At 60.1% G+C, this 52,955-nt stretch carries 72 protein-coding genes and 1 tRNA gene (2 of these 73 only partly in view); 46 read left to right on the forward strand and 27 right to left on the reverse strand.

Annotated features, from left to right (window positions below; all coding sequences use genetic code 11):
• Nucleotides 1-68 carry the end of a hypothetical protein gene (locus CYG48_RS04690; protein ID WP_118849317.1) on the forward strand. Its footprint begins 628 nt before the window's first position, so the window shows 68 of its 696 coding nt (coding positions 629-696); the start codon falls outside the window, past its left edge; it ends in the stop codon at nt 66-68.
• Between the two features lie 33 nt (nt 69-101).
• Here the strand turns inward: CYG48_RS04690 and CYG48_RS04695 are convergent, their stop codons facing one another.
• Nucleotides 102-359 (reverse strand): YjhX family toxin, encoded by a 258-nt coding sequence (locus CYG48_RS04695; protein ID WP_118849318.1) that lies wholly within the window; start codon nt 357-359, stop codon nt 102-104.
• A 265-nt stretch (nt 360-624) separates the two neighbouring features.
• On the opposite strand from CYG48_RS04695, the gene CYG48_RS04700 reads away from it, so the two are divergent.
• The 5 genes from CYG48_RS04700 to CYG48_RS04720 all read left to right on the forward strand — a co-directional run bounded on the left by CYG48_RS04700 (nt 625) and on the right by CYG48_RS04720 (nt 4,285).
• Nucleotides 625-1,134, forward strand: a complete 510-nt coding sequence (locus CYG48_RS04700) for a GNAT family N-acetyltransferase (RefSeq protein WP_118849319.1) — start codon at nt 625-627, stop codon at nt 1,132-1,134.
• 98 nt (nt 1,135-1,232) lie between these two features.
• A complete protein-coding gene (gene gatB / locus CYG48_RS04705; protein WP_118849320.1) occupies nt 1,233-2,735 on the forward strand; it encodes an Asp-tRNA(Asn)/Glu-tRNA(Gln) amidotransferase subunit GatB in 1,503 nt (500 codons plus the stop codon).
• A gap of 4 nt (nt 2,736-2,739) precedes the next feature.
• The gene (locus tag CYG48_RS04710; protein ID WP_118849321.1) at nt 2,740-3,243 is read left to right on the forward strand and encodes a GNAT family N-acetyltransferase; all 504 of its coding nucleotides are present in this window, start codon (nt 2,740-2,742) and stop codon (nt 3,241-3,243) included.
• Between the two features lie 134 nt (nt 3,244-3,377).
• Nucleotides 3,378-3,776, forward strand: coding sequence for an NADH:ubiquinone oxidoreductase subunit NDUFA12 (locus tag CYG48_RS04715; protein ID WP_118849322.1), 399 nt, complete (start codon nt 3,378-3,380; stop codon nt 3,774-3,776).
• Between the two features lie 77 nt (nt 3,777-3,853).
• Entirely contained in the window at nt 3,854-4,285 is a 432-nt protein-coding gene (locus tag CYG48_RS04720) for a DUF2155 domain-containing protein (protein ID WP_118849323.1), read from the forward strand.
• Between the two features lie 3 nt (nt 4,286-4,288).
• Here CYG48_RS04720 and aat read toward each other — a convergent pair whose 3' ends face one another.
• The 6 genes from aat to CYG48_RS04750 all read right to left on the reverse strand — a co-directional run bounded on the left by aat (nt 4,289) and on the right by CYG48_RS04750 (nt 11,423).
• Complete coding sequence (aat, locus tag CYG48_RS04725; RefSeq protein WP_118849324.1) at nt 4,289-4,906, reverse strand: leucyl/phenylalanyl-tRNA--protein transferase; 618 nt, start codon at nt 4,904-4,906, stop codon at nt 4,289-4,291.
• 11 nt (nt 4,907-4,917) lie between these two features.
• A complete protein-coding gene (gene accC / locus CYG48_RS04730) occupies nt 4,918-6,264 on the reverse strand; it encodes an acetyl-CoA carboxylase biotin carboxylase subunit (protein ID WP_118849325.1) in 1,347 nt (448 codons plus the stop codon).
• Between the two features lie 5 nt (nt 6,265-6,269).
• The gene (gene accB, locus CYG48_RS04735; RefSeq protein WP_118849326.1) at nt 6,270-6,731 is read right to left on the reverse strand and encodes an acetyl-CoA carboxylase biotin carboxyl carrier protein; all 462 of its coding nucleotides are present in this window, start codon (nt 6,729-6,731) and stop codon (nt 6,270-6,272) included.
• Between the two features lie 29 nt (nt 6,732-6,760).
• Complete coding sequence (aroQ, locus tag CYG48_RS04740; protein ID WP_118849327.1) at nt 6,761-7,198, reverse strand: type II 3-dehydroquinate dehydratase; 438 nt, start codon at nt 7,196-7,198, stop codon at nt 6,761-6,763.
• 123 nt (nt 7,199-7,321) lie between these two features.
• On the reverse strand, nt 7,322-8,080 hold the full coding sequence (locus CYG48_RS04745; RefSeq protein ID WP_118849328.1) for a DsbA family protein: 759 nt from the start codon (nt 8,078-8,080) through the stop codon (nt 7,322-7,324).
• Nucleotides 8,081-8,363: 283 nt separating this feature from the next.
• Nucleotides 8,364-11,423 carry an Rne/Rng family ribonuclease gene (locus CYG48_RS04750; protein ID WP_118849329.1) on the reverse strand — a complete coding sequence of 1,020 codons (3,060 nt, stop codon included), beginning with the start codon at nt 11,421-11,423 and terminating at the stop codon, nt 8,364-8,366.
• 660 nt (nt 11,424-12,083) lie between these two features.
• Here CYG48_RS04750 and CYG48_RS04755 point away from each other — a divergent pair.
• From CYG48_RS04755 to prfB, 3 genes are all read left to right on the forward strand, one after another.
• Nucleotides 12,084-13,292, forward strand: coding sequence for an N-acetylmuramoyl-L-alanine amidase (locus CYG48_RS04755; RefSeq protein WP_118851496.1), 1,209 nt, complete (start codon nt 12,084-12,086; stop codon nt 13,290-13,292).
• A 250-nt stretch (nt 13,293-13,542) separates the two neighbouring features.
• Entirely contained in the window at nt 13,543-15,999 is a 2,457-nt protein-coding gene (locus CYG48_RS04760) for a penicillin-binding protein 1A (RefSeq protein ID WP_118849330.1), read from the forward strand.
• A gap of 110 nt (nt 16,000-16,109) precedes the next feature.
• A protein-coding gene (prfB, locus tag CYG48_RS04765) for a peptide chain release factor 2 (RefSeq protein WP_199925217.1) occupies nt 16,110-17,241 on the forward strand; the annotation gives its coding sequence in 2 pieces (ribosomal slippage) (nt 16,110-16,178 and nt 16,180-17,241; 1,131 coding nt in all).
• A gap of 56 nt (nt 17,242-17,297) precedes the next feature.
• On the opposite strand, the gene CYG48_RS04770 is transcribed toward prfB, so the two are convergent.
• Nucleotides 17,298-18,071, reverse strand: a complete 774-nt coding sequence (locus CYG48_RS04770; RefSeq protein ID WP_118849332.1) for an NAD kinase — start codon at nt 18,069-18,071, stop codon at nt 17,298-17,300.
• A 225-nt stretch (nt 18,072-18,296) separates the two neighbouring features.
• Here CYG48_RS04770 and CYG48_RS04775 point away from each other — a divergent pair.
• A tRNA-Thr gene (locus CYG48_RS04775) sits at nt 18,297-18,372 on the forward strand.
• A gap of 82 nt (nt 18,373-18,454) precedes the next feature.
• Here CYG48_RS04775 and CYG48_RS04780 read toward each other — a convergent pair.
• The 16 genes from CYG48_RS04780 to CYG48_RS04840 all read right to left on the reverse strand — a co-directional run bounded on the left by CYG48_RS04780 (nt 18,455) and on the right by CYG48_RS04840 (nt 27,028).
• Complete coding sequence (locus CYG48_RS04780; protein WP_118849333.1) at nt 18,455-19,486, reverse strand: tyrosine-type recombinase/integrase; 1,032 nt, start codon at nt 19,484-19,486, stop codon at nt 18,455-18,457.
• Nucleotides 19,487-19,701: 215 nt separating this feature from the next.
• A complete protein-coding gene (locus CYG48_RS04785; protein WP_118849334.1) occupies nt 19,702-19,929 on the reverse strand; it encodes a hypothetical protein in 228 nt (75 codons plus the stop codon).
• A 160-nt stretch (nt 19,930-20,089) separates the two neighbouring features.
• Nucleotides 20,090-20,269: a hypothetical protein gene (locus CYG48_RS04790; RefSeq protein ID WP_118849335.1), complete on the reverse strand. Its 180-nt coding sequence runs from the start codon at nt 20,267-20,269 to the stop codon at nt 20,090-20,092.
• Nucleotides 20,266-20,925, reverse strand: coding sequence for a hypothetical protein (locus CYG48_RS04795; protein WP_118849336.1), 660 nt, complete (start codon nt 20,923-20,925; stop codon nt 20,266-20,268). Before CYG48_RS04795 ends, CYG48_RS04790 begins: the two co-directional genes overlap by 4 nt.
• Nucleotides 20,922-21,062: a hypothetical protein gene (locus tag CYG48_RS22400; protein ID WP_199925218.1), complete on the reverse strand. Its 141-nt coding sequence runs from the start codon at nt 21,060-21,062 to the stop codon at nt 20,922-20,924. Before CYG48_RS22400 ends, CYG48_RS04795 begins: the two co-directional genes overlap by 4 nt.
• Nucleotides 21,059-21,271: a hypothetical protein gene (locus tag CYG48_RS04800; protein ID WP_118849337.1), complete on the reverse strand. Its 213-nt coding sequence runs from the start codon at nt 21,269-21,271 to the stop codon at nt 21,059-21,061. Before CYG48_RS04800 ends, CYG48_RS22400 begins: the two co-directional genes overlap by 4 nt.
• Before the next feature lie 705 nt (nt 21,272-21,976).
• A complete protein-coding gene (locus CYG48_RS04805) occupies nt 21,977-22,360 on the reverse strand; it encodes an HNH endonuclease signature motif containing protein (protein ID WP_118849338.1) in 384 nt (127 codons plus the stop codon).
• The gene (locus tag CYG48_RS22405) at nt 22,357-22,500 is read right to left on the reverse strand and encodes a hypothetical protein (protein WP_199925219.1); all 144 of its coding nucleotides are present in this window, start codon (nt 22,498-22,500) and stop codon (nt 22,357-22,359) included. The genes CYG48_RS04805 and CYG48_RS22405 overlap by 4 nt, the downstream gene beginning before the upstream one ends.
• Nucleotides 22,497-23,291, reverse strand: coding sequence for a recombination protein NinB (locus tag CYG48_RS04810; RefSeq protein WP_118849339.1), 795 nt, complete (start codon nt 23,289-23,291; stop codon nt 22,497-22,499). Before CYG48_RS04810 ends, CYG48_RS22405 begins: the two co-directional genes overlap by 4 nt.
• Nucleotides 23,288-23,899, reverse strand: coding sequence for a lambda exonuclease family protein (locus CYG48_RS04815; protein ID WP_118849340.1), 612 nt, complete (start codon nt 23,897-23,899; stop codon nt 23,288-23,290). Before CYG48_RS04815 ends, CYG48_RS04810 begins: the two co-directional genes overlap by 4 nt.
• On the reverse strand, nt 23,896-24,765 hold the full coding sequence (locus CYG48_RS04820; protein ID WP_199925220.1) for an ERF family protein: 870 nt from the start codon (nt 24,763-24,765) through the stop codon (nt 23,896-23,898). The genes CYG48_RS04815 and CYG48_RS04820 overlap by 4 nt, the downstream gene beginning before the upstream one ends.
• Nucleotides 24,753-25,016: a hypothetical protein gene (locus tag CYG48_RS22410; protein WP_199925221.1), complete on the reverse strand. Its 264-nt coding sequence runs from the start codon at nt 25,014-25,016 to the stop codon at nt 24,753-24,755. Before CYG48_RS22410 ends, CYG48_RS04820 begins: the two co-directional genes overlap by 13 nt.
• On the reverse strand, nt 25,009-25,446 hold the full coding sequence (locus CYG48_RS04825; RefSeq protein WP_118849342.1) for a hypothetical protein: 438 nt from the start codon (nt 25,444-25,446) through the stop codon (nt 25,009-25,011). The genes CYG48_RS22410 and CYG48_RS04825 overlap by 8 nt, the downstream gene beginning before the upstream one ends.
• Entirely contained in the window at nt 25,439-25,840 is a 402-nt protein-coding gene (locus tag CYG48_RS04830) for a hypothetical protein (RefSeq protein ID WP_118849343.1), read from the reverse strand. Before CYG48_RS04830 ends, CYG48_RS04825 begins: the two co-directional genes overlap by 8 nt.
• Before the next feature lie 86 nt (nt 25,841-25,926).
• The gene (locus CYG48_RS04835) at nt 25,927-26,166 is read right to left on the reverse strand and encodes a hypothetical protein (RefSeq protein ID WP_118849344.1); all 240 of its coding nucleotides are present in this window, start codon (nt 26,164-26,166) and stop codon (nt 25,927-25,929) included.
• A 118-nt stretch (nt 26,167-26,284) separates the two neighbouring features.
• Nucleotides 26,285-27,028, reverse strand: coding sequence for an N-6 DNA methylase (locus CYG48_RS04840; protein WP_118849345.1), 744 nt, complete (start codon nt 27,026-27,028; stop codon nt 26,285-26,287).
• A 944-nt stretch (nt 27,029-27,972) separates the two neighbouring features.
• Between CYG48_RS04840 and CYG48_RS22255 the strand changes: the two genes are divergently transcribed.
• Complete coding sequence (locus CYG48_RS22255; protein ID WP_150132687.1) at nt 27,973-28,176, forward strand: hypothetical protein; 204 nt, start codon at nt 27,973-27,975, stop codon at nt 28,174-28,176.
• Nucleotides 28,160-28,699 carry a GNAT family N-acetyltransferase gene (locus CYG48_RS04845; RefSeq protein WP_199925222.1) on the forward strand — a complete coding sequence of 180 codons (540 nt, stop codon included), beginning with the start codon at nt 28,160-28,162 and terminating at the stop codon, nt 28,697-28,699. Before CYG48_RS22255 ends, CYG48_RS04845 begins: the two co-directional genes overlap by 17 nt.
• Before the next feature lie 13 nt (nt 28,700-28,712).
• Here the strand turns inward: CYG48_RS04845 and CYG48_RS22625 are convergent, their stop codons facing one another.
• Nucleotides 28,713-28,931, reverse strand: coding sequence for a hypothetical protein (locus CYG48_RS22625; RefSeq protein WP_118849347.1), 219 nt, complete (start codon nt 28,929-28,931; stop codon nt 28,713-28,715).
• 279 nt (nt 28,932-29,210) lie between these two features.
• The gene (locus tag CYG48_RS22260) at nt 29,211-29,654 is read right to left on the reverse strand and encodes a helix-turn-helix transcriptional regulator (protein ID WP_150132688.1); all 444 of its coding nucleotides are present in this window, start codon (nt 29,652-29,654) and stop codon (nt 29,211-29,213) included.
• An 82-nt stretch (nt 29,655-29,736) separates the two neighbouring features.
• Between CYG48_RS22260 and CYG48_RS04860 the strand changes: the two genes are divergently transcribed.
• From CYG48_RS04860 to CYG48_RS04955, 19 genes are all read left to right on the forward strand, one after another.
• Complete coding sequence (locus CYG48_RS04860) at nt 29,737-29,955, forward strand: hypothetical protein (RefSeq protein WP_150132689.1); 219 nt, start codon at nt 29,737-29,739, stop codon at nt 29,953-29,955.
• Nucleotides 29,952-30,617, forward strand: coding sequence for an HNH endonuclease (locus CYG48_RS04865; RefSeq protein WP_118849350.1), 666 nt, complete (start codon nt 29,952-29,954; stop codon nt 30,615-30,617). The genes CYG48_RS04860 and CYG48_RS04865 overlap by 4 nt, the downstream gene beginning before the upstream one ends.
• Complete coding sequence (locus CYG48_RS04870; protein WP_118849351.1) at nt 30,614-30,973, forward strand: hypothetical protein; 360 nt, start codon at nt 30,614-30,616, stop codon at nt 30,971-30,973. Before CYG48_RS04865 ends, CYG48_RS04870 begins: the two co-directional genes overlap by 4 nt.
• Nucleotides 30,974-30,975: 2 nt before the next feature.
• Nucleotides 30,976-31,269, forward strand: coding sequence for a DUF6197 family protein (locus CYG48_RS04875; protein WP_118849352.1), 294 nt, complete (start codon nt 30,976-30,978; stop codon nt 31,267-31,269).
• A 190-nt stretch (nt 31,270-31,459) separates the two neighbouring features.
• On the forward strand, nt 31,460-31,654 hold the full coding sequence (locus tag CYG48_RS04885) for a hypothetical protein (RefSeq protein WP_118849354.1): 195 nt from the start codon (nt 31,460-31,462) through the stop codon (nt 31,652-31,654).
• 143 nt (nt 31,655-31,797) lie between these two features.
• Complete coding sequence (locus CYG48_RS04890; RefSeq protein WP_199925223.1) at nt 31,798-32,217, forward strand: hypothetical protein; 420 nt, start codon at nt 31,798-31,800, stop codon at nt 32,215-32,217.
• Between the two features lie 5 nt (nt 32,218-32,222).
• Nucleotides 32,223-32,774 (forward strand): hypothetical protein, encoded by a 552-nt coding sequence (locus tag CYG48_RS04895; protein ID WP_118849356.1) that lies wholly within the window; start codon nt 32,223-32,225, stop codon nt 32,772-32,774.
• Nucleotides 32,775-32,861: 87 nt separating this feature from the next.
• Entirely contained in the window at nt 32,862-33,074 is a 213-nt protein-coding gene (locus CYG48_RS04900; protein WP_118849357.1) for a hypothetical protein, read from the forward strand.
• A complete protein-coding gene (locus CYG48_RS04905; protein ID WP_118849358.1) occupies nt 33,071-33,691 on the forward strand; it encodes a hypothetical protein in 621 nt (206 codons plus the stop codon). The genes CYG48_RS04900 and CYG48_RS04905 overlap by 4 nt, the downstream gene beginning before the upstream one ends.
• Complete coding sequence (locus tag CYG48_RS04910; protein ID WP_118849359.1) at nt 33,688-35,082, forward strand: DEAD/DEAH box helicase; 1,395 nt, start codon at nt 33,688-33,690, stop codon at nt 35,080-35,082. Before CYG48_RS04905 ends, CYG48_RS04910 begins: the two co-directional genes overlap by 4 nt.
• Complete coding sequence (locus CYG48_RS04915; RefSeq protein ID WP_118849360.1) at nt 35,079-36,053, forward strand: DNA-methyltransferase; 975 nt, start codon at nt 35,079-35,081, stop codon at nt 36,051-36,053. Before CYG48_RS04910 ends, CYG48_RS04915 begins: the two co-directional genes overlap by 4 nt.
• Nucleotides 36,050-37,507, forward strand: coding sequence for a DnaB-like helicase C-terminal domain-containing protein (locus CYG48_RS04920; RefSeq protein ID WP_118849361.1), 1,458 nt, complete (start codon nt 36,050-36,052; stop codon nt 37,505-37,507). The genes CYG48_RS04915 and CYG48_RS04920 overlap by 4 nt, the downstream gene beginning before the upstream one ends.
• On the forward strand, nt 37,507-37,827 hold the full coding sequence (locus tag CYG48_RS04925; protein ID WP_118849362.1) for a hypothetical protein: 321 nt from the start codon (nt 37,507-37,509) through the stop codon (nt 37,825-37,827). Before CYG48_RS04920 ends, CYG48_RS04925 begins: the two co-directional genes overlap by 1 nt.
• On the forward strand, nt 37,824-38,600 hold the full coding sequence (locus tag CYG48_RS04930) for a DNA cytosine methyltransferase (RefSeq protein WP_118849363.1): 777 nt from the start codon (nt 37,824-37,826) through the stop codon (nt 38,598-38,600). The genes CYG48_RS04925 and CYG48_RS04930 overlap by 4 nt, the downstream gene beginning before the upstream one ends.
• Nucleotides 38,597-39,088 (forward strand): helix-turn-helix domain-containing protein, encoded by a 492-nt coding sequence (locus tag CYG48_RS04935; RefSeq protein ID WP_118849364.1) that lies wholly within the window; start codon nt 38,597-38,599, stop codon nt 39,086-39,088. Before CYG48_RS04930 ends, CYG48_RS04935 begins: the two co-directional genes overlap by 4 nt.
• Nucleotides 39,085-39,534 carry a hypothetical protein gene (locus CYG48_RS04940; RefSeq protein WP_118849365.1) on the forward strand — a complete coding sequence of 150 codons (450 nt, stop codon included), beginning with the start codon at nt 39,085-39,087 and terminating at the stop codon, nt 39,532-39,534. Before CYG48_RS04935 ends, CYG48_RS04940 begins: the two co-directional genes overlap by 4 nt.
• On the forward strand, nt 39,531-40,148 hold the full coding sequence (locus tag CYG48_RS04945; RefSeq protein WP_118849366.1) for a hypothetical protein: 618 nt from the start codon (nt 39,531-39,533) through the stop codon (nt 40,146-40,148). Before CYG48_RS04940 ends, CYG48_RS04945 begins: the two co-directional genes overlap by 4 nt.
• 184 nt (nt 40,149-40,332) lie before the next feature.
• Nucleotides 40,333-40,515 (forward strand): hypothetical protein, encoded by a 183-nt coding sequence (locus tag CYG48_RS04950; RefSeq protein ID WP_118849367.1) that lies wholly within the window; start codon nt 40,333-40,335, stop codon nt 40,513-40,515.
• 13 nt (nt 40,516-40,528) lie between these two features.
• On the forward strand, nt 40,529-40,759 hold the full coding sequence (locus tag CYG48_RS04955; protein WP_118849368.1) for a hypothetical protein: 231 nt from the start codon (nt 40,529-40,531) through the stop codon (nt 40,757-40,759).
• Nucleotides 40,760-40,827: 68 nt separating this feature from the next.
• Here the strand turns inward: CYG48_RS04955 and CYG48_RS04960 are convergent, their stop codons facing one another.
• The gene (locus CYG48_RS04960; RefSeq protein ID WP_118849369.1) at nt 40,828-41,016 is read right to left on the reverse strand and encodes a hypothetical protein; all 189 of its coding nucleotides are present in this window, start codon (nt 41,014-41,016) and stop codon (nt 40,828-40,830) included.
• Between the two features lie 63 nt (nt 41,017-41,079).
• Between CYG48_RS04960 and CYG48_RS04965 the strand changes: the two genes are divergently transcribed.
• The 15 genes from CYG48_RS04965 to CYG48_RS05035 all read left to right on the forward strand — a co-directional run.
• Nucleotides 41,080-41,235 (forward strand): DUF3309 family protein, encoded by a 156-nt coding sequence (locus tag CYG48_RS04965; protein WP_118849370.1) that lies wholly within the window; start codon nt 41,080-41,082, stop codon nt 41,233-41,235.
• Between the two features lie 206 nt (nt 41,236-41,441).
• Nucleotides 41,442-41,876, forward strand: a complete 435-nt coding sequence (locus CYG48_RS04970; RefSeq protein ID WP_199925224.1) for a hypothetical protein — start codon at nt 41,442-41,444, stop codon at nt 41,874-41,876.
• Entirely contained in the window at nt 41,876-43,465 is a 1,590-nt protein-coding gene (locus CYG48_RS04975) for a terminase family protein (RefSeq protein ID WP_118849371.1), read from the forward strand. The genes CYG48_RS04970 and CYG48_RS04975 overlap by 1 nt, the downstream gene beginning before the upstream one ends.
• The gene (locus tag CYG48_RS04980) at nt 43,465-43,680 is read left to right on the forward strand and encodes a hypothetical protein (RefSeq protein ID WP_118849372.1); all 216 of its coding nucleotides are present in this window, start codon (nt 43,465-43,467) and stop codon (nt 43,678-43,680) included. Before CYG48_RS04975 ends, CYG48_RS04980 begins: the two co-directional genes overlap by 1 nt.
• Entirely contained in the window at nt 43,680-45,350 is a 1,671-nt protein-coding gene (locus CYG48_RS04985) for a portal protein (RefSeq protein ID WP_118849373.1), read from the forward strand. Before CYG48_RS04980 ends, CYG48_RS04985 begins: the two co-directional genes overlap by 1 nt.
• Before the next feature lie 62 nt (nt 45,351-45,412).
• Complete coding sequence (locus CYG48_RS22415; RefSeq protein ID WP_199925225.1) at nt 45,413-45,586, forward strand: hypothetical protein; 174 nt, start codon at nt 45,413-45,415, stop codon at nt 45,584-45,586.
• A gap of 44 nt (nt 45,587-45,630) precedes the next feature.
• Nucleotides 45,631-45,909 carry a hypothetical protein gene (locus CYG48_RS04990; RefSeq protein WP_118849374.1) on the forward strand — a complete coding sequence of 93 codons (279 nt, stop codon included), beginning with the start codon at nt 45,631-45,633 and terminating at the stop codon, nt 45,907-45,909.
• Nucleotides 45,910-46,218: 309 nt separating this feature from the next.
• A complete protein-coding gene (locus CYG48_RS05000; protein WP_245450415.1) occupies nt 46,219-46,611 on the forward strand; it encodes a hypothetical protein in 393 nt (130 codons plus the stop codon).
• A complete protein-coding gene (locus CYG48_RS05005; protein WP_245450417.1) occupies nt 46,535-47,509 on the forward strand; it encodes a hypothetical protein in 975 nt (324 codons plus the stop codon). Before CYG48_RS05000 ends, CYG48_RS05005 begins: the two co-directional genes overlap by 77 nt.
• Nucleotides 47,510-47,609: 100 nt before the next feature.
• On the forward strand, nt 47,610-48,218 hold the full coding sequence (locus CYG48_RS05010) for a hypothetical protein (RefSeq protein ID WP_150132690.1): 609 nt from the start codon (nt 47,610-47,612) through the stop codon (nt 48,216-48,218).
• Between the two features lie 160 nt (nt 48,219-48,378).
• Nucleotides 48,379-49,212: a phage capsid protein gene (locus CYG48_RS05015; protein ID WP_118849377.1), complete on the forward strand. Its 834-nt coding sequence runs from the start codon at nt 48,379-48,381 to the stop codon at nt 49,210-49,212.
• A gap of 13 nt (nt 49,213-49,225) precedes the next feature.
• The gene (locus CYG48_RS05020) at nt 49,226-49,531 is read left to right on the forward strand and encodes a hypothetical protein (RefSeq protein WP_199925226.1); all 306 of its coding nucleotides are present in this window, start codon (nt 49,226-49,228) and stop codon (nt 49,529-49,531) included.
• A gap of 77 nt (nt 49,532-49,608) precedes the next feature.
• Nucleotides 49,609-50,160: a hypothetical protein gene (locus CYG48_RS05025; protein ID WP_118849378.1), complete on the forward strand. Its 552-nt coding sequence runs from the start codon at nt 49,609-49,611 to the stop codon at nt 50,158-50,160.
• A gap of 5 nt (nt 50,161-50,165) precedes the next feature.
• Nucleotides 50,166-50,819, forward strand: coding sequence for a hypothetical protein (locus tag CYG48_RS05030; protein WP_118849379.1), 654 nt, complete (start codon nt 50,166-50,168; stop codon nt 50,817-50,819).
• Nucleotides 50,820-52,955: the 5' portion of a hypothetical protein gene (locus CYG48_RS05035; protein WP_118849380.1), read on the forward strand. 534 nt of this gene lie beyond the right edge of the window; 2,136 of the gene's 2,670 nt are visible here — the first part of the coding sequence; its start codon is at nt 50,820-50,822; its stop codon lies beyond the right edge, outside the window.

The following is a 52,955-nucleotide window of genomic DNA, read 5'->3' on the forward strand; positions in this document are numbered from 1 at the left end:
AGGCACAAGGCCTCGTAAAAAAGAAGCGGCGCCCTCTGAAGGACCGGGATTTGCCGATGTTCTTCTGAAGGGGCGGCACCCCGGGTGCCGCCTTTTTGCGTTTAGCGGTTGTCCTGCTCGGACCTCACCAGCACCAAACCTCTTTCAGTGATTCGGTACGGCCGTCCGCCCTGGGACTTGATCGCCTTCTTTTGCTTCAGCTTGCGGAAGGTAATGAGGTCGAGGCCGGAAAACGCCCAGCCCTCGCGGGTGATGAGCTGCAGCTTTTCGATCTTGCGGTTGTCGTCACGGGTGAGTTCGATCCTGCCGCCCTGGGCGAGCAGATGTAGGATGCGCTGTTCGGCGCGGGAAATGTCCATAGTTCTTGTGTCCGGAAAAGCGCTCGTGCGAGCGCGCAAAAACGTTTCCGGCGCGGCAAGCGCCGGGGCGGTCGTTTTTGTCTGGGCCGGTGCGCTGCTTGGGCGGCCGGCCCCTCAGCGGGCCTCTCGGGACGAGAACATCAAAACTCCATCAGGACAACGGGATTCGAACTAGGATGCTTTGGGGGAATCGTCAAGCGGTGGGGCAGCCGCTGGTCAAAGCCAAAGCGCAATGCTTTACTGCCCGGGCAAGCAAGGGGGCGCCATGGGCACGATCCGCAACGCGCGTGAAGATGAAGTCGATGCGCTGGCGGAAGTCGGCTTCCGGTCCTGGGAAAAGGCCATGGCCGCCATTGGCGAGATGAACAGCATGCGCGAAGGCGCGCGTTCGGCCTTCCTGAACTTCACCCGCTCGTCCTGGCTGACGATCACCGTCATTGAACGCGGCGGCGTGCTGGCCGGCTGGGCAGCCCGCGAGAAGCTTGATGAGCTGATTTCCGATTTCTGGGTCGATCCGGCTTATCAGGGGCAGGGGCTCGGGAAACTGCTCCTCGCCGAAATCGAGGCGGAGATCCTGCACCAGGGTTTTGACGTGGCACGGGTCGAGACACATGCGCAAAACAGCGAGGCGATCGGCTTCTTCGAGAAGCACGGCTACTCGCTGAAATGGCTGACCGTCACCTATTCGCCGAAGATCGATCGCGATGTTCAGTCCGTGGGGCTGGCGAAGGAACTCGTCCAGCCTGATCTCGGCGTCTATGGCGCAAGCTTCTAGCGCGTTCCGCGTGCGTCAAGTGGTCGGTTAAGCTTGCGCCTGTGCGCCATTTGCTCTACCTCCAGAACACCTATCCGAGACCATATCACGAGCATCAGATGACTATTGTCGACGTCCGCACGCCCGATCCGAAACGCTTGATTCCCGGCGCCACTGGCGACTGGGAAGTGATCATCGGCATGGAAGTGCACGCGCAGGTCCTGTCGAAGTCCAAGCTCTTTTCAGGTGCTTCCACCGAATTCGGCAAGCCCGCCAATTCCAATGTATCGCTCGTCGACGCGGCTATGCCCGGCATGCTGCCCGTCATCAACGAGGAATGCGTGAAGCAGGCCGTTCGCACGGGGCTTGGCCTGAAGGCAGCGATCAACAAGCGCTCCGTTTTCGACCGCAAGAACTATTTCTATCCCGACCTGCCGCAAGGCTACCAGATCTCCCAGTTCAAGGACCCAATCGTCGGCGAAGGCAAGATCGTGATCTCGCTCGGTCCGGACCGTCAGGGCCAGTTCGAGGACATCGAGATCGGCATCGAGCGCCTGCACCTGGAACAGGATGCCGGCAAGTCGATGCACGACCAGCATCCGACCATGTCCTATGTCGACCTCAACCGTTCGGGCGTGGCGCTGATGGAGATTGTCTCGAAGCCCGACATGCGCTCGTCGGACGAAGCCAAGGCCTACATGACCAAGCTGCGCTCCATCGTGCGCTACCTCGGAACCTGTGACGGCAACATGGACGAAGGCTCGATGCGCGCCGACGTCAACGTTTCCGTACGCCGTCCGGGCGAGCCCTTCGGCACGCGCTGCGAGATCAAGAACGTCAACTCCATCCGCTTCATCGGCCAGGCGATCGAATATGAAGCGCGTCGCCAGATCGGCATCCTTGAGGATGGCGGCACGATTGACCAGGAAACCCGCCTGTTCGACCCGAACAAGGGCGAGACGCGTTCCATGCGCTCCAAGGAAGATGCGCACGACTATCGTTATTTCCCCGACCCGGACCTGCTGCCGCTCGAATTCGACGATGCCTTCATCGCCGAACTTGCCGAGCACCTGCCGGAACTGCCGGACGACAAGAAGGCCCGCTTTGTTCGCGAACTGGGGCTGTCGGTCTATGACGCTTCGGTGCTGGTTTCGGAAAAGGCGATTGCCGATTATTTCGAAGCGGTGGCCGAAGGCCGCGACGGCAAGATGGCCGCGAACTGGGTCATCAACGACTTGCTGGGCGCCTTGAACAGACTTGGCAAAGACATTGAAGAGACTCCGGTTTCGCCCGCCCAGCTTGGCGGCATCATCGACCTCATCAAGGCCGAAACCATCTCCGGCAAGATCGCCAAGGACCTCTTCGAGATCGTCTTGAACGAAGGCGGCGACCCCGCGGAGATCGTCGAAGCCCGCGGCATGAAGCAGGTGACCGACACCGGTGCGATCGAGAAGGCAGTCGACGAGATCATCGCCGCCAACCCGGATCAGGTCGCCAAGGTAAAGGCGAAGCCCACGCTCGCCGGCTGGTTCGTTGGCCAGGTCATGAAGTCGACCGGCGGCAAGGCAAATCCGCAGGCCGTCCAGGCGCTCGTCAAGGCGAAGCTGGGGATCGAGGAGTAGGCCCATGGTCTACTTCGTCCGCACCGCAGGAGAAGAGGACGTGGAGAAGATCCGCGTCCTGCTGGCGGAGACCTTCCACGCCACCTACGATCCGTTCTACGGCGCAGACAAGGTGGCAGAGATGGTGCGCAGCTGGCACTCGGCCAACGCCATCCGGGCGCGGATCCAGAAGCGGGACGGGGAATTCCTCGTTGCCGACGACGGCAAGGAGATCGGCGGCATGGGTTTTGCCGCCATGTATCCGAAGATGGCAAAGACGGCCATGCTGCACCAGCTCTACGTGAAGCCCTCGTGCCAGAACGAGGGCATCGGGCGCGACATCTTCGCAGAGCTCGAAAGCTGCTTTCCGGATGCGGAGATCATGCGGGTCGAAGTGGCGCTGGAGAACAAGCGCGCGCTTTCCTTCTATGAGCGGCTGGGCTTTGTTGAAGTCGACTGCATGGCGGAGTGTGGCGCCCCCAATTCCGGCCTGCCGGCGGTGATCCTGGAAAAGCGGCTGGCTGTCTGAGGGCGGATGCCTATATGACCTTCAAATGACATGGACTTGCCCCGGAATCGCTGGACATCCGCGCCTGCAGGCGGCATAAGCGGGGCAAAGTCAAAGCGCTTACCTAACCTGCTTTCGAAGCTGACGGACCGATCATGAAAAACTTGTTGTTGCAGATCTTCACCTGGTGGAACGGACAGACGATCGGTACGCGGTTCTTCACGTGGCGCCACGGCAAGAAGGTTGGCGAAGACGAATTCGGCAACATCTATTACGAAGGGCCGATGACCTCCTGGGGCAAGCCGCGCCGCTGGGTGATCTACAAGAACTATGCGGAGGCTTCCGCGATCGCTCCGGGCTGGCATGGCTGGATGCACTACCGCACGGACGTGCCGCCGTCGCAGGAAACCTACACGCCGCGCGAATGGCAGAAGCCGCACAAGGAAAACCTCACGGGCACGCCGCTTGCCTACCGTCCGAAGGGTTCGCTGGCCGCTACCGGTGAGCGTCCGCGGGTGACCGGCGACTACGACGCCTGGACGCCGGGGAACTGAGCGGCCCGGGTCGCACCGGTTTTGCCACAATCCACCTCTAGCTCTCAAAGCCAGTAACGGCCGCAGCGGGACGCAGTATGGGTTTGCCAACGTCTTATCTTCGCAAGTACCTGCTTGGCAGTGTCATCGCCCTGTCGGCGGCGCTTGCGGCGGATGGCGTGTCTGCTGCCCGCATCTCCAATGCCGTTGCAGTGTTCAAGGGCATCGACAAGATCACCGGCCGCATCACCACCTTTGACGTCTATGTCGATGAAACAGTGCAATACGGCGCACTGCAGGTGACGCCGAAGGTCTGCTACTCCCGTGACGAAAGCGAAGCGCAGAGGGTGGATGGCTTCATCGAGGTGGACGAGATCACCCTCGATCGCAAGATTCGCCGCATCTTCTCCGGCTGGATGTTTGCCGACAGCCCAGGCCTCAACGCCGTGGAACACCCGATCTACGATATCTGGCTGACGGGCTGCAAACAGGAATCGGACGTTCCGCCGCCAAGCAGCGCGAGCAACTGACGTTCAGAAGCGCCGGTGCGGCAGGTCGACGGCCTCGCGCAGCAGCTTCAGATAATCATCCTTGGCAATATCGATCGCGCCGAACGTCTTCAGGTGTTCGGTGGTGAACTGCGTGTCCAGGAGGATGAAGCCGTGCGCCTTGAGGCGCTCGACGAGGTGCACGAGGCAAATTTTCGAGGCGTTCGTGCGCCGGGAGAACATGCTCTCACCAAAAAAGGCCGCACCAAGCGACACACCGTAAAGCCCGCCAACGAGTTCATCGCCCTCGAAGGCTTCGACGCTGTGTGCGTGTCCCATCTTGTGCAGGTTGCCGTAGAGGCGCCGGATCGTGGAGTTGATCCAGGTGCTCGGCCGGTCAGGCGCCGGTTCGGCGCAGGCGGCGATCACCTCATCGAACGCGGTATCGAAGCGAATGTCGAACGGCCGGCGGCGGACCGTTTTCGCGAGGCTTTTCGACACGTGAAAGCTGTCGAGTGGCAGGATGCCCCGGACTTCGGGTTCGACCCAGAAGATCTCCGGGTCGTCTGCCGATTCCGCCATTGGGAAGAGACCGATGGAATAGGCGCGCAACAGGATGTCCGGTGTGATTGCCGGATAATATTTGCCGCGTCGCCCAGCCATCTAAGCCCTTCTTAGTGCGCCTTGTCTCCGGCCAGGTAGTGTTCCAGCCAGTGGATGTCGTAGTCGCCGTTGGCGATATCCGGATTGTCGACCAGATCCTGGAACAGGGGCAAGGTCGTCTTGATGCCATCCACGACGAACTCGTCCAGAACGCGACGCAGGCGCATCATGCATTCGACACGGGTGCGGCCGTGGACGATCAGCTTGCCGATCAAGCTGTCGTAATAGGGCGGGATCTTGTAGCCCGCATAGGCACCCGAATCGACGCGTACGCCAAGGCCACCGGGGGCATGGAAATGCGTGATCGTGCCCGGCGACGGGACGAAGGTCCGCGGATCCTCGGCGTTGATGCGGCATTCGATGGCGTGACCGTGGAAGACGATGTCTTCCTGCGACACGGACAGGCCACCGCCAGAGGCGACGCGGATCTGCTCGTGCACGAGGTCGATGCCGGTGATCGCTTCGGTGATCGGATGCTCCACCTGCAGGCGGGTGTTCATTTCGATGAAATAGAACTCGCCGTTTTCGTAGAGGAACTCGATCGTACCGGCACCGCGATACTTGAGCTTCTTCATCGCGTCGGCGCAGATCTGGCCGATCTTCATGCGCTGGTCGACGTTGAGGGCAGGGGAGTTGGCCTCTTCCCAGACCTTCTGGTGGCGGCGCTGCAGCGAGCAGTCACGTTCGCCCAGATGGATGGCGTTGCCTTCACCGTCGCCGACGACCTGGATTTCGATGTGGCGTGGCTTGCCGAGATACTTTTCCATGTAAACGGCATCGTTGCCGAATGCGGCAAGCGCTTCCGAACGGGCCGTGGAAACGGCTTCTTCGAGATCCGCTTCGTTCTTGGCGACCTTCATGCCGCGTCCGCCACCACCGGCCGTTGCCTTGATTAGCACCGGAAAACCGATCGCGCGGGCAATCTCCAGAGCGTTCTCCGGCTTCACTTCGCCATCAGAACCCGGAACAACGGGAATGCCGAGTTCCTGCGCGGTCTTCTTGGCGGTGATCTTGTCACCCATGATGCGGATGTGCTCGGCCGTCGGGCCGATGAAGGTGATGCCGTGCGCTTCGAGGATCTCGGCGAACTTGGCGTTTTCCGACAGGAAGCCGTAGCCGGGATGCACCGCATCCGCGCCAGTGATTTCGCAGGCAGCGACGATCTGGTGGATGTTCAGATAGCTTTCGCGCGACGGGGGCGGCCCAATGCATACGCTTTCGTCGGCAAGGCGCACATGCATCGCATCCGCATCAGCCGTGGAGTGGACGGCAACAGTCGCGATGCCGAGCTCCTTGCAGGCCCGCAGGACACGAAGCGCGATCTCGCCACGGTTGGCAATGAGGATCTTCGAAATCATGGGCCTTACTCGATGATGACGAGGGGCTGGCCAAACTCGACCGGCTGGGAATCGTTGACCAGGATCTCGGTCACCTTGCCGGCACGCGGCGAGGGGATCTGGTTCATCGTCTTCATCGCTTCGATGATGAGGAGCGTCTGGCCTTCCTTGACCATCGTGCCGACTTCAACGAAGGCGCGGGCGCCAGGAGCCGGAGCAAGATAGATGGTGCCGACCATGGGAGCGGTCACGGCATTCTTGTTGTCGGCAGCGGCAACCGGGGCCGGGGCTGCTGCTGCAGGTGCAGCGGCGGCAGGAGCGAAGGAAGGAGCGACTGGCGCCTGAACATACTGGGTCGCACCCTGGCGCGACACGCGAATACGCAGGTCGTCCTGCTCGACCTCGATTTCCGTGAGGTCGGTATCGTTGAGGATGTTCGCTAGGTCGCGGATCAGTCCCTTGTCGATCCCGTTCTTCTTCTCAGACATGGCAAATCCTGTTTGTGTTGTTTATCGTGTCAGGCACTAAGGGAATTCAGGGCGTTGAGCGCCAGAACATAGCTCTGGATGCCGAAGCCGCAAATCACGCCCTTGGCCGCTGGAGCGATCGCCGAGTGGTGGCGGAAATGCTCGCGTGCATGGACGTTCGAGATATGAACTTCGATCACCGGAACGGAGATGGCCTTGATCGCATCGTGAAGCGCAATCGAGGTATGCGTGTAGGCGCCCGCATTGATGGCGACGCCGATAGCCTTCTCGCTTGCCTCATGAAGCCAGTCGATCAGGACCCCTTCATGGTTGCTCTGGCGGAAGTCGACAGTCAGACCCAATGCCGCGCCGGCCGCGACGCATTCGTTCTCGACATCCTTGAGCGTATTGCCGCCATAGATGCCTGGCTCGCGCTTCCCAAGCATGTTGAGGTTCGGGCCATTGAGGACGAAGACCGTCTTGTTCATCGGCTATCTTTTGTTCCATCCTGAAGTTCAGCGGCCACCTATAGACCGGTGAGATCGCAAGGGAAAGCCCTGAAGCGCCGAAAGGCGCGCCAGTCCCCTACTGGATAGAGCTTGAGGCGGGAGTTAGCAGGTGGCCTTGCCGCAGGCGCGGACATTGGCGACCTTCGGCTCGAGCGCATCGACACCCTGGGCGCCGAAGACAGCTTCGTCACCGACGACATAGGTCGGCGTGCCGGTGATGCCGATCGCGGTTGCCAGTTCGTAGGCTTCGCGAACGATGTCGTCGTTCGGGTTCTCGGCCATAGACTTGCGGATATCCGCTTCATTCAACCCAAGCGACGAAGCAACAGCGATCGCCGACTTCTCGGATGCGTGCGATTGGCCCATGAGCTCCTGGTGGAACTCGGCATACTTGCCGGGCGCGAGCAGCCGGACGGCATTCGCAACACGATGGGCGGCAAGTGAGTCAGGACCGAGGATCGGGAACTCCTTCAGGACGAAGCGGATGTTCGGATCCTTCTCCAGAAGTTCGTTCATGTCCGACAGCGCGCGTTTGCAGTAGCCGCAATTGTAGTCGAAGAACTCGACCACGGTGACGTCGCCCTTCGGATTACCAAGCACGACGTCGTTTGGTGAGGTGAAGATCGCCTGCTTGTTGTCAGCGATGCCCTTGGTCGACATGGCCGTGCGCTGCGAGGCCTGTTTGGCCTGCAGGGCATCCTGTACCTCAAGAAGGATTTCCGGGTTCTGCAGCAGGTACTCGCGGATGAACGCGCCCATTTCCTGCTTCTGCTGTTCATCGATGGCGAGCGCCGGCGCCGCATGGGTGAAGGCAAGAGCGAGCATGGAGCCGGCGGCAAGGGTCTTGAACAGGCGGGTCATTCACTTCCTCGTTGGTGTGCATGGCAGCGCCGAAGCAGGCTGCGTCGTGTCACGAGCTTAGGCTATTCGACCGGCCTGCAAAACCGGAAACTGTTTTGATCGCTGCAGTCCCGGCATCAATTGTTCGTGGAGGAGATGGAAACCGCCGTTACCTCCCAGTAACTTAGCGGCGGCGATTGAATCAAACTGGCAACAACTTGAATCAGTTTGCGAAGGGGGCGGGAACTCCGGCAACAAAAAAGGCCGCCCCGAAAGGCGGCCTTTAGATCACATTTATTGGCTATCAGAAGAAGCCGCGACGCTGCCACCAGCCGGCCTTCTTCGGCTTCGGCGGTTCGCCATCACCTTCCGGCGCAGCGGTCGGTTCGGAGCTCTTCACCACTGCCTCGGTCGAGGAAGAGATATTCGATGCGCGGTTGGCGCGAACCGGCTTGGCTTCTTCGCTGGCGTCAGCCGCGGGCGCTTCAGCAGCAGGCTCAGCGGGAGCGGCCGGCTCTTCGCCAAGTGCAGCATCGACCTGTTCCACAACGGCCTCGACAGGCGCTTCGGGAGCGGTGGCTTCGGTGGCGACCGGTGCTTCGGTTGCTGGAGCTTCGGTTGCTGGCGCTTCCACGGCAGCGGCCTCTGCGGCGGCCGGGGCCTTGCCACGACGAGCACGGCGGGGCTTCGGCTTGGTCTCTTCGGCAACAACCGCTTCGGCTTCCGAAGGAGCCTCCGCAGCCGCCGTTTCAACAGGAGCTTCCGTTTCAGCGGCGACTTCCGTTTCGGCTACAGCGCTTTCAGCTGCGGCAGCACCTTCTTCGCCTTCGCCTTCGCCTTCGTTATCGCCATCTTCGGATTCGGAAGCGTTCAGTTCGCTGCCTTCCTCACCATTGCGGTTGCGGCGGCCACCACGCTTGCCGCGACGGCGGCGCTTGCGGCGGTTGCCTTCATCGCCTTCTTCACCCGATGCGGTTGCTGCGGACGCGTCTGCGTCAGCGGTGGTTTCGGATGCATCGTCCTCGCCTTCGCCGTCGTCTTCATCGCTGTCCGACATGTCGTCGCCAGATGCCTGGACGGTATCACCTTCTGCGCCACGCTCGCCGCCATTGCGGTTGCGACGACGCCGGCGGCGCTTGCGCTTGCGGTTTCCGTCTTCACCCTGGGCGCGATCCTGAGCAGCCTGCTGCGGCTGTGCCGGTGCAAGCTCTTCTTCGTCCTCGTCCTCCTCCTCGATGATGACGTCATCATCCTCGTCTTCGACGGGCATGGAGGCGAATGGGACCAGGGTCTCGATCTTCACCGGGTTCTCGACCGGCTCGCCCTTGTCGATTGCAAAGTGGGCGGCCCCGACGCTGACGTCAGACTCGATGTAGATCGAGACGCCGAAGCGGTTCTCGTAATCGACGATAGAAGCGCGCTTCTGGTTGAGCAGGTAAAGCGCGATCTCCGGCGTTGTGCGCACGGTGATGTCGTGGGTGGTGTTCTTGAGCAGGTATTCCTCGACGCCGCGCAGCACGTGCAGGCCGATCGACGACTGCGAACGAACGTGGCCGGTACCGCCGCAATGGCTGCAGACCTGCGTCGTCGATTCCAGCACCGAGGCACGGATGCGCTGGCGCGACATTTCGAGCAGGCCGAAATGGGAAATGCGGCCGACCTGGATGCGGGCGCGATCGTTTTTCAGGCAATCCTTCAGCTTCTTCTCGACAGCGCGGTTGTTGCGCTTTTCTTCCATGTCGATGAAGTCGATGACGATGAGGCCGGCAAGGTCGCGCAGGCGCAGCTGGCGCGCCACTTCCTCGGCCGCTTCCAGGTTCGTCTGGAGTGCGGTGTCCTCGATCGAGTGCTCGCGGGTCGAACGGCCCGAGTTGACGTCGATTGCGACGAGCGCTTCGGTCTGGTTGATGATCAGGTAGCCGCCTGACTTCAGCGTCACCTGCGGCTGCAGCATGCGGTCAAGCTGCGCCTCGATGCCGGAGCGCGAGAAGATCGGGTGGATGTCGCGATAGGGCTGAACCACCTTGGCGTGGCTCGGCATCAGCATCTTCATGAAGTCTTTGGCTTCACGATAGCCTTCTTCGCCCGAGACGATGATCTCGTTGATGTCCTTGTTGTAGAGGTCGCGGATCGAACGCTTGATCAGCGAGCCTTCTTCATAAACGAGGCACGGCGCAGTCGAGTTGAGCGTCAGCGTGCGGACGTTTTCCCACAGGCGCATCAGGTATTCGAAGTCACGCTTGATTTCGACGCGGGTGCGGTTTGCACCGGCGGTGCGCAGGATGACGCCCATGCCCTGCGGAACGTCGAGCTCGCGGGCAACTTCCTTCAGGCGCTTGCGGTCCTGCGGCTGGGTGATCTTGCGCGAAATGCCGCCGCCACGAGCCGTGTTCGGCATCAGGACGGAGTAACGGCCGGCGAGCGACAGGTAGGTCGTCAGCGCTGCGCCCTTGTTGCCGCGCTCTTCCTTGGCGACCTGAACCAGCAGGATCTGGCGGCGCTTGATGACTTCCTGGATGCGGTACTGCTTGCGTGGCTTGCGGACGACGCGATCCGGAACCTCTTCCATGGCGTCTTCGGCGCCAACGGACTCGATTTCTTCCTTCTCGTGGTGGTCGTCTTCGTCCTCGTCATCATCATCGGACGGACGGCGCGCGCTGACTTCTTCCGAAATCGAATCGGTCTCGACCATTGCGGCCATTTCGCCGGGCTTGGAATCGTCGTCGTCCGAACCGGAGGCGTCGCCTTCAGCCGGAGCTTCGGATCCGGTGGTTTCTGCAGCAGCGTCAGTTGCCTGGGCTTCAACTGCCGGCGCTTCCTCGGCTACGGCTTCAACCGCCTTCTTGCGGGAGCGCGTACGCTTCGGCTTTGCCTTGGGCTTTTCTTCTTCCTGAGCGGCGGCTTCTTCACCCGGGCTTGCTTCGGCAGCCTCGGCGCCGGCTTCGCTGGCCTGGTCTGCCTGGGGCGCTGCTTCTACCTGGGGAGCGGGGGCGGGGGTGATGCCAACGTCCGGCTGTTCTTCCTGGGCGAGATCGACCACCGGGTCGGCGCCTTCGGCTTCTGCAATCTTGCGTTGGTCTTCCGCTTCCTGCTGCATCAGGGCCTGACGGTCAGCGAGCGGGATCTGGTAATAGTCCGGGTGGATTTCGGCAAAGGCAAGGAAACCGTGCCTGTTGCCGCCGTAATCAACGAACGCCGCCTGAAGCGACGGTTCAACTCTGGTTACTTTTGCGAGATAGATGTTGCCGCGTATCTGCTTCTTATGTTGCGACTCGAAATCGAACTCTTCGATCCGGTTGCCGCGAACGACGACTACCCGCGTCTCCTCTTCGTGAGACGCGTCGATAAGCATTTTGTCTGCCATTGAAATTCTGCTCCTCGGCGCAGGCGAGGAAACGCGAACAGGCCCGCCATGAAGGCAGGCTTGTCATGCGAACGGGTCGCTGCGCCGGATAAAGATGTTCCCGCAGGACCTGCCCATTGCAGCAACCCGAAGATTGACGGGGCTCCTCGCTCCCTCAGTCCCTTCAGGTTATAGATTTTGTGCCGCAACATCGAAGACCAACAAGAAAGACAATACGAAGGCCGAAAGGCCCGATGAGTGTGCTCCAAACGAGCGTTGGATGGCGTGCCATCCGGGATTGCACCGGCCACCGCCGGACGTGATTCAGTATCAGGAGAAAGTGTAACGACGGCGGATGACTGTCGGTCGTCGGCGCCCGGTCCATAAGTGGCTGGCAGCCTATCGGCAGACTATCCCGTCAACACTTTTACCCTCGTTCGCGTTGTATGGTTTATCTGTCACATTGGCAAGGGAAAAGCCAAGTCGGCCATATTCTGGATGGAATTGCTCGGCTTATCCTCGTCTGAAATTGGATAATGATTCGCGATGTTTCCGGCAAATGGGGTGCCGTGGACATGGCATCGCGGGTACTCATATCTTGCGGACGGGACTTTCGATGAGAATGACATCTTGAGCGGGCGCGACGGGACGGGTCTCTTCGGGCAACTCGCGACAACCTCGATGGTCGGTACAGCGCGAATCACCGCGACGCTCCTTGTCGTAGTCGCGGCGCTTCTGCTTGCGCTTGCTCCGGTACGCGCGACGACGATCGCGCCACCTCTGCTTGCCTACGGCGCACGGGTTGCCGGGGACGATGCCCGCACGCGGATCGTCGTGGAGTTCGAGAAGAAGCCGGACTTCTCCGTCCACTATGTCGGCAACCCGGAACGCGTGATCGTGGACCTGCCGGCGACCGCCTTCGGATTCCCGGCCGAAGATCTCGGCGCACGTGGGCTGTTCAAGGACATTCGCTATGGGACCATGGACGAGACGAGCGCCCGTATTGTGCTGACGGCAACGAAACCGGTGAAGCTGGTGTTGGCCGAGGTGCAGGAGAACGACAACGGCAGTTATCGGCTGGTACTCGATGCGGAGATGACCTCGAAGGAGGTCTTTGCCAACCTCGTCAGGACGCAGGACTGGTCGACGCCATCGGCCGAGACGCCAGATCCGCTGGTCTCGTCGCAAGGCGACAGTGTCTTCACCGTCGCGGTCGATGCGGGACATGGCGGAATCGACGCCGGCGCAACCGGCATCGGTACGAAGACGCCCGAGAAGACCATTACGCTGGCTTTCGCGAAGATCCTGGCGGAGCGGTTGAACAAGCTGCCGGGCACCAAGGCCTTTCTCACCCGCGACGACGATACCTTCCTGTCGCTCTCGGAGCGGGTGACGCGCGCCCGGCAGGGCCATGCCGACCTCTTCATCTCGTTGCATGCCGACACGCTGAACCAGCGCGATATCCGCGGCGCCACCGTCTATACCCTGTCGGACAAGGCCTCCGACCGAATGGCGGAGAACCTCGCGGCGCGCGAAAACCTGTCCGACCAGCTTGCAGGCTTCAGCATCGAGAGCGGTCCCCCGGAAGTCGCCGACATCCTGCTCGATCTCGCACGCCGCGAGACGCAGGCTTTCTCCTCGGCGCTCGCTTCGCACGTGGTGGAATCATTTGAAGGGCAGGTGGCGCTCATCAACAACCCGCACCGCTACGCCAGCTTTCAGGTTCTGCGGGCGCCCGACATCCCGTCCGTGCTTCTGGAGCTCGGTTTCCTGTCCAATCCGGACGACGAGAAGCTTCTCCTTGATGATTCCTGGCGCATCAAGGTCACCGACCGCATTGTTGATGCCGTGCGCCGCTACCGGGAGCGCGCCGTCGCCAACGGTGGATAGTGTGACTGGAAGGCCGCAATGGTGTTGCTTGCGCCACGCTTCGATGCTGAAGACCTTTCACAAGGGTTAATAGCGCGCCGGGAGCCCTATTTTACTCACATTCAACCGGTTACTCGCTGAAGCTGACACGCAAGTGATCGCAGACGATTGATCTTCTCCGCCTTGCACAGCCGCAACCACCGTGCAAAACGCCTTAAATCATGCCATGGTGATCCATGCGCCGAATGAAAGCTGAACGGTAGCTCAGACAATGATCAGACTGATTGGGTATTTCTTTGGACTGGCTTGCGTCCTCTTCCTGGTCGTGGCCGCCGGCGTTGGTATCTACCTCGCCGGTATGACCAAGGACTTGCCGAATTACGAGGTTCTTGCCTCGTATGAGCCGCCTGTTGCCACGCGCGTGCATGCCGGGAACGGCGCCCTGATGGCTGAATATGCCCGCGAACGGCGCCTGTTCCTGCCGATCCAGGCCGTGCCGGATCGCGTCAAGGCAGCTTTCCTGTCGGCGGAAGACAAGAACTTCTACAACCACCCGGGCGTGGATATCACCGGTCTCGCCCGCGCAATCGTTTCCAACATCCAGAACCTTGGTTCGGGCCGTCGCCCGGAAGGCGCGTCCACGATCACGCAGCAGGTGGCGAAGAACTTCCTCCTGACCGCCGACCAGACGATCGACCGCAAGGTCAAGGAAGCGATTCTCTCCTTCCGCATCGAGCAGACCTATTCCAAGGACAAGATCCTCGAGCTTTACCTCAACGAGATCTTTTTCGGCCTGAACTCCTACGGCATCGCCGGCGCGGCACTCACCTATTTCGACAAGTCGGTAACGGAGCTGACGACGGCAGAAGCCGCCTATCTGGCAGCCCTTCCAAAGGGGCCCGCGAACTACCATCCGTTCCGCCGCGAGAAGGCAGCGCTCGAGCGCCGCAACTGGGTCATCGATCGCATGGCCGAGAACGGTTACATCACCCAGTCGGATGCCGACGAGGCCAAGAAGCAGCCGCTTGGCGTGAACCCGCGCCGCTCGGGCATCCACCTTTTTGCCTCTGACTATTTCTCCGAGGAAGTCCGTCGCCAGATCATCGAGCGTTACGGCGACAAGTCGCTTTACGAAGGTGGCCTGTCCGTCCGCACCTCGCTCGACCCGGAACTGCAGGTCATCGCCCGCAAGGTGCTGCAGGAAGGGCTTGTTGAGTACGACCAGCGCCGTGGTTTCCATGGTCCGGTTGCGCAGATCTCGATGGTCGGCGACTGGGGTCCCGAGCTCGCCAAGATGTCGGCCCTGCGGGACGTTCCCGAATGGAAGCTTGCGGTCGTGATTGACGTGACGCCGCAGTCTGTCAGCATCGGCCTGCAGCCATCCACGGATGGCGCCGGCAAGGTTGACCCTGCGCGCGAAGCCGGCACGATCGACGCCGACGACATGAAATGGGCCTTCCGCGACGCCACCGACAAGCGCAAGACCGCAAAGTCGCCGGAAGGCGTGCTGAACCGCGGCGACGTCATCTATGTCGAGCTGATCGACGAGGCTGCGAAGACCTATCGCCTGCGCCAGCCGCCGAAGGTTCAGGGCGGGTTTGTCGCCATGGATCCGAACACCGGTCGTGTTCTCGCCATGGCGGGCGGCTTCTCCTACGCCCAGTCTGAGTTCAACCGCGCCACGCAGGCCATGCGCCAGCCGGGCTCATCCTTCAAGCCGTTCGTCTACGCTGCGGCGCTCGATAATGGGTACACGCCGGCATCGGTCATTCTGGATGCGCCGATCGAGATCGTCTCGGGCGGCCAGGTCTGGCGCCCGGACAACTACGGCGGCAATTCCGGCGGCCCGTCGACGCTGCGCACCGGTATCGAAAAGTCACGAAACCAGATGACCGTGCGCCTTGCGCAGGACATGGGGATGGAACTGGTTGCTGAATATGCCGAGCGTTTCGGCATCTATGACAAGATGCTGCCGGTGCTCGCCATGTCCCTCGGCTCGGGTGAGACCACTGTCATGCGCATGGTCTCGGCTTACGCCGTGCTCGCCAATGGCGGAAAGCAGATCAAGCCGACGGTGATCGACCGCATCCAGGACCGCTATGGCAAGACGATCTTCCGTCACGAAGAGCGTAATTGCGACGGCTGCAATGCCAACGCCTGGAACAATCAGGAAGAACCGACCGTGGTGGACACCCGCGAGCAGGTTCTTGATCCGATGACCGCCTACCAGATCACCTCGATGATGCAGGGCGTTGTCCAGCGCGGCACGGCGGCCGGCAAGATCCCGGTGAAGGACCGCGACGTCGCCGGCAAGACCGGCACCACCAATGACGAAAAGGACGCTTGGTTCGTCGGTTACACCCCGAACCTCGTGGCCGGTCTCTACATCGGATACGACACGCCGGCGCCGCTTGGCCACGCTGGTACCGGCAGCGGGCTAGCAGCCCCGATCTTCGGCAAGTTTCTGGAAGAGGCCGCAAAGCTGACGCCAGCCGAGAAGTTCCACGTTCCGGAAGGCATGCAACTGGTTGCCGTCAACCGCAAGACCGGCATGGCCGCCATGGAAGGCGAGCCGGATACGATCGTCGAGGCCTTCAAGCCCGGTACCGGTCCGGCGGATGTCTTCCAGGTCATCGGCGATGGCGAATACATGACCCAGGACCAGATCTTCTCGCACTCGCCGCAGGCGCAGCAGGCGGTCACCTCCGGCATGCCGGGGCTGTTCTAAGGCTTCCCGAGCCGAGGCGAGGGCAGGGGCCGGTCTTTACATCCGGTCCCGAGCCAACTATGTCCACGGCACCTTTGAAATCCGAAAATAGAGAGTGAAGAACCAACGCCATGCGTGCGGAAATCATCAATGTCGTCGACGAAATCAAGCAGGCCATAAGCCTGCTGAGGAGGCATCTTTGACTGGGATCAGGCGGTAAGACGACTGGACTGGTTGAATAACAAGGCAGAGGATCCAAACCTCTGGAACGATGCGCAGGAAGCCCAGAAGCTGATGCGCGAACGCCAACAGCTTGAAGATGGCATCAATGGCGTCAAGGCCATGGAAAGCCAGCTCAACGACAATATCGAGCTGATCGAGCTTGGCGAAGAAGAAGGCGACGAGGGCATCGTCACCGAGGCGGAGAACGCGCTGAAGGCCCTGAAGGCCGAAGCCGGCCGCCGGCAGGTCGAAGCCATGCTGTCCGGCGAAGCGGACGGCAACGACACCTATCTTGAAGTGCATTCCGGCGCGGGTGGAACGGAAAGCCAGGATTGGGCGAACATGCTGTTGCGCATGTACACCCGCTGGGCCGAGCGCTCCGGCTTCAAGGTCGAGCTCATGGAAGTGCATGACGGCGAAGAAGCCGGCATCAAGTCCGCGACGATGCTGGTCAAGGGCCACAATGCCTATGGCTGGCTGAAGACCGAATCGGGCGTGCACCGCCTCGTGCGCATCTCGCCATATGACAGCAATGCTCGCCGCCACACGTCCTTCTCGTCGATCTGGGTCTACCCGGTTGTCGACGAATCGATCAACATCGACGTCAACGAGAGCGACTGCCGTATCGACACCTACCGGTCTTCGGGCGCAGGCGGACAGCACGTCAACACGACCGACTCGGCGGTGCGCATTACCCATATTCCGACGGGCATCGTGGTCGCCTGCCAGCAGGAGCGTTCGCAGCACAAGAACCGGGCCAAGGCTTGGGAAATGTTGCGTGCCCGTCTGTATGAAGCCGAGCTGAAGAAGCGCGAAGATGCGGCGAATGCCGAAGCGGCGTCCAAGACCGATATCGGCTGGGGCCACCAGATCCGCTCCTATGTCCTGCAGCCATACCAGTTGGTGAAGGACCTGCGCACCGGCGTGTCGAGCACGGCGCCGGATGACGTTCTGGATGGCGACCTCAACGAGTTCATGGAGGCCGCGCTGGCGCACCGCATCAGCGGCAAGCCGGACGTGGATGTCGCGGACGTCGACTGATCAAGGTCGAAGGATAAGAGAAGGGCCGGACACGCATCCGGCCTTTTTCGTTTTTGCTAGTTGCTGAACTGCTCGGCAAGGATGCGATCCGACCAAGAATGGTCGGGGTCGGATAGAAGACGCGCCGTCACGTCCGTGCACTGCGCCACGCGCACATGCAGCACCGATTTCACTTCTGCATTGTCGGCAACGGCGTTCACAGGGCGCTTTTCCGGCTCCAGGATCTCGAGATCAACGCAGACATGATTCGGAAGCAGGGCACCACGCCACCGCCTGGGGCGGAAGGCCGAGACCGGCGTCATGGCAAGCAATGGCGCTTCGAGCGGCAGGATCGGTCCATGTGCCGAGAGGTTGTAAGCGGTCGAGCCGGCGGGTGTTGCAATCATCAACCCGTCGCAGATCAGTTCCTCGAGCCGCGTATGCCCGTCGATCACCACCCGCAGCTTCGCCGCCTGGTATGACTGGCGGAAAAGGTAGACTTCGTTGATGGCGAGCGCCGTGGAGGTGGAGCCGTCTTCGTTCGTGGTCGTCATCTTCAGCGGGTGAAATTCGTTTTCCACCGCATGGGCAATGCGCTCGTGAAGACCATCTGCCCGGTAGTCGTTCATCAGGAAGCCGACCGAGCCGCAGTTCATGCCGTAGACGCATTTGTCGGTGTTGATCGTCTCGTGCAGCGTCTGCAGCATGAAGCCGTCGCCACCAAGCGCCACCAGGATATCGGCATCGGCCGGCGGGACGTTGCCGTAAAGCCGCACCAGTTCTTCCAGGGCCATCTGCGCCTCAGGAGCAGTCGAGGCGATGAAGGAAAGCGTTTGCGACTGACGGGACATCTGATCAGGCCTTTGGATGCTGCCCGCAGGGCATAGGCTGGAACCTTGGACTTGGCTTCGCCGTGCGGCGAGCTTGCCCGACTTTAGGTACCCGAGAACCAAGCCCTTGCACAAGCGCAGTCGCGGCATTTGCGTACGCCTGAGACGATCCAGCATTTGGCACACCCGTCCTCAGATTTGCTCTTTACAGAGCGGGCGAAACCGCTTAACTCCGCCGCTACAAGTGCCCTTGTAGCTCAGTTGGTAGAGCACCTGATTTGTAATCAGGGGGTCGCGGGTTCGAACCCTGCCGGGGGCACCATTTTCCATAACAACTTCAGCCATTTATGCGATTGGTAAAAATCGCTGTTTTACAGCATGTCGCGTATTTTACGAATCTGTTCTCATCGCGTTCCGCGACTAATGGCATCAATGACCTCCTGCCCAGCCAGGTAGTGACGCCGAATTATGCCCTCCGCATCCTCTCTGGAATGCCCTGAAATCTCGGCTATGAGCCGGATCTTCTCCTCATGAGACCGATCCAGATGCGCGTAAGCGTATGTGATGGCCGTTCCCCGCAGGTCGTGGAACGTGACGCCGCTAATCCCCAGCTTCGCCATTTCCTTGCGCCATGACGCCTTGAACCCGCTCGAGGTCCAGCTCTGGCCGAAGGAGTTAACAAGCACCCGCTGGCGCTTCGCCTCTTTGGCCTCATTCAAGATTGGCAGGATATCCGGGGCGGCCGTGATTCTAACCCGCGCCCCAGTCTTCCCCTGCTTGATAGATACCCTTTCGCCGTCAAAGGCGATCATTGGCATGGTGAGCAGGTCGGCTTGCCGCTGCATCGTCCATAGCGCCATGCATGCGACCGACCTGATATGAGGAGCAGCGCGGGTAAGGACGGTGTTGATCTGCTCCATCGTCCAAACCGTATCGCGCCGGCTGCCCTCGTGAAGCTTCTCGACGCGCTCAAGCGGATTCCGCAGGATGATCTCGTTATCCTTCGCCCATGCGAATAGTCGAGACAGAAGGCCGATGTGCATGTCCGCTGAGCGCGGAGCGTCCTTCATGGTATCTCGCCACTCTAGGAACCTGCGACGGCTCCCACGGGCTTCTACAGCCGCTACAGGGATGACGCCGAAGACCTCCTTGATTAGCCCGAACATCCGCTCGTAATCCTTGCGGGTGGAAGGGGCGAGGGCTTTGTATTTAGCAGTTGCCCGGAAGTCTTCGATCAGAGAACTGATCGTCCCCTCGACGGCCTTCGTGGGCCTATCCCGCGTCAGTCGGATGTATTCCTGAGTGAATGCCTTGGTGCCAGGCTTCGACATGATCCGCGGAGCACCTTTCCCCCGCCATGCGTAGTAGTAGGTTGCCGTGGTTCCGTCAGCGAGCTTGACGTTGACCTTATGCACGCCCACTAGCTTTCCTTCCATCTTCCCACGCCTTCCAAGCTTTCTCTGCCGGGTCTTCTTCTCGATCGACCACAGCGAAGCTCTTCGGCGCGAACTCGATCTCGCCTGAAGGGTGCATCGTCACCCTGACATTGTGCATTGCTGCGGCTTCGGCAGCATCCGCGATTTCGGATCTCGTGTAAGTGCGTGCTCTGCTCATGCAGGGTTGTCCACATTGTTTCCACAGGCTGGCTTGCTCATGCCGCCACCTCAACAATCCAGGCTACGCCCTGCATGAAAGCACAGAGCGCACCGAGCAGGATGATCCGGCCGGCATAGGAGAGGCAGAACGCGTACCGTGGCGTCCATTGCCGATCCTGGCCGCGCAGTTGAGGTCCGTGGATCACGTCTTCCCGCCATGCCAAGACAATGCAAGCCGCGAGGATGAGAAGGAACGGGGTCCAGAACGTCGGGAGGATGTTCATTCGGACGGCTCCCTCGATGAGGGCGCGGGGGCATTGTGAATTTCTTGCCCAATGGAATGGTCGCTGCTTGCCGCGCAGTAGCAGGGCAAGGATTCTGGACCGCGATGAACATGGTGCGTGGAGTGCCGCTCACGCTCAGGCGTCTGTTTTTCCGTGGTCATCACCATGTCCCTCCAAGAGGTTCGTCCATGTTCTTCTTGATCCAGGCCCGCTGCTCCTCTTCCGTGCCATTGGCTGGGAAGGGCTCTGCGAGCTTGGCATCGGATGGAAGTATGTGTTCCTTGCCATCGATCGTGACCCGCTTCATGAGCGGACCAGCTTGGCTCTGTCGGTTGCTCATTCTGCCGGTCCCTCCGATGCGAGGGCGGCGCGAACGCAGGCGTCAATGATGCGGTTCATGTAGTCTGCGAGGTCGTTATCGACCGTGCCGCCGTCTGCCATGCGCTCAAGAAGTTCGTCCCGAGCCTTCAACCCGGCACTGCGGATTGCTGCTTCAGTCCCCCGCACATGCGACTGGCGAGCGGGGGTCGTGTAGAGGTAGATCACCTCAGTCGGGCCTTCACTGCCGGCGGCTGCAATAGCCTCGATGTTGGCAACGTCCCGGCTCATGTGTTCGCAGCCGGTGCAATCCGTGGTCATAGCCGCGAAGGGCTCACCAAACACATTCCGCTCCTGCGCTGCCGGCATGATGGTGAACGCGAACGCCTGCCGCTTGTATACCTCGATCGCCCCGCGCACACGATCCTTCTCCGACAGATCTGGCCGCTTCAAAGACCGCTCCCACTGGCTCATGGCGGCTTCGGTGCAGATTGCCTCCTGGCGCTCGTATTCGGCCGGCGCTGTCCTGCTGTTATCGCCCAATAAGTTCTCCAGCGTCCGCCAGTCTTCCGCAGGAAGATCGACAGGCCATTCCTTATCGGCGGGGTAATCCGGCCCCATCTCGGCAACCTGTTCATTCAGGATGGCGGCGAAATCTTTGATGCTTTCGATGGTCATGGCTTCTGCTCCTGCATCTTGTTCAGGGCTGCGTTGATGGCTTCGACAAATGCGGGGCCGGGACCAAGCTTTCCGCCGTGCCGGCTATGCCAAGCGGCCCAAGCTGCTGCGATCATTTCAGGGGTGGCGCGGGTCATTGGTCTGCCCTTCCTGAAATTGGGGCTGCTAGAGACACGCCCACCATCACAAGTGCCTGGCGAGCTCGACGTACCGACGCTTCCTGCCCGGGGTTGATCCCGCTGCGCGCCTCAATCAAGCTGTCATTTGCCGGATCACCAGCAATGGCCCGCAAGGCATTGATGCAGATTGCAAGCTTTCCTTCATGCGTCTCGGTGTGCTGGGTCATGGCTGTCTGCCTCCGACGATTTTGCCTGTCCGGCGGTCAACAACTGTGCGTCCGTTTCTACTCCATAGGTGATTGGGGTTTGGTGGCGAGGTCAGATCGGCTATCGTTCTCGCTCCAGCGTAATAGCGCCCATGCACTAGGCCATAGCTGAGCCCACTCAAGTCAGAGATCTGACGTAATGTCTTTCCTTCTACCTTCACGGTGATGCACCGATTAGAAACCTGCTCCATGGCGGGAGCCCACCGTACGTTTCCTGGCTCATAGTTGCCGGCTTGGTCAGGATGTCGATCGAGCGTCATCCCCTTTGGTCTGTGCCCCATGTCTGCAAAGAAGCACTCAAAACCCGTCATGCCATTTTCGCCATGCAGCCACCGGTCGCATATTTTGACACCCTTGCCGCCATACAGGTTCCAGTCCTTATGCTTAGGGTTCAAGCACCTCGCTCTCATGGCGTAATATGAGCCATACTCAGGGCTTGCTCGTCGATGCCGCGAGTGCCCGTGCGTTGCGTTGGGTTGGTTCCCAGCGCGCGCCAAACATCCACACGACTTCAGCATTCTGGCTGTTAATTGATACCCAGGCTTGATGCAGGTCGCTCCGCAATCGCAACGGCATATCCACCACGCGTGGTTCTTCCCGCTAACTGGCTTCAACGAATGGAATTCAACAGCTACCAGCATGTCGCTCCGGACTCCGGTGATGTCCTTAATCTTTCCCATAGCCAACCACCTCTCCTGTTTCCCGATGCACGACCGAACCATCTAGGCAACGCTTGAGCTTCGGATGGCTTAATGATGACTTCGCCTTGGCGATGCCGAGATGCTTGGCCTTGACGCGCTTGGCCTTGGAGATGGCCGCAACGTCTACCTTGTCCTTCTGGCGCCGGCAGGCTTCGTGGGCGGGTGCGCAGTTGTCGTCGCTATCTTCGCCGCCTAGACCGAGTGCCCTAAGGTGCTCCACGGTCCACTTCTCGCGAACGCCGTCGATCTTGTTTCGGCATAGGCAGCAGACACCGCCATGGGCCTCGAAGATCCGCAGGCGGCGCATACGGCCCATGCTCTTGCGCGGGGTGGTGCCAACGTCGGTCACTTCCCCACCTCCATCTTCGGCAGGCTTTCCACCTGGTCATCAAGAGCGGTACGCGGGCGGGTCCATCCGATACGGTCCCGCATGCGGTTGACCAGACCGGCTGCCATAGCCGTAGCCGTGGATTGATCGAGGAGGGTCATGCCTGGAGTTCCTTCTCATCCATTCCCGCGTAGGCGGCTATGACGGGCACAGCTCGATGGGGCGGCGCTTCGGATAGGACTGCTTGCTTGCAAACGCGGTAGATCGATCCGGCCTTTTCCTTGATCGCACTGGCAGTCTCGGGCGGGCATAAATCGCCCACGGCGAGGCGCTGGTTGTTGAGGATGGCGAGGTTAGCGTCAGTGTCGCCACCGACGTTCGTCGCGCTCCACAACATTCGGGCTGCGGTCTTGAGCCATTCGGCTTCCGTAAGAGAGGCAGCGGGCGAAGATCCGGGGGGAGGAGGATCGCTATCCTCGCCCGCTGCGGCCGGTGCACTGGCGGTGTCTCCGGCGGGTTCCGATGAAGGGGACGGTTCATCGGAATTGGGTTGATCGGGGTCTTTCGGCTCTTTGAAGATGACTGGGTGTTCGGGGTCCGCGCCGAAGGCATAGATCGCCTCGATCATGTTGCTCATCTCATCGACCGTCATGGTTGACGTGTGGATGCCGAGTGGCACGACAGTTCCGGGGTCGATACCGGGCACCACCTGCGCCTTGCGGAGCGAGGCGGTGAACATATTCTTCCAGTCCTCGACCTTCAGCTTCACGCCGTACCAGACTACTTGGTCTGCCACTTCGCCCAGCATCGCGTGCAGCTTCGCGTTCTGCTCGTTGGAACGGGTCTTCTTCCGAAACTCCACGATTGTGCCGGCCTCAACCTTCTGAGCCCAGCGAGCCACTTGCTCACGGTCGGAGGGATGATTGATGATGACGGTCGCACGGGTTGTCATGCGGCCTCCCGTTCGCCGTAATGGCGGATCCGCTCGACCAGCGCTGCAAGCTCGTCGTTGAACCGGTCGATCTCGCCGGCCATGTTCTTGATGTAGTCTTCGTCGCGATAGACCCGCACCGTCAGCATCGGCAGGCGAGGCCAGTAGGAAACGAAGTCCCACCATTCGCGCTCGGATAGCCAGAGATTTCCCTGCACCTGGGCGACATGCTCGGGCGGCAAGCGGTTGCGCTCCAGCCGGTCAATCTGGATGTGCGGGAGCGCGGTCTTGATCTCCAACCCGCCGTTTGTCCCGACGAGGCTATCCGGGCTGGCGCCCTTGTTGCCGTTGCGAATGAAGCCGACGCGAACGATTTCAGCGGATTCGATGAAGGCGTAGGTTTCCCGCGCCTCATCTTCCATCACCTTGCCGCGCTCCATGTGACCGTTGGTGAAGCCCTCTGCGACTTCGCCTGTGATGATCTCGCCGGCAAGCTTGCGCATGTACTCGCTGCGCGTCTTGCCTTCGCCCTTAGCCATGACCGTGGCGAACTTGCTGGCGGTAGGGATGCCGAGACGAGCCTGAAACCACTCGTCCTCGCCCTGCTCGAAGATGAAAACCTGCATCATGACGCGGCCCTCTGGCCCATCTTCGCCTTGCGGTCATTCAGGATGCGAACGGCACTATCGAACTGGCTGGCAAGCATGTCAGGGACACAATCGATCTTGCCCAACTTGCAGAACCGCTCGACATCAGAATTCGTCTCCTCCAGGAGCTGAAGGATGACCTTCACCTGCTCCGGAGAAATCCGTTCCGGTTCCTTCTCCTCATCAGCGGCCTTCCCGTCGTCATCGTGGCTTACAGATAGGCCAAGCGCGAGCTTGAGGGTGTAGCGCTGGAGATAGGTTACGGCTGACGCTATGGCCTGTAGGCTGTTCTTGCCGCCGGAGTTATCGGCACCAGCGGAAAGCGGTGTACGGGTCGCGTGACCGTCCACATGCTCAAGAACGCACGTAACAGTGATCGGGCGGTCAACGCCGTTGTCGCTTTCGAATCGGTAGCTAAGACCATGCTTGGTCAGGATCGGGGTAACCTGCTCCTCGATCCCTGCAAGGTCTTCATGACGATAATTAACCCGCTGCTTCCCCTGCGGAGTGTAGTCGACCTCGCGCGTCTTCATGATCGGGCGGATTTCTGCCTTGGCAGCAGCAACGGCGCGGGTAAATGCAAGCTTAGCGTTGCGAGCTTCCTCACGGTCCCGTAGGTCCATCATCTGCTTCAGGATGTCGGCAGAGACGCCCATCTCGAGGGCGCGGCCTACCATCTCCATAGGCGTGAGCGCTGTTGGCCGGCGTTCTTCCACGTCGGTCGGCTTATGGATTTCGACTGCATTTCCCATTTTTGCCTCCATGGCCTGTTTTGCTTTCGCGACGACGCCGAGCGCCAAGCCGCCGATCTGTTGTTCCGTGCCAGCGGGATCGATCACTTGCGCCATGCTGTGATCTCCTGCTTGTCGAGGGCTTCGTGCTTGTAGTGATCGTTGAGTTTGATTGACCCGCCGACGATGACGGCGAGGGAGAACACGAACGTGAAGACGGCGAGGTAATCGCGGAACGTCACGCTGAAGAGCGGGACCGTCTTGCGTTCGAGCTTCGCGGCGAGGTTGATGAGAGGGACTGCTGCAGACTGGCATTCACGGCCTTCGCAGCATCCAGAGAAAGCATGAGCGGGGCAGCAGCTATGCATGGGAGCCTCCTGCACGGGCGGCGCGGCGGAAATCCCCGACCTTCAAATGCCATCGGCTATCAGCCAAGGGCGCCAAATCCATCTCATCCGGCCATTCTGGCGAGAACTCGCGCTGCATCTGGTGGATGAACGGCTTCAGCGCCTCGCGCAGTTGGTTGTTCGCTCGGATCAGTTCATCGCGCTCACGTCGAACCGTCTCAGCATCGGCTGCATGGTTGCTTGCCTCGACCTTAAGGGCGGCGATCTCAGCGTCCTTGGCGGCGGAGACGTGGCTGATGATGTTCTCTGCCCGATCCAGCGCGAATTCCCGGCGAAGGTGCCAAAGGCTACCCGGGATGCTGTCCCGGCCGTCCTCGAGAGCCTTCCATGCTTCGCCGTCGATAATGAGAGCAACGGAGTCCTTCATCGTGTTTTGCTTTACCTCACCCATGGACCGCCTCCCGTGCTTCCTTGCGGGCATGATCCGCGGTGATGCGGAGGGGAGCCGAGGCTTCGAGGTCGTCCTTCCAGAGCGCCCACGCCTTGCTGTTGCGGACGTAGGCCGGGAAGGTAGGCTCATCGCTCAAGCCGAAGCCCTCGCGCTCGTCGCGGTCGTACAGGTACTGCCGAGCGGCATATTCGGTGATGTCTTCGTGCGCCCAGGTATCGGTGCTGACGCGAAGGACGGTTACGATCTCATCGTCTGCAAGATGATCCAGCATCTGTGCCACGGTCAGGGTCTGGCCGAAGAACTCGCTGTTGCGAATGTACTGGCGCTGGATGCGGGCACTGCAGACGACGGCGACGAGCGTTTCATTCGCCTCGATTGGATGCTTGCGTGTCATGGCTCTTCCCCATTGCCGCTTCTGTGCGGCGTGTTCATCGGCTTTCCAATTCCCCCGAGAACCGGGAGAAGCAGAAGGCGATGCGGTTAGGCGGCGCGAGGGCCGTGCTTGATGAAGGTGATTTGACCAGCCGCCAGCTGCCGCGCGATGCGGGCGTTATGCCGATCGGACGAGTGCGGGTAGCGCGTGCCGGTGCGGCGGCGCTTGGGATGGTTGAAGTCCACTACCGGTGTGTAGCGAATGGCCGGGGCGTCCAGCATGGCTGCCGAGATGCCGGACATTGCCAGCGCTGCCCCAATTCCGAAATATCCGTAAAGTCCGCGCATGTTCCAATCCTCTAGTTTTCTGTTGCGGTGTAGATGTTCGAGGCCCGCGCTCTCACCGCGTTTTGCGAGCTGCTGTGCTACATGACCGCCTCCCGGGTGGAGTGAGCGGAGCGGTGGATCAGGCGATGAGCGTGACGATGCAGGTGTTGACGCCGGTCCCGCTCGACTTGAAGGAGCCTTCCGGCAAAGCCTTCATCGTGCCGCTGTGCGCTTCAACGAAAGCGCGGAAGTCGGTCGTCATCTTGTTGTCGCGGAACATCACACTGTTCGACATGATGGCGACGAGCTTCCCGCCGGGGCGCAGGAACTTGAAGGCGTGGAGAACGTGCCGGATATCGTCTTGCTTGGCGAAAGGCGGGTTCATCACGACGCGGTCGAATCTTGCCTCAGGCTCTTCCGCGAGGAAGTCGGCAACCTTGATGTTTGCCTTCGGCAGGATTGCATGAGCCTTGGCGGCGCGAGATAGGTCGATCTCAAAGCCGGTGATAATCCCGCCGCGCCGCTCAGCAGCAAAGGCAATCCGCCCAATCCCGATGTTCGGCTCAAGCACCTGCATCCCGGCCTCGATGCCAGCGATGATGGCTACTTCGGTCGCGAGACCCTCGGGCGTATCGAATTGGCCGAAGTCCTGCTTGGTGACGCGATATTCGCCGGTCAGAATAATTGGCTCGATCGCGTCGATGGCATTGCCTTCGAACACATGAGCCTTCTTGCTGCGGTTCCACTTACCGCCAGCTGCCTCGAGAACCTTATTGGTCTCGACGTAAAGCTTGCGGTCCAGGTTTCCGTTCAGCGTAAGCAGCGCGCCGTCGATGGTCGCGGCATCCAGTACTTTCAAAACGTCTTGAGCAATCTGTGGCATTTCCGTTCTCCTCGTTCTTCGCGAGAGATCGGCGCTTCCGCTTCTTCGTCTCGCTGCTGATGAGGATGAAGGTACGATATGTACCCCATACTGTCAACAGGTGAGGGTACAGATAATACCTTATTTGTTGACGTCGAGGAAAAGGTCAGCCTATGCTTAGGGCGTCGGAGGGTTTGCCTTCCGACTAGCCAGACGTTTCGGGGCCACAGAGAGCCGACTATCTGGTGAAGACGCGCAAGGTTGGGGTGGCAAGCGGTGAACCGGCTATCAGGTTCAAGGGTCTGGCAAGCGCAAGGGTATCTGGAACCCGCCAGTGATCAGCCTTCCTGGGGCTATAGAAACCAGACATGAACCGGACAGGCTACGCACCGCCATATGGTGTGCCGGGGATGCACGGAAACCTCAGAATACTCAGTCGAGTGCTGAACGTGCAGAATCCCGCGCATTGGCTCGCTGCCGGTGCGTAGGGATTTTTGTGCACTGTTTCCTAGAAGCCTAGTCGTTGCTGAAGGAAGACGAGAGGATAAACCTCAGACATATCTTCCTCTGAGGGGAGTAATTAGAAGGGTGGGAGATGGCAGCTTCAGGCTTAGGAGACCCCGCATTCATTTCGTGAAAGAGGGGGCGGTTACCTTGGAAGGTAACGTCGGCGGCCGTGCAACAATTTGCACCAGCGGAAATGAAATTGATTTCACCGATTTGCAAAAATTTGCAAATGGACAGCGGCGCCGAATGACGCACAAAAAAACCCGCCGCAGCGGGTGGATACGATCAATTTAAAAATTAAATGCCAATTGTGTCGGCTGCACAGCTAGCTAGCTCGCTAACTTGCGCAGCAGGTAGCATGCCTGCGGCAAAAAATCAAGCAAACGTTGGTTGACTGATTCAAATAATAAACGAAATGAATTCCATATTCCGTAATCAACGGATTGATGGAGACCGCTATGAGCATCAAATCATCAGCTTTCGGCGGGGTAACCTTGACTGGTGAGGACGCCAAAAAGTTCGTCAACCAGGTAACATACGGGCGTCATAAGAAAGAAGCGACCGAAGCCGTAGCACGTGGTAGCGCGATGGCGAAGTCCTTCGCTCGTGACGGCAAGGTATCCCTTCGTCTGAAAGATGGCAAACTTGAGCACGTCCGATAGCCTCGATATCGAGCTTGTCATTCGCAGCATTGAACCCGGGGATAACATCTCCGGGTTTGTTTTGGCGGGAAAGACAAACCGTCCTTTGAAGCAGTTCCTTCGGAAGGAAGCGAGCCACCTCGAGACAAACAGTCTCGCCAGAACGTATGTTCTTTCTGAAGAAAGATCATCTGACATCATGGCCTTCGTAACGCTGATCGTCGGCGACGTTCAAGTGTTCAAGGCGCCTGACGCTGTTCATGATGGGGACTTTCGCTTCCGCTATCCTTCCTATCCGGCCATCAAGGTGGCGCGGCTAGCGGTGTCAGACCGCCACCAGGGCAAACGTCTTGGGAAGGTGATGATCGATTTCGCCTTGGGAGTGGCGAAGGAATACATATGCCCAAGGGTAGGCTGCCGCTTTGCAACGGTCGATGCCAAGAAACAGTCGGTTGCGTTCTACGAAAAATGCGGTTTTCGTCTTTTGGACACACCGGAAAATTTAGCTCTCGACGAGCCGTTTATGTTTATGGACCTCAGATAGGTCGCTCTTCCCACTAAACCTTCGCCCTTCGGCCCCGATACGTCTGCGGGGGTGGCGTAGCCTCATGGGCGAACGCCAACACCTCCAGCCAGGCGGCAAGTCCGGCCGGCACTTCCTCCATCCCGGTTTCCAGCGCTTCAATCCATGACAGCTCGCATTGCAGCGCCGATGCTAAGTTGATCGGCGTCCACCGGATCACGCGGAGGCAGTGGTTGAAGCGTTCGGGTGTCATGCTGGCGCGCTCACGTTTTAACCTTCATGAATCAATTGCTTGCCGTTATTCGGATTCCGCAGCCTTGAAATGACTCTACGTTTTGTTCACTATTGGTTCTTGTTTAGCGTGTGGTGGAAAACGGCATGACGCGGATCTACGATCGCATCCGACCCAAGTTCAAAACTAAAAACGAAGAGATCGTGGCTGGTCTGTTCGCCGCTGCCGGCGCGGATACGCCCGCGGCACCGGAGGTCGTCATCAAGCGTAAGGCCGCAGAAATTTCTACTCTCATGGCGCTCATACACGGTGGAGACTGGCAGGTTCAGATTGATCACGAGAGGGGCTATCTTCTGATTGGTCGTCGCCTTTAGGCAGGTAAAAGGTAACTAATCCCCATAGCGGCTCAATCGCGGCCTCGGGGAGCCCTTCAATCTGGCGGAGCAATTCTTTGACCTCTGTCTCGCCTTTAGCTTTTCGGGCGATGGGTTTGGATTTCGTAGGCGATCCTTCCCCCAAGTAAAGCCATTCAAGGGATACATCGAACAGATCGGCATAGACCCTTCCATCGGATACAGAAAATCCGTTCCGTCCAGATTCGTGACCTTTGTAGACGTTTTCGTTGATCTGCCCGTCAGACGCAGAGACGACACCCTTGGGGCCGGAAATCCCTGCCGTCTCACGGGCGGCCTTCAGCCGCTTTGCACGTTCTTGCTTCTCGAATTTTTCTTGGTCACTGGCCATGGTCTAAAAAATACCCGCGAGCAGGGTACAAGTAATATCCTGACCGCTTGACAAGGCAGGGTATGATTTGTACCTTGTTTGCATGACCCACGCAGAAATCATCAATAAGTGGCCGAGCCTTTCCGACTTCGCGGACGATCTTGGCATCCAGTACGGGACCGCGAAGGCCATGCGCCGTCGCGGCTCCATCCCGCCGGAACACTGGCTGAAGGTTACGTACCAAGCTGTATGTCGCGGGATACCAGGCATCACACTTGAAGTGCTGGCTGCTGCTGTCGCCAAACAGGGTGAAGAAGCATGAACGGCGGGCGAGATTATCTGGATCGGCATCTGCTCAATCACATCGTTTCGTGCTCCGTGTCGGATGACGAGATCCGGCGCCAAGAGGCGCAGAACGCGATCCGTCCACTTCGTCCAGCTGTCATGGGAAAGACCGGTGGATGCTGCTTCTACTGCGGCGGTGCCGCGAAAGCAGTCGATCATTTCCAGCCTATCACCAAAGGCGGCAGCGATAGGCTTGAAAACCTCGTTCCTGCGTGCAGCAGCTGCAACAACTCCAAGAGGGATCTCACCCTTGAGCAGTGGCGGAATGCGCGGCGTCGGGCGGCAGCCGTCAAGCAAGGTCTCCCGAACTTCAGCGCAACGCAATGCGACTGGCTGAAGGGTCATGGCTTTGATGTCTTCGAGGCCGTACCGGTAGCGCTCCCGACCTTCTGGTTCGAAGACCAAGGCATCGCCGCTCCAGACGTTGAAGCTGAAGAGTGGACGCCTTCCCGTGAAGGCAGGCTCTGGGCAATCAACCGCGTCATCAGCTCCCGTCGCGAATATCTCGACCTCTATTGCCACGAGCATGACGAGAAGCGCTCTGCGGTCCTCATCAGACTGAAAGCGCTCGGCATCTCCGACGCGATCTATGAACAGCTCGCCGCTCATCCGCATGCTTGGATGGAGATTGCAGCATGAACATCTGGAACAACAATCTCTCGACGGCTCCGCGCGGCAAGATGGTCCCGGCGCAGGTTCGGACCAAGGACGGCTTTAAGCAGATCGAGCAGTACCAAAAGGAAAAGATCCTCGCGGTGAACTCGGCTCATGAGGTCGTCAGCACTTACTGGATTCCGCCGCGCTACACGGCCTCTGGCAACGTTCTGGAAGGCAACCGGTGGTCCGGCTTCAACGCTGGCGATGAACCGCTCGCATGGGCTCCGTGGCCTGTCTACGTGCCGCCGTCTCATACGAATACCGACGCCGGGGTGCAGGACGAATGCGCGATCCACCCCGCCAACCATTTCATCCTCGATGACGTAGGAGGCCAGTGAGCATGAACACGGTCGAAATCCTCAAGGCGGCTCGCGAGCTGATCGCGGATGAAAAGAACTGGCTTCAAGGCTCGCTCTATGACCGGAGGAACGGTGAGGACTGCTACTGCGCCGTGGGCGCATTGGATGTCGTTACCGAGATGGATGGTGATGCTCTCGACCGAGCGATTGAGGCGATTCAGGAACTGCTTGGCGCTGGAAACAGCATCGTCAATTTCAACGACACCCACGCACATTCTCAGGTCATTGACCTTTTCGACAGCGCCATTGCTCGCGCTGAAAGCGAGGCCGCATGACCACCACCCGCGAACCCTTTGGCCGCAGCTGGCTCCAAGGCCTAGACGACGAGTTCGACCGTCAGTTTCCGGCATCAGCAACTCCTCTGACCACACAAGACGGCACAGTCATCGTCTCGGACAGCAACGGCAATTCAGCCTCCGGACGCACTCTCCAAGAGGCCCAGGAAGCTTACGATAGGAGGCAGGCATGAGCACGTTCCTTTGGGGTGCGGTTTCTGGCGCCGCTTTCGCAGGGCCATTCGCATTTCTCGCGGCAGTCTTCGTCTTCAACGCCAGGGCCAACTCCTACCAGCAGCAGGAAGATGACGAGGCCCAGGTTCAAGCACTGCTTGATTATCAGGCCATGACCGCGCTCGAGCGGGAGTTCCCCATCGCGCGGTAATCAAAAGGGCAGAGCAGGGCGCCGTCGATCTTGGCGGATAGGGCAGGCGCCGCTCTCTCACACAGGCATTCGGTTTAGGCCGGGTTCCTTTCTAACCATCGGCGGCTCTTGGCTACGGGGCAAACCTAGCAGGAGCAACCACCGTGATCAGACAAACTTCGAACCACGAAGAGACAATTAGCAAAACCGAAAACAGGGCGACAGTGATGAGTACCGTACAGATGTTTTCTCCCGACATAGCCGCTCAATACGGGCGCAAGATGGTCGAGATTGAGAGCCGCGGGAACGGCGACCAGATGAGCGCTCTTGAGCGCGTGGGGCGCGAATGCGGGCTCGGAGCCAGAGCACTCCGGCGCATCATAAACGGCGAAACAATCCCGACATTGCCGGTCTTCATCAGGATGAGGGCAGGCTACCTGAACATCTGCGAGCGTCAAATCCGCAAGCTCGAGATGCTGATTGAAACAGAGAAGGCGAGGTTCGGGCATGAGCCTTTGGAAGGTATTGGCGCTGAGGTTCAGGCTTTGGCGGCTAAAATTGAAGCTGCAAAAAGAGCGAGGTGACAGCGATGACAGCGCAGGCAGGGCACAACAGCAAGCTAACGGATCAGGAGAACCAGGCACTGTGGGGGCACCACGTGTCAAAGCGCGTGGCTCTGCAGCGACGAAAGGACGAACTGAAAGCTGAGGAAGACAAGCTCAAGGCCGACAGCAAGAACGACGGCTTGGCCGAGAAGGAGATCAAGGACTTCCTCGACTGCATGCTCTCCAAGGACAAGCAGAAGAAGATCGACCAGTTCAACATGCAGAAGCGGAACCGGATCCGCCTTGGTCTTATTCCCGACGATCGGAACGCTGACCTTCTCGCGGATCGCGTCACCTCCGAACAGATGATTACCGCGGCCGGCATTGAAGCCGGTCTTGCCGCCATCGATCGCGCCTCACCCTACGCTCCTGCCAGCAGCGAAGATCGCACATGGCTTGCGGGCTACGACGAGGGCCAGCGCATCGCCCGCGAAAACCTCCAGAGCGCCATGGAGAAGCGGAACGCGGCCAAGTCCAAGGAGGAAGCACCCTCCGATGGCGATCCCTTTGCAGATACCGGCGACGACGCCGAATGACCCGTCCTCCCGGCGAGCTTTCTCCCAAGCGCTCGCCCACCTTGCCGCGCCGCGAATGGCGCGGATCTTCTCCCACACGGTGACACGATGAGCATAGACATTCGTATCCAAGCCAAGGCGGCACAGATCCTCCAGCACGAGGCTGAGTTTCATGGTGTCACGCCGACAGCGATCACCAAGGCAGCGATCGACAAGCTGCTCACCTCTGGCATGCTGCGGGACTTCCTGCAGGGCGTGGATCTTCAGAGCTATCAGGAGCGCCGCCGCGGCCGCCCAGCGAAGCGGAGGATCGGCCAATGAAGGTTCTCGCTTTCGACACCTCGAAGACTGCCGGTTGGGCCTTCTACGACACCACGAAGCACATATCTTCGATCGTCTGCGGCGTTCTCGAGTTCCCCGACAAAGCATCGATCGAATACTGCGCCGATCAGATGGGCCTCAAGGTCACGAAGCTGATCCGCGAGTTCAAGCCCGATTTCGTCATCATGGAAGCTGCGTTGAAGATGAGCCCGGGCGGCACGCTCGCCACCGTTGTCTCCTGCATGCTGCATGGCGCGGTTCTCTCCACCGTGGCGAACTTCGGCATCCCGTGGGGCACGATCTCGTCCGCTACCTGGCGCGTCATGTTCTACGGCAAGGGCTTCAAGCCGCCGCAGAAGATCCACCAGCTGAAGAAACCTGACCCCAAGACCGGCAAGATGGAGCGGGTTGAGAACCTCTGGAAAGAGGCGATCGTCGCGCAATGCGAGCGCGAGGGCATCGTTCTCCCGTCCAAGAAGACCATCGCCCACAATGCCGGCGAGGCTGCCGCCATAGCGGTTTGCTGGCGAGGCGCCGAGATCCACGCCGGCCGGTACCGCCCCGCCTTCCAAGGCTTCCTACAGAACCGTAACGAGCGCCAGGGAGCGGCCGCATGAACGCCTATGCCGACTTCCTCGCCCGCAAGCGCATGGTTGACCCCGCAACGGGGATTATGGCCGATTTAGACCTGCCGGCAGTCCTCAAGGATCACCAGCGCGATATCGTCCGGTGGAGCCTTCGCCGCGGCCGCGCTGCTATCTTCGCCGGCACTGGCCTTGGCAAAACCCTGATGGAGCTCTCATGGTCAACCCAGGTGGCGAACTTCACCGGCAAGCCCGTGCTGATCTTCGCGCCGCTCGCAGTCGCAGCCCAGCATATCCGCGAAGCTGGCAAGTTCGGTATCCCGGCGCGGCTTGTGGCATCGCAGAGCGAGTGCGGCCAGGGTATCAACATCACGAACTACCAGAAGATTGATCACTTCGACCTATCGGCATTCGGCGGCATCGTCATTGACGAGAGCTCGATCCTCAAGAGCACTGACGGCAAGTACCGGAACCGGCTGATCGAGGAATGCTCGCAGGTGCCGTTCCGTCTAGCCGCGACCGCCACGCCGGCCCCGAACGACTTCATGGAGCTCGGCAATCACGCGGAGTTTCTAGGCGTCATGTCCTACACCGATATGCTCGCCACGTTCTTCACCCATGACGGCGGCGATACGCAGAAGTGGCGGTTGAAGGGCCATGCCGAAACAGAGTTCTGGAAGTGGATGGCCTCGTGGGCCGTCATGCTACGGATGCCTTCGGACCTTGGCTACGACAATACCGGCTACGACCTCCCGCCGCTTCGCTACACCTCGCACCAGGTGCAGGTTGACTATGCGCCGAGCATGGAGACGGGCCTGCTATTCCCCATGGAAGCTCGCACACTGCAGGAGCGCATAGCGGCCCGCAGGGATAGCGTGGGCGAGCGCGTGAGCCTCGCGGCATCCATCACACCAGCCGATCGTCCCTTCGTCTGGTGGTGCAATATGAACGGCGAGGCGGAAGGTCTGGCAAAGGCTATCCCGGGCGCCGTCAACCTGACGGGATCAGACACGGACGACGTGAAAGAGCGCAAGATGGTGGACTTCTCCGAGGGCCGCATCCGGGTTCTCATCACGAAACCATCGATCGCCGGATTCGGGATGAATTGGCAGCATTGCGCCGATACCGGCTTCGTCGGGCTCAACGACAGCTTCGAGCAGGTGTTTCAGGCCGTTCGCCGGTTCTGGCGATTCGGTCAAACCAAGCCCGTCAATGTCCATTTCATCGCGTCCGAGATGGAAGGCGCTGTGGTCGCCAACCTTCGGCGCAAGGAAGCAGACGCCGAGCGCATGGCCGCCGCGATGGTCATGCATATGGCCGACCTATCGAGCCAGGAAGTCCGCGGCATGGTCCGCGATCGGCCCGACTACAACCCCACAATTCCAATGACCTTACCAGCATGGCTGACGGGAGAAGCAGCATGACGATCAATGCAGTCAACCAGGTGGTGACAGACCGCTATGCGATCTACGAGGGCGACAGTTGCGAGCTTATCCGCGCCGTGCCGTCCGACACCATTCACTTCGGCATCCACTCCCCTCCCTTTGAGGGGCTCTACAAGTTCAGCAACTTCGATCGGGATATCTCGAACAACGATGGCGACGGCTTCTGGACGCACTACCAATTCCTAATCCAGGAGCTTCTCCGGGTGACGATGCCCGGGCGCATCCACGCCGTGCATTGCATGCAACTGCCGACGAGCAAAATCCGCCACGGCCACATCGGCATGCGTGACTTCCGCGGCGAGATCGTCAGAGCGTACGAGGATGCCGGATGGATCTTCCATTCCGAAGTCTGCATCTGGAAAGACCCCGTCGTCGCGCAGCAGCGGACGAAATCGATCCGCCTGCTTCACAAGCAGATCACGAAGGACAGCACCATCAGCGGGCAGGGACTTGCGGACTATATGCTGATGTTCCGCAAGCCAGGCGACAACCCCGAGCCGGTTGAAGGCATGTTCGACAGGTACGTTGGCTATGGCAACGAGCCCGCCAGCATCAGCAGCCGCATTGCTTCCGGCAAGTCACCAGCGGACGCGGAGAAGTGGTTCTCCATCGAGGTATGGCAACGCTACGCCTCGCCAGTCTGGATGGATATCAACCAGACCCGCACCCTCCAATATCGCGCTGGCCGCGACGAGAAGGACGAGCAGCACATATCGCCCCTGCAGCTCGACGTGATCGAGCGTTGTATCGAGCTATGGAGCAACCCGGGCGATGTGGTTCTGACCCCGTTCCTTGGGATTGGCAGCGAAGTCTATGGCGCCGTAGCGGCCGGCAGGAAGGGGCTCGGGTTCGAGCTCAAGCCGTCCTACTTCCGCCAGGCTGTGCGCAACATCGCGGATCTCGATGAAGCTAAGACAACGGACATTTTCGCTATGGATGGCGCAGCATGAACGTGCCATACCGCGACCCTCTGCCGTCGAACATCGAGGCCGAGCAGGCGATGCTTGGCGCGATCCTGATCAACAACGAAGCCTTGGCGGCCGTGCCGACGACCTTCGCCGTCTCACACTTCTTCGAGCGCATTCACCAGAACATCTATGATGCCATCCTCCGCGGTCGCGCGGTCGGCAAGAGCATGAACCCCGTCACCGTCCGCTCTTTCATGGCGCCCGAGTTCGCCAGCGCCAAGATCGGTGACATGACAGTTTCGCAGTACCTCGCGCGTCTGGTGGTGGATGCTGTCAGCGTAGGCGGCGTGCCAGGCTATGCGGACGCAATCACCGACTATTATCACCGCCGCGAAGCTATGTGCATCGGTGATGAGGCGCACGACGCTGGTATTAAGGCGGCTGACGAGCTCGAGTTCATCGACCGGATCAAAGAGTGCCGGGACAAGCTGACCGCGATCGTCGCCTCCATCGAGAGCCGTAACGAGCCGCAAGAGACGCTTGCTGATATGATCGATGACAGCCTCGATCGGACCAATGACGCCGTACGTGGGGCGGCGCCGGTAGGTCTTGACCCTGGCATCCCTGAACTGACCGCTCTCACCGGCCCATGGCAGCGCAAGCAGCTCATCATCATTGGCGGCGGCGTGAAGCAGGGCAAGACCGCGCTCGCCATGCAGTGCATGTTCAATCTGGCTGAGAAGGTGCCGCTAGGCCTCAACAGCGGGGAAATGAGCCGCATGCAGATCGTCATGCGTGAGAAGGCTCGCCGCACTGGAATATCCTCCACGCGCCAGCAACGCGGCACTGTGAGCGATCGCGAGGTTGAGGAACTTTTGAGGGCAGGCGAGGAAATGAAACGCCTCAAGCACCTCGATATCGACTGCCGGCGCATGACGCTCGACCAGATCGACCAGAAGATCACCCGCCTGATCGGTGAGCGTGGCATCGAAGCCTTCTTCCTCGACCACATCGGCAAGATCCAGTGGACCGGCAAGATGGAATACGAGGACGAGTTCAAGCAGGGCCAGCGTGCCACATCGATCCTCAAGGATCTGGCGCAGAAGCACGATATCCCGATCATCGCGCTCACCCACCTGAAAAAATCGACGTTCTCTGACTACCAGGGCCGGACCTACAAAGAGCGGTTGAGCGCCGCAATGAACCGGCGCCCGACATATCGGGATCTGGTCGGCAACATGGACAAGGACGCTGACCAGGTTCTGATCGTGTTCCAGGCCCGACCGATCATCGCCGGCATGGAGCCCGCGGAGCAGTCCGACGACTATCCGGTTTGGGAAGACTATATGACCCGCGTCACTGGCAAGGCCGAGATCATTCTTTCCCTTTCCCGCGAGAGCGAGTTCCCACGACGCAAGGAAATCGCGTGGGACGGCAAATCCACCAGCTACGGCCCTCCATACAAGCAGGCCCAGAACGCAAAGGAGCTGTTCTGATGAACAAGTACAGCGCCTATCCGCAGCCGGTACCGGGAGGATTCCGCGTGATGATGCGGTTCGCCCGGGACAGCCACCCGAAGCCCGTCATGGGGCCGGAAGAGAAGCCGGTGATCTACCCGACCGAATCCGCGGCATGGAAGGCATGCGCTCACCATCTCCTCCGATACCTCAACTTCCCGATCGTAGCGGGAGAGGTGGAGCATCATCCGACATTGAAGGAAGCAAGGCGCGAGGCGGCGAACAAGCTCTTTCTCGGCGGCGGCAAGACCGTTGATGTCGAGGTAACGGGCAAGGAACGCAGGGAGGCAAGGGTATGAGCGCCTACTACAACGAGTTCGACCCGTACGCGGCCCAATGGCTGCGCAACCTCATCAGCAAGAACCTTATCGCGCCAGGCGATGTTGACGAAAGGAGCATCGTGGATGTCCACCCCGACGACCTTAGAGGCTATACGCAGTGCCATTTCTTCGCTGGAATCGGCGGATGGTCCTACGCGCTACGTCTTGCCGGATGGTCCGACGATAGAGCGGTGTGGACCGGAAGCTGCCCCTGTCAGCCGCTTTCGCTCGCGGGCAAACAAAAAGGCCATGCCGACGAACGACACCTCTGGCCCGCTTTTCACGATCTTATCGAAGAGCGCTGCCCTGCAGAGGTCTTTGGAGAGCAGGTTGCGAGCCCGGATGGGCGGGAATGGTTCGCCGGAGTACGTGCTGACCTGGAAGACCTGGGATATGCCTGCGGGGCCGCCGATCTGTGCGCTGCGGGCATCGGCGCGCCACACCCTCGGCAAAGGCTGTATTGGGTGGCCTACCTTGATCAAGCGGGACGGGGCCACGCTTCTCCGCGCCCGGAGAGCGCCGAACGCCACAGGTACGGAACCGATGGCTTGGGTCGGTGGATTGGTCACTGGGATCGTGACGGAGAACAGAGCCGGTTTGCGGATGGAAGTACCCGTCGGACTAAATCCGGAGTGGGCATCATGGTTGATGGGTTTCCCGGTCGAGTGGACGCAGTCGGCGCCTTCGGAAATGCGATCGTCCCTCAGTTGGCAGCCGAGTTCATAAGCGCAAGCGTGGAGGCCCGCCCATGAACGCCCACGTCCAATCACCCATGACCTACGCCCAGCGCCTACAGGCCGAACACAAGGCGCGACAGGCGCGAATGAGGGCCGCTGCGCGCCGCGTCCCGCAGGATCCGAAGGTACTCCCGCCAAAGCAGGACTACGTGCGGACCATGGCCAAGCAGATCCCGCTCTGGACGATGGAGCCAATCCACTTCGATGACCATGTGAAGGCGCTCGATCGCTGGCGGGCGGAGATATTCCTGGCACCGGCAAGCCCGCTGCGGACCTACATCAAGCGCCGCTGCGAAGAGCTCGACGTCGAATACCGCGCCATCATGAGCGTCACCCGTAGGCGCGATGTGGTGGAAGCCCGCCAGCTCATCATGTGGGAGATCAAGACCCACGTTAAGCCGGAGATCACCTTGCCAGAGCTCGGCAGGCTGTTTGATCGCGACCATACGACGGTTCTGCATGCCGTGCGCCGCGTGGAAGAGAAGAGGGCGAGGGGCGAATGAGCTACCCAGACGCCGAAGCCATCTTTGAAGAGTTCGGCATCGTCGTGGTGCCAAAGAACGTTTTCCCAGCGGTTGGGCAAACACGGGCAGTTGCAACACTTCACAGGATAGCCAAGCGTCACGGTGAGGAACACGCGAGGTTTGTCGTCATGTCCCTTGCCGACTGCGCCAACAACCGCGCGGCTCTCGATGAAACGGGGCTTTGGGCAACCTCCGACATCATCCTGGCGTTTCGGAAGAACTACCCGGCGATCATGGAGAACGAAGTCTCCCGCTTCCTGAGCTTCTTTGACGCGATACCGGTCGGGAAGCTACAATACTGGCTGTTCGGGCTGGACGGCATCACAAACAAGCGTGCGGCCCTTGTAGGCCTTATCTGGGAGCGTGCCTGCCGCGTATTTGGCGATCCTCAAACCGAGATGTTCGACGGAAGGAATGCAGCATGACCGAAGACCAGATCAAGGAACTGTTCATCAAGGCGGCCGAAGTGGATGCGAAGCTGCCAGACACCGCGCGGCCGGCGGCACTCCGGGCTATGAACCACGGCTATGTGCATGACACTGCCGACATGAACGGCTGGTTCGCAGAGGACAAACACGACGCCAACTGGGCCTGGCTGGATCCGAACAAGCTCCGCAACTCGCGCAACGACATGGGCTTGTGGCAGGCCGCGATGGAGATCATCAAGCTTGTGCCGAACGAACAGCACCGCCGCGCCCTATGGGCATGGGCTCGATCAGAGGCAGGTGGTCAAGCCTTCGCCAAGTGGTGTAAGAACGTGGAAGGGATTAGCCGGCAGGTCGGAAATTACCGCCGGAACATGGCGATTTTACAAATTACGCGAGCATTCGCCCGCAAGCCATTGCAGCATAACGAAAACGAGGAAGCCGACCACTTTACTTTTGACCCGGAAATCGGGGATAAAAGCTCTAACATCAGAGTTTGGCGCCCAGACGAAAGCAAGCCCATCTGCGGGTTTGATGAAGACCTTCGAGACTTCTCTTGGGCAGCCGCTCAGAATGAACGCCGCAGGCAGCGCGAGAAGCGGAAGGCGGCATAGAAATCGGGAAGGCAGCATCGTAATACGGTGGCGCATTCGAAACGCCACGAGGTCGGGCGCTTCTGTGAAACGCGGAAGTTAGAACCTTGGAAACCCGGATGCTGAAAAGAGTAGTGCTGCTCGTCCCTTCCCGGTCTCCATTCAGCCCCGCCTCGCGCGGGGTTTGTCGTTTCAGGAGAGAGCGATGAAGATCATCAAGCAAGGGAAGCACCCGGGCGAGAAGGTCTACCGCGGCACGTGTCGAACTTGCTCAACTGAGATCGAATTCGAACGTCATGAAGCTCGCTACCAGGTGGATCAGCGGGACGGCGATTTTCTGCAGATTGCATGCCCGACCTGCGGAGAAGATATCAACGTGAGCGCCTAGACAGAGGCAGATCATGTACATCAACTACCCAGATCACGAAGCCGAGCTGGAAGCCATGAACTTCCTCAACGAGCGAACCCGTCACTGCCGGATCGGCAAGGTGACGCGCAAGTGCCGCACGATCCCGTCGCTAGATGACATCATGCGCCCGCAGCCGCTGTTCCCAGCGCCGCGCGTATTCGAGCAGCACCCCACCCATCCGTGGTGGATGCAGGGGCCGTGGTGCGGACAGGCGGTTCAGTAGAATAATCGTACCGCGAGATGCCAAGGCCTCACCGGCCGGTAGGAATCGTTTTGCGCGTCAGGCGCGAGCTATTCGCCGCACCCGTTGTCCTTCAACAGCTTACGCTTGAGTTCGATTTTTGAGCGGTAGTCGGCGATTACTTCAGCGTCAGTTCGCGTCTCGTTTCCATCCCGCGAAAGACCAATTAGCTCGATGGTGCGGATGTTGTGCTCAAGCTCATCAATGTCCTTTCGCCACGCTGCACATTTGTCTTCCATCCCATCCTCCGAAGGTTAATCACCGCGATAAGCTCGCGCGTCTCCAAACAGAAGGCAAGAGCCATGCTCGGCACAGTGCTTCTCATCATCCTGATCCTGCTCCTCGTCGGCGCTCTTCCTGCATGGCCGTATAGCCAGGCATGGGGGTATGGGCCGACCGGGGGTCTCGGTCTGCTCGTCCTGATCCTCCTCGTGCTGCTGATCATGGGGCGCATTTAAGCGTGGCTTGGTTCAAGTCCCGCAAGACCCGCCTACGCATAGCTTGGTCAATGTTCTGGTCATCCCTCGTCGGGTGGCCTCTTTCCATATGGCTCACTGACGAGCCGATATTCATCCTCAGCCTTTCCTGGTTCGCAATCACCGCCACCGCGTACGATGTGATCTGCACCACGGAACTGAAGGACGAGTGAAAGCTGAGTAACAAAATGGCTGGTGGACGCCCAAGCAAATACGACCCCGCATATTGCGAGCAGGTCGTGGAGCATATGAAGGATGGCGCGAGTCTCACGTCTTTTGCCGCCGAGATCGGCGTGGCGAGGTCAACCATCAACGAATGGATCGACCAGAACTACGAGTTTTCGGAAGCCGTAAAAAGGGCGAAGGCGAAATGCGCGGCCTGGTGGGAGGCATTGGGCCGTAAAAACGCCCAGCAGGGCGGCGGGAACGCAACGCTCGTCATCTTCGGGCTGAAGAACATGGCCGGTGAAGATTGGCGTGAGCGGGCTTCTATGGAGCTTTCCGGCCCAGCCGGCGGGGCAATCCCGATCGAGGATCAGACGGCGACACCACGTGCGCTTGCTCGGGAGATTGCTTTCGCACTTGCCGCCGGCATGAAGGCAAAGGATCCGGGTGAGCAATAATGGGTGCCGCTCAAACGCTGGACGATATCCTGCGGAGCTACAACGCTCTCCCGGAGGAGGATCAGCACAAGATACTTGAAGCGGCGCATCAACTCAGAGACGGCCGCCGGTGGCTGCCAAACCCCGGGCCGCAGACGGAAGCATACTTCTCCGAAGCCGACGAACTGTTCTACGGCGGCGGCGCTGGGGGCGGGAAGTCTGCTCTCCTCTGCGGCGTTGCTGTCAACGAGCACAAGAACGCGCTCCTGCTGCGGCGCATCTCCAAGAACCTCAAGGGCGTCAAGCGCGAGTTGCACGGCATTCTGGGGTCATACGACGGATTCAACGATCAGGCAGGTGTCTGGCGCCACGGTAACGGTGTCATCGACCTTGGTCACTGTGAGCACGAGGGCGACAAGGAGAACTATCAGGGCGTACCACACGACCTGAAAGGCTTCGATGAAATCACCCAGTTCACGGAGAGCCAGTACACATACATCATCGGCTGGAACCGATCGGCGGATCCCAAGCAGCGATGTCGGGTGATCGCCACGGGCAACCCGCCAACGACGGCAGAGGGCGGCTGGGTCATCAAGCGTTGGGCCGCATGGCTCGACAAGACCCACCCGAACCCGGCCAAGCCTGGCGAGCTGCGCTGGTACACCACGGTCGACGGGGAAGATGTCGAGGTCGCGAATGATTATGTGGGGCCCAAGGGCGAGAAACCCCGGTCACGCACATTCATCCCGGCCCTTCTGGAAGACAACCCGGATCTTGCGGAGACCGGATACGCCTCCGTTATCGAAGCCATGCCAGAACCGCTGCGCACGATGATGCGCGAGGGTAGGTTCGACGTAGCCACCACAGACGATCCTTGGCAGGTCATCCCCACGATGTGGGTGCAGGCCGCCATGGCACGCTGGACTGATACTCCGCCTGAAGACGTTCCGATGACGGCTGTTGCCGCGGACGTTGCGCAAGGTGGTGCGGATAAGACGCAGATCCAGGCGCGCTACGGCTGGTGGTATTCGCGCTTCGACAGTTACCGCGGAAACGAAACACCTGACGGGCCAAGCGTAGCCGCTCTCATCGTCAAGAAAATGCGTGACCGCTGCAGGGTGGTTGTCGACGCTGGCGGTGGTTATGGCGGCGACACGCTCACGCAGCTGGCACATAGCGATATTGATTGCTTCGGGTTCAAGGGCGGTTCTGCGTCTGGATCCACCACGAGAGACGGGCTGTACCGCTTCAAAAACCTTCGGGCGCAAACCGCCTGGCAGTTTCGTGAGGCGCTCGACCCAACCTACGGCAGTCGCATAGCACTGCCTCCTGACCCTGAACTGCTTGCTGACCTATGCGCTTATCGCTTCGAGATCAGAGCGTCGGGCAGGGGTGAAGAAATCGTCGTCCTTCCAAAGGAAGACATGAAGGAAGCCCTTGGTCGGTCTCCTGACAAGGGCGACACGACCATCATGCTCCACGCTTCATCGCTAGGCGGTTTGAAACGCCCCAAGGCGGCGCAGGAGCGCAGGGAAGAGAAACGCCGGTCATTCCGTGCCGTCACGGCGCAAAGCGCGCTCAAGGACAAACTGAGAGGAAAGAAACGCTGATGAGTGGCCTCAAGAACCTATTCTCCAAGCCAAAGATGCCAGATCCCGAGCCGCCGGCCACCATGCCGGACGACCAGGACGAGATCACGAAGCGCGCGCGCCGCAAGCAGATGACCACGACCAGGGCGGAAAGCAGCTCGGCACAGACGAGGCTTGCCCCGGTTCCGGGCACGATCGGCAAGGAATTTACTCGCTCGACGCTTGGTGCTCGCTGATGTCTGACCAACAGGGCCGTGACCTTCTGGAAATGGACGAGCGCATGTTCTCTGCAAAGGAGAGCATCGACGGCCTTTGGCAAGAGATCGCGGAATTCTTCTATGTGGAGCGAGCCAACTTCACGCAGGAGATCAACTACGGGGCTGAGTTCGCGGCACACCTGACGGACTTCTACCCGACACTGGTCCGGCGTGAGCTTGGCGACCAGATTGGTGCCATGGTTCGCCCTGCCGACCGTCCGTGGTTCAAGGCTGCGGCCTCCAACGAGGATATCTCGCGCGATCGGGCAGCTGCGGAATACCTCGAGTTCATGACCAACGTAAACCGGGCCGTGCTCTACTCGCGAGACAGCGGGTATCGCCGCGCGGCCAAGGAGAACGAGCACGATTTCGCAACGTTTGGCATGGGCTGGACGCAGGTCAGCTACAACAAGAACCGCGATAACCTGCTGTTCAAGACACACCACCCGAAGAACTGCGCCGGCGCCGAAGGGCCTGATGGTCAGGTCTGGCACGTCCACCGCAAATGCGACATGCGCGCCCATGTGATGGCGCACCATTTCGGGGAGGGCAAGCTTCCCCAGTCGGCCAAGAACGCACTGCGGGACAAGGACATCAACACCGCGTTCAAGCTGCGGCACGTCTTTATCCCGCTTGATCTATACGAGCCCTACCGCAAGTTCCCCAAGGGCGCAAAGTGGGCCGACGTCTATGTGACGGAAGACGGTACGATCCTTCAGGAACTGCCGGCCTTTACCTTCGACTACATCGTGCCGCGCTGGCAGACGGTGAGCGGCCATTTCTACGCTTTCAGCCCTGCAACGATCATTGCTCTGCCCCAGGCTCGCATGATCCAGCGCATGATGATGACCATCATCGAGGCAGGGGAAAAGCAGGTTGACCCGCCGCTGATCGCCACGGAAGACGCGCTGGTAAGCTCTGCGGACATCACCGCGGGCGGCATCACCTACATCGACAGCGAATACGACGAGCGGCTTGGCGCTGCTCTGCGCCCGATGGAGCTTGGCAAGAACGTCGGTCTCGGCGTTGACCTCATCACCGACGCCCGCCGCATGCTGGCCGATGCCTTCTACATCTCGAAGCTTCAGCCGATGGCCTCTGCACAGCAGACCAAGACGGCCTACGAAACCTCGCAGATCGTGCAGGAATACATCCGCAACGCCCTGCCATTGTTCGAGCCGATCGAGGATGAATGGACGGGCCGTACGCTGGATCTCGTCACCGAGAAGATCATGCGTGCCGGCGGATATGGGCCGGTAGACCGCAATGGTATCCCGGAAGACATGCCTGAAATCCTGCTCGGCCAGAACATCACCTACGAGTTCAACAACTCGCTGAAGGAAGCGCGCGACCGTCAGGTGGTTCAAGGCTTCATGGAGAGCGGCCAGCTTATCGCCCAGGCGGCTCAGATGGATCCGTCGCTCGTTGCAGAGGTGGACGTTCGCACGGCTTTCCGCGATGCCTTCGCAGCGGTGCCTAACGCCCGCGCTGACTGGCTTGTTGACGAGAAGCAGGCGCAGCAGTCCCGCGAGGCGATTAACGCTCAGCGAGGCGCACAGGCGGAAATGCAGCAGATCGGAGACGGTGCGGCCGTAGCCGGTCAGGTAGGGCAAGCAGCCCAGCAGCTACAGGCGGCGATGAATGGGTGAGGTCGTCTATACCGATGGCGATCGCATCCTGACGGAGCGCGGCCAGCCAGAACGAGGACTGCGTGCAGTGCCTCGAACGTCTCCTCCAGAAGGCCAAGGACGGCGAGATATGCGGCGTTGCCGTCGCCATCCAATACACAGACCGATCGAATAGCGAGACACTTGCCGGCTTCCTCTGGAACCGCTCGGTGGTCGGCTCACTGCATTACCTGATGCGAAAGATCGGGCAGGACTGATCCGCGCCGGACGGCATCCGGTTTTACATTTCAGAGGTGAAGATATGCAAAGCGAATTCATCCGGTTAGAGTCCGTGGAGCCTGTATTCGGCACGCCTGGCGATATCGTTTGGGTGCGCCGCTCGGATATCACGATGGTCCAGCACGGGGTCATAGCGGGTACTGACGGCAACCGAAACACAGCAAGCGTGTTCGTCAAAGGAAGATCGGGAAGTATTACCATTCTGGTGCCCGAAGGCGAAGGGCAGTTCCCATCGTGCCTCAATCGCGCGAGTGAGCCCCTCGAAACCTACCGCTCCTCCAACCCGAACATCGGAGGGTGAGGGCGATGGTGAGCGTACGTACGCCGATGGTATTCAACGAGGCGATGTTTTGGGGCCGGTTACGCCTTCCATTCGGGAGAGTCATCCGCTTCGGTTATGACGGAGAAACAGACGAGTTCTGCGTCAAAGTCTATGGGAAGGAACGATCCAAGCACAACAGCCAAGGGCTATTGCGCAGCGTGGCGACTTTCTCAGTTGGTCCCAACTGCCGCTGGCTATTGAGGCCTCGTCTCTACGCTGATTTGTATACCGGGGAGCGAGTTAAGGGGGCGCGGGCGATATGGGAGTCCAGGCGATCATCGGAGGGTGATGTTGGCTGAACGCCGCTACCTCCCTTGGCTCCCCGTCACGGTCATCGACCACGGGCAGCCGGCAACACACCTCGAGCTTCGCAAGTCTGACGTGGCCGCCCTTCAGGCAGTCAACGCAGGCATCGCGAACGAGGGGCAGCAGAAACAAGCAATTGCCGCGATCCTCCACATGGCGGCGGTCAACGACCTCGAATTCCTCCCGGATGAGCACGGCGGAGACAGGGGCAGCACCTTCAAGGGCGGCATGCGCCACGTAGGGCTCCAGCTTCGCAAGCTGCTCACCCACAGTTTAGATTTACTCGCAGGAGATCCAGATGGCGGACGAAGCCAGCACGACCGACGTACAGGCAAACCAGCAGACCAGCGGAACGCAGACCGGTCAAAGCAGTGATGCTACGACCACCGCTCAGCAGGGCGCTGATACGGCTACACAGGGCGGCGGTGACAGCGGCACGATCACAGACAAGGGTGCAGGGCAGGAGACGCAGGGCACCGACGCTGGCGATCTGCAGCGGCTTCGCGAACAGTTGGCCGGCGGCGATGAGAAGTTCCTGAAGCATCTGGAGCGGTACAAGTCCGTCGACGCGATCACGAAGATGGTGCGCGAGGCTCGCCAGGCCGCTCAGAACGCCGGCAAGCCGATCATGCTGACCGACAAGTCAACCCCGGAAGAGGTGAAAGCCTTCCGCGAAGCCTACGGCATCCCTGAGGACCCGGCCGCCTATCCCGGCGACTTCCGGCAGGACTTCAAGGCTTCCGACGCGGACAAGGCGATCCTGGGCGAATTCAAGCAGGCCATGCACTCCCGCCACGTACCGCCGGCGGCCGCTGCTGCGGCGCTGGAGTGGTACCAGGACTTCGCCACGGCCCAGCAGCAGGAGCTCGACGGCAACCTCGTGAAGGTCGCCAAGGAGACCCAAAGCTCGCTCCGTCAGGAGTGGGGCGGCGAATACGACGGCAACATCGGCGCCATCAACGAGCTGATGACCTCTCATCTCGGCAAGGACGGCTTTGAAGAGATGATGAGCCTGCGGATGACTGATGGCTCGCGCCTTCAGGACCACGCGCCCTTCGTCAAGATGATGGCCCAGATTGCCACCGACTATTACGGCTCGAACGCCATCTTCAACGGCGACATCGAGACGACATCCAAGACCCTTGAGGAGAAGATCGCGGAAACGCGTGAAGTCCAGACCAAGGATCCTGAGAAATACCGCTCTGCGCAGTACCAGGAATATGTTGCTGGCCTCTATGCGCAGAAGCAAAAGCTCGACGCCCGCAAGGGCTAGTCGTTGGAGACCTCGGCAAGTTGTGCTATAAAAGATGGGCCGCAAACGGTGTACCAGCACCGCGCGGCCCTGACCAAGCCAACCTGGATGAGAGGTCGAAATGGCTGCTTCACGTATATGCTCGGTTGCCGGATGCGGCAAGGTCGTCAAAGCACGCGGGTGGTGTAATGCGCACCATCGGCGGTGGATGAGGTACGGAAACCCGTTAGGCGGGACGACAGAGCAAGGAGCGCCGCAACGCTTCATCGAGCATTTGCTCGCCGCTGAACCAACAGAAGCCTGCATCGAGTGGCCTTACGCCACGCTCCCGAATGGTTACGGGCACCTTTGGGTTGATGGCGTGGACATCGTAGCGAGCCGCTACATCTGCGAGCGTGTGCACGGCAAGCCACCGACACCTGATCATGATGCCGCCCACTCATGCGGGAGAGGCAAGCAAGGTTGTGTCAACCCAGCCCATGTGAGTTGGAAGACGCGATCCGAGAATGAAGGCGACAAGGTATCCCACGGCACAAGCGGCCGTGGCGAAAACAACCATTTCGTGAGGCTTTCCGAGGAAGCCGTGAAGGAAATCATCTCCCTAAAGGGCAAAATGACCGGCAGGGAAGTTGGTGAAAAGTTCGGCATGACCAGATGGGCCATTTACAAAATATGGTCTGGTACCAACTGGGCGTGGCTGGAAACGGAAGACGCTAGCACCCCTCGATAGAGGCTCCTAGCGACCAATACCCCAATAGCTTTGCAAGAAGCCCCCGTTGGAAAGCAACGCGGCCCCTCAGTCCACGACTGAGGCACCCCGTCATGCGAGTACAACGGCACCCTTCGTTGCGTGCTCAGATCCCTCAACATCATCAGAAGGAACCCTGATCATGACATACATGATCACCGCGGCCCAGTACCGCGATGAATGGGTGCATGAGTTTCAGCGAGGCGAGACGTACCTCAAAGACACCGTGTCCCGAGAAACCATCACGCACGGCCACTCCTCGGCCGTCTTCGCAATCGCTGGTCAGTCCAGCGGCATGTCGGAACGCGGCGTCAACGGCCTCATCCCGACCCGAAACGCTACGGATCGGCAGGTCACTGTCGAACTGAAGGAAAAGCACTCGCTGGAGAACCAGACGAGCTTCAACGTTTTCACTTCCCAGGGCGGCAAGCTCCGTGAAGCGATGCAGAAGCGCTCCCGCATGGACGCAGTTCGCGAAATTGATGACGAGATCATCCGCGCGCTGTCGACTGCGACGAACGTCTACAACAGCGGCACGGCCATCACGATGACCTTCGCCCGGATGACGGACATCATCTCCGACCTCTGGGAAGGTAACGTTGATGAACGTGTGACCTTCCTGCACACGCCGAAGAGCTGGGCCCGCATGCTGGGCTGGCAGCAGTTCACGAGCGCCGATTATGTCGACCGCAAGCCCCTCATGGGTGACGCGCCTCGTCCGATCATGTTCGCGAATGCCTGGCACATGCTGCACAACGGCCTGACTGGCCGCACCACCAACTCGGCGGCGATGTACGTCTACGCCAAGTCGGCTGTCGGTCACGCTCTCGCTACCGGCGAGATCAAGGTCGCTGCGGGCTACAACGAGGAACAGGATTACTCCTGGGACCGTGCCACGATCTACCATCGTGCGGTCATCCTCCAGCAGGCCGGCGTGCTTCGTGTCAACCACGATGACTCGGCAGCCATCAGCTAAGGAGGCTTGAACAATGGCTTATGACCCCAAGGGCCTCCACAACATCATTCCTGGCATGTCCAACACGAATGATCGTCTGTGGATGCTGAACACGACCGATGCAATCGCGACGGTCAACACGTCGAACTACATCTCCGATGGCAAGAGCCGCGGCATGATGCAGGGCGACACGGTGATCGTGAAGGTGCGGGCAAGCCTGCCTCTTGGCGATGTTTCCGCCCAGTACCTCGCATGGGTCAAGGATGTCGGCACCGGCACCGATGGTCTCGGCGTGGACATCACGGACGGCACCGTCATCGACGCGACCGACACCGACTAAGCGAACCATGGAGGCTGGCCTGCGCTGGCCTCCACCCCTCGCATGCCCTCCCTTTCCATTTCAGAAGGTGAAAACCTATGAACGCCAAGGTTCCAAAGCTCGGCGGCGGTGATCGATTCCAGCCGGCCGACTTTTCCATCCAGCGCTTCGCAGCCAAGGTGCCGGTTGGCACCACGCTCGAAGACGTGATGAACCCGGAGTACTTCTCCAACCATCTCGATCGCATGAAACCCGGCATGGAAATCACCGTCCTGTCGGAAGACAATACCCTGGACGTGCGCCTGCGGGTTCTCTCGATCACCAAGACGACGGCCACCCTTCGCGTGCTGGACGACTACAGTACCGCCGAAGAAACCAATTCCGCTGCGCTGAAGGGCACCGGCGGGAAGCAGGGTAAGCCCCAGTCTTCGAAGCCGGCCAAGCCGGCAACGTCTGAAGGTGGCGAACAGGGCCAGCAGGGCTCCGGCGCCAAGATCTCTATCGATGACGTCAAGGTTGACCACGGCGGCCCGCACCACGGCTGGCGGTTCCAGCATGGAGGCAAGGTGGTCGAGAAGAACTTCGGCTCTCAGACGGACGCACAGGCCGCTGCTGAAGCATACGTCAAGAAAGCCAACGGCGAGGCCTGATCCTGATGGCAACGAGACTCGACGTCTATAAGCAGGCCGAACTCCATATCGGCAAGTCCACGATCACCGCGCTGACGGATGTCGTGGAAGCCCGGTACAAGTTCGATCAGGCTTGGCTTGGCGTGGTTGAGGAAGCCTTCAGTGAAGGCGACTGGAACTTTGCCAAGAAGACGTCGAGCATCACGGCAACCGCTGGCGTCCCGATTGATGGATGGGCCTACTCGTTCGACTACCCGGCGGACTACCTGCGCACCGTCAGCATGGCGCCGTATGCGGCATGGCGCGGCGATTTCTACGACTTCGCAGACCAGGGAGGGGGGCTCTACGCCAACACCCAGAACCTGACCATCACGTATATCAGCAGCGCATCGGTCAGCGACCCGACCAAATGGCCGACCATGTTCTGGCGCTATGTAGCGCTGAAGCTGGCCTATGAGACCTGCGAAGCCCTCACCAACGGGACTACGAAGCAGGCTGACCTTGAAAAGCGCCTGAAGAAGGCCCTGCGGCAGGCCAAGAGCGTCGATGCTCGAAACGAAAACAACAAGCGTCCGAAGGTCGGTTCATGGATGCGATCGCGCCACGGCTGGGGCGGGTCTAGCTCGCCTATTGTAACAACGCTCGGCGGCGAAATCGTGCCGGAAGAAGGCGACGTCTAAATGCCTCGTGTGAATGCTCCGCTCTATTCCCTTAATGGAGGCGAGGTAGGCGACGAAGCTTTGGCGCGTCTGGACCTTGAACGGCTCCAGTTTGCCGGCTCGCTGTACCTGAACATGCTCCCGCGCGTCATTGGTTCGATGACGCTTCGCCCGGGTCTTGAGCATATCGCGATGCTCGATCTAGGGCCGATCCAGTTCCTGGAATACGCCTATTCTGGCCGTAACGCTCTCCTGCCGGTCCTTTCCAACGGACAGATGAGGGTCATTAACGGCCGCTCGCTTGTGTCTCGCGTTGCTGTGTCCACCACGGTCACCAACGGGAATTTCGGTTCGTTCTCCGGCTGGACTGATGCCAGCACAGGTGGGGCGTCTGCTAGTGTCTCCAGTGGCGACCTCGTTCTTGTGGGGACAAGCCAGGGTCACGCCATTGCAAGGCAGGCGATTACGGTATCATCCGCAGACCAAACGAAGGAGCATGCCCTTCGGCTCGACGTCGAGCGCGGGCCGGTAACGGTAAAGGTCGGGACATCAGCAGGCGATGACGACCTGTTCAGTGCGCGCAACATTGATGACGGCGTTCATTCGCTCGCCTTCACGCCCTTCGTCTCAACGATCTATGTCGAAATCAGCAATGAGAAGGCCCGGGATGCAATCGTTGAGAGCTGCATGTTCGAAGCCGCCGGCACGATGGTCATCCCAACCCCCTGGCAGACGGAAGACCTAACGGCCAACCTCGTAAAATACCGGCAGAACACGGACGTGCTTTATGCCTCTTCAACCTACTTCCAGCAGCGCGAGATCCAGCGCCGTGGCGATACCTCGTGGGGCATCCAGCGCTACAAGGTAGACGACGGACCGTTCGTCGCAGCCGATACCACCGCAGCCATCAATCCGACCGGTTATGTGGGGACGATCAATCTCGTGTCGGATCGCCCGCATTTCGACAGCAAGATGATCGGCAGGCTTTACAGGCTCTTCCAGAGCGGCCAGGCCGTCTTCGAGACGTTCACGTCAGCGCCGGCCAACAGCGCAGCCATTCGCGTCAGTGGCGTTGGTGCGGCACGGACGTTCACCTATCAGCTAGGCGGCACATGGTCCGGCACAATGAGGCTGCAGGTAGCCCCGGATAGTGGGGGTAGCCCGGGGGCATGGACCGATGTTGCAACGTTTACGTCGAACGTAGCAAGCTCGTATACCGACCCTGACAACAACGTCATTAAATATTTCCGATGGGCGCTGCAGAGCGGTGACTACACTAGCGGGACGATTGGTTCGAACCTGATGTACCAGGGAGGGAGCCAGTCTGGCGTGGCCCGGGTTATCGGTTACACCAGTCCAACGCAGGTGACGGCGGAGGTGCTGAGCCGCTTCTATTCGCTCAACGCCACGTTCGACTGGGACGTATCCGTCTGGTCCGATTACGACGGCTGGCCGTCTGCGGTAGAGAATTTTGGTGGGCGGCTCTTCTGGGGTAAGGACGACTTGGTCTATGGGTCCGTGCCTGATGCCTACAAGAGCTTTGATGACCAGGTGGAGGGTGATTCCGCTCCTATCGCGCGAAGCATCGGGGCCGGCACGGATCGCGGTATCCTATGGCTGATCGGCCTGGAGCGTCTACTAGCGGGCACCGACCTGTCAGAAATCTCCATCAAGGCTTCCAGCTTCGATGAACCCCTGACGGCGTCTGCATGGTTCCCGGTTGATGCGTCGACGTTCGGAAGCGCGAACGTTCGGGCGGTCAAGGTGGACAAGGATGGCATCTTCATCCAGGCGTCCGGGACTGGAGCCTATCGTCTGGCCCAGAACCAGGGCGGTGACTACTCATCGGCCGATCTGATGGCTATGCACGAGCAGATCTGCGGCGGATCGAACATCGTAGACATTGCCGTGCAACGGCGGCCTGACACTACCGTCTGGTTTGTGCTCGCCAACGGCGAGGCCCGATGCCTCACCTATGAGCCGTCCGAGAATGTCATCGCCTGGTCTCGGGTGGTGACTGACGGGCAGTTCACCAACGTGGCGGCTTGCCGCGGGGCAGGGCAGGATTCGGTTTACTTCGCTGTGGTGCGAAGCGGGACGAAACGTCTGGAGCGGCTGGCCGACATGACGGACTGCCGCGGCGGCACGGTCAACTGC

The organism is Neorhizobium sp. SOG26, assembly GCF_003491345.1.
In the GTDB taxonomy this organism is placed as follows: domain Bacteria; phylum Pseudomonadota; class Alphaproteobacteria; order Rhizobiales; family Rhizobiaceae; genus Neorhizobium; species Neorhizobium turbinariae.

Coding starts and splice junctions, on each gene's coding strand:
- CYG48_RS04695 (WP_118849318.1), bottom strand. CDS start 359: ATGGACATTTCCCGCGCCGAACAGCGCATCCTACATCTGCTCGCCCAG.
- CYG48_RS04700 (WP_118849319.1), top strand. CDS start 625: ATGGGCACGATCCGCAACGCGCGTGAAGATGAAGTCGATGCGCTGGCG.
- gatB (WP_118849320.1), top strand. CDS start 1,233: ATGACTATTGTCGACGTCCGCACGCCCGATCCGAAACGCTTGATTCCC.
- CYG48_RS04710 (WP_118849321.1), top strand. CDS start 2,740: ATGGTCTACTTCGTCCGCACCGCAGGAGAAGAGGACGTGGAGAAGATC.
- CYG48_RS04715 (WP_118849322.1), top strand. CDS start 3,378: ATGAAAAACTTGTTGTTGCAGATCTTCACCTGGTGGAACGGACAGACG.
- CYG48_RS04720 (WP_118849323.1), top strand. CDS start 3,854: ATGGGTTTGCCAACGTCTTATCTTCGCAAGTACCTGCTTGGCAGTGTC.
- aat (WP_118849324.1), bottom strand. CDS start 4,906: ATGGCTGGGCGACGCGGCAAATATTATCCGGCAATCACACCGGACATC.
- accC (WP_118849325.1), bottom strand. CDS start 6,264: ATGATTTCGAAGATCCTCATTGCCAACCGTGGCGAGATCGCGCTTCGT.
- accB (WP_118849326.1), bottom strand. CDS start 6,731: ATGTCTGAGAAGAAGAACGGGATCGACAAGGGACTGATCCGCGACCTA.
- aroQ (WP_118849327.1), bottom strand. CDS start 7,198: ATGAACAAGACGGTCTTCGTCCTCAATGGCCCGAACCTCAACATGCTT.
- CYG48_RS04745 (WP_118849328.1), bottom strand. CDS start 8,080: ATGACCCGCCTGTTCAAGACCCTTGCCGCCGGCTCCATGCTCGCTCTT.
- CYG48_RS04750 (WP_118849329.1), bottom strand. CDS start 11,423: ATGGCAGACAAAATGCTTATCGACGCGTCTCACGAAGAGGAGACGCGG.
- CYG48_RS04755 (WP_118851496.1), top strand. CDS start 12,084: ATGGTCGGTACAGCGCGAATCACCGCGACGCTCCTTGTCGTAGTCGCG.
- CYG48_RS04760 (WP_118849330.1), top strand. CDS start 13,543: ATGATCAGACTGATTGGGTATTTCTTTGGACTGGCTTGCGTCCTCTTC.
- CYG48_RS04770 (WP_118849332.1), bottom strand. CDS start 18,071: ATGTCCCGTCAGTCGCAAACGCTTTCCTTCATCGCCTCGACTGCTCCT.
- CYG48_RS04780 (WP_118849333.1), bottom strand. CDS start 19,486: ATGGAAGGAAAGCTAGTGGGCGTGCATAAGGTCAACGTCAAGCTCGCT.
- CYG48_RS04785 (WP_118849334.1), bottom strand. CDS start 19,929: ATGAACATCCTCCCGACGTTCTGGACCCCGTTCCTTCTCATCCTCGCG.
- CYG48_RS04790 (WP_118849335.1), bottom strand. CDS start 20,269: ATGAGCAACCGACAGAGCCAAGCTGGTCCGCTCATGAAGCGGGTCACG.
- CYG48_RS04795 (WP_118849336.1), bottom strand. CDS start 20,925: ATGACCATCGAAAGCATCAAAGATTTCGCCGCCATCCTGAATGAACAG.
- CYG48_RS22400 (WP_199925218.1), bottom strand. CDS start 21,062: ATGACCCGCGCCACCCCTGAAATGATCGCAGCAGCTTGGGCCGCTTGG.
- CYG48_RS04800 (WP_118849337.1), bottom strand. CDS start 21,271: ATGACCCAGCACACCGAGACGCATGAAGGAAAGCTTGCAATCTGCATC.
- CYG48_RS22405 (WP_199925219.1), bottom strand. CDS start 22,500: ATGACCCTCCTCGATCAATCCACGGCTACGGCTATGGCAGCCGGTCTG.
- CYG48_RS04810 (WP_118849339.1), bottom strand. CDS start 23,291: ATGACAACCCGTGCGACCGTCATCATCAATCATCCCTCCGACCGTGAG.
- CYG48_RS04815 (WP_118849340.1), bottom strand. CDS start 23,899: ATGATGCAGGTTTTCATCTTCGAGCAGGGCGAGGACGAGTGGTTTCAG.
- CYG48_RS04820 (WP_199925220.1), bottom strand. CDS start 24,765: ATGGCGCAAGTGATCGATCCCGCTGGCACGGAACAACAGATCGGCGGC.
- CYG48_RS22410 (WP_199925221.1), bottom strand. CDS start 25,016: ATGCATAGCTGCTGCCCCGCTCATGCTTTCTCTGGATGCTGCGAAGGC.
- CYG48_RS04825 (WP_118849342.1), bottom strand. CDS start 25,446: ATGGGTGAGGTAAAGCAAAACACGATGAAGGACTCCGTTGCTCTCATT.
- CYG48_RS04830 (WP_118849343.1), bottom strand. CDS start 25,840: ATGACACGCAAGCATCCAATCGAGGCGAATGAAACGCTCGTCGCCGTC.
- CYG48_RS04835 (WP_118849344.1), bottom strand. CDS start 26,166: ATGCGCGGACTTTACGGATATTTCGGAATTGGGGCAGCGCTGGCAATG.
- CYG48_RS04840 (WP_118849345.1), bottom strand. CDS start 27,028: ATGCCACAGATTGCTCAAGACGTTTTGAAAGTACTGGATGCCGCGACC.
- CYG48_RS22255 (WP_150132687.1), top strand. CDS start 27,973: ATGAGCATCAAATCATCAGCTTTCGGCGGGGTAACCTTGACTGGTGAG.
- CYG48_RS22625 (WP_118849347.1), bottom strand. CDS start 28,931: ATGACACCCGAACGCTTCAACCACTGCCTCCGCGTGATCCGGTGGACG.
- CYG48_RS22260 (WP_150132688.1), bottom strand. CDS start 29,654: ATGGCCAGTGACCAAGAAAAATTCGAGAAGCAAGAACGTGCAAAGCGG.
- CYG48_RS04860 (WP_150132689.1), top strand. CDS start 29,737: ATGACCCACGCAGAAATCATCAATAAGTGGCCGAGCCTTTCCGACTTC.
- CYG48_RS04865 (WP_118849350.1), top strand. CDS start 29,952: ATGAACGGCGGGCGAGATTATCTGGATCGGCATCTGCTCAATCACATC.
- CYG48_RS04870 (WP_118849351.1), top strand. CDS start 30,614: ATGAACATCTGGAACAACAATCTCTCGACGGCTCCGCGCGGCAAGATG.
- CYG48_RS04875 (WP_118849352.1), top strand. CDS start 30,976: ATGAACACGGTCGAAATCCTCAAGGCGGCTCGCGAGCTGATCGCGGAT.
- CYG48_RS04885 (WP_118849354.1), top strand. CDS start 31,460: ATGAGCACGTTCCTTTGGGGTGCGGTTTCTGGCGCCGCTTTCGCAGGG.
- CYG48_RS04895 (WP_118849356.1), top strand. CDS start 32,223: ATGACAGCGCAGGCAGGGCACAACAGCAAGCTAACGGATCAGGAGAAC.
- CYG48_RS04900 (WP_118849357.1), top strand. CDS start 32,862: ATGAGCATAGACATTCGTATCCAAGCCAAGGCGGCACAGATCCTCCAG.
- CYG48_RS04905 (WP_118849358.1), top strand. CDS start 33,071: ATGAAGGTTCTCGCTTTCGACACCTCGAAGACTGCCGGTTGGGCCTTC.
- CYG48_RS04910 (WP_118849359.1), top strand. CDS start 33,688: ATGAACGCCTATGCCGACTTCCTCGCCCGCAAGCGCATGGTTGACCCC.
- CYG48_RS04915 (WP_118849360.1), top strand. CDS start 35,079: ATGACGATCAATGCAGTCAACCAGGTGGTGACAGACCGCTATGCGATC.
- CYG48_RS04920 (WP_118849361.1), top strand. CDS start 36,050: ATGAACGTGCCATACCGCGACCCTCTGCCGTCGAACATCGAGGCCGAG.
- CYG48_RS04925 (WP_118849362.1), top strand. CDS start 37,507: ATGAACAAGTACAGCGCCTATCCGCAGCCGGTACCGGGAGGATTCCGC.
- CYG48_RS04930 (WP_118849363.1), top strand. CDS start 37,824: ATGAGCGCCTACTACAACGAGTTCGACCCGTACGCGGCCCAATGGCTG.
- CYG48_RS04935 (WP_118849364.1), top strand. CDS start 38,597: ATGAACGCCCACGTCCAATCACCCATGACCTACGCCCAGCGCCTACAG.
- CYG48_RS04940 (WP_118849365.1), top strand. CDS start 39,085: ATGAGCTACCCAGACGCCGAAGCCATCTTTGAAGAGTTCGGCATCGTC.
- CYG48_RS04945 (WP_118849366.1), top strand. CDS start 39,531: ATGACCGAAGACCAGATCAAGGAACTGTTCATCAAGGCGGCCGAAGTG.
- CYG48_RS04950 (WP_118849367.1), top strand. CDS start 40,333: ATGAAGATCATCAAGCAAGGGAAGCACCCGGGCGAGAAGGTCTACCGC.
- CYG48_RS04955 (WP_118849368.1), top strand. CDS start 40,529: ATGTACATCAACTACCCAGATCACGAAGCCGAGCTGGAAGCCATGAAC.
- CYG48_RS04960 (WP_118849369.1), bottom strand. CDS start 41,016: ATGGAAGACAAATGTGCAGCGTGGCGAAAGGACATTGATGAGCTTGAG.
- CYG48_RS04965 (WP_118849370.1), top strand. CDS start 41,080: ATGCTCGGCACAGTGCTTCTCATCATCCTGATCCTGCTCCTCGTCGGC.
- CYG48_RS04970 (WP_199925224.1), top strand. CDS start 41,442: ATGGCTGGTGGACGCCCAAGCAAATACGACCCCGCATATTGCGAGCAG.
- CYG48_RS04975 (WP_118849371.1), top strand. CDS start 41,876: ATGGGTGCCGCTCAAACGCTGGACGATATCCTGCGGAGCTACAACGCT.
- CYG48_RS04980 (WP_118849372.1), top strand. CDS start 43,465: ATGAGTGGCCTCAAGAACCTATTCTCCAAGCCAAAGATGCCAGATCCC.
- CYG48_RS04985 (WP_118849373.1), top strand. CDS start 43,680: ATGTCTGACCAACAGGGCCGTGACCTTCTGGAAATGGACGAGCGCATG.
- CYG48_RS04990 (WP_118849374.1), top strand. CDS start 45,631: ATGCAAAGCGAATTCATCCGGTTAGAGTCCGTGGAGCCTGTATTCGGC.
- CYG48_RS05000 (WP_245450415.1), top strand. CDS start 46,219: ATGTTGGCTGAACGCCGCTACCTCCCTTGGCTCCCCGTCACGGTCATC.
- CYG48_RS05005 (WP_245450417.1), top strand. CDS start 46,535: ATGGCGGACGAAGCCAGCACGACCGACGTACAGGCAAACCAGCAGACC.
- CYG48_RS05010 (WP_150132690.1), top strand. CDS start 47,610: ATGGCTGCTTCACGTATATGCTCGGTTGCCGGATGCGGCAAGGTCGTC.
- CYG48_RS05015 (WP_118849377.1), top strand. CDS start 48,379: ATGACATACATGATCACCGCGGCCCAGTACCGCGATGAATGGGTGCAT.
- CYG48_RS05020 (WP_199925226.1), top strand. CDS start 49,226: ATGGCTTATGACCCCAAGGGCCTCCACAACATCATTCCTGGCATGTCC.
- CYG48_RS05025 (WP_118849378.1), top strand. CDS start 49,609: ATGAACGCCAAGGTTCCAAAGCTCGGCGGCGGTGATCGATTCCAGCCG.
- CYG48_RS05030 (WP_118849379.1), top strand. CDS start 50,166: ATGGCAACGAGACTCGACGTCTATAAGCAGGCCGAACTCCATATCGGC.